Origin of the sequence: Leptolyngbya sp. FACHB-8, assembly GCF_014695575.1 — a bacterium.
GTDB lineage: Bacteria > Cyanobacteriota > Cyanobacteriia > Elainellales > Elainellaceae > Vacuolonema.
This window is the reverse complement of record NZ_JACJOO010000064.1, coordinates 57,672-115,342: the sequence shown is the minus strand read 5'-3', so window position 1 is coordinate 115,342 and position 57,671 is coordinate 57,672. Positions and strand designations below refer to the sequence as shown.

Annotated in this window: 45 protein-coding genes (2 of these 45 cut by a window edge); 19 read left to right on the top strand and 26 right to left on the bottom strand. The window is 52.6% G+C overall.

Annotation, left to right across the window (positions count from 1 at the left end; translation table 11 throughout):
• A protein-coding gene (locus H6F91_RS16500) for an FkbM family methyltransferase (protein WP_190771904.1) crosses the window boundary here: on the bottom strand, positions 1 to 106 show its 5' portion. The gene continues 623 nt to the left of window position 1, outside the view; only the first 106 of its 729 coding nucleotides appear in the window; it begins with the start codon at positions 104 to 106; its stop codon lies beyond the left edge, outside the window.
• Positions 107 to 545: 439 nt separating this feature from the next.
• On the opposite strand from H6F91_RS16500, the gene H6F91_RS16495 reads away from it, so the two are divergent.
• The 3 genes from H6F91_RS16495 to H6F91_RS27955 are packed head-to-tail and all read left to right on the top strand — an operon-like array spanning position 546 to position 3,949.
• Complete coding sequence (locus H6F91_RS16495) at positions 546 to 2,933, top strand: IMS domain-containing protein (protein ID WP_190789403.1); 2,388 nt, start codon at positions 546 to 548, stop codon at positions 2,931 to 2,933.
• Positions 2,934 to 2,957: 24 nt separating this feature from the next.
• Positions 2,958 to 3,452: a hypothetical protein gene (locus H6F91_RS27960; protein ID WP_242035828.1), complete on the top strand. Its 495-nt coding sequence runs from the start codon at positions 2,958 to 2,960 to the stop codon at positions 3,450 to 3,452.
• Positions 3,453 to 3,457: 5 nt separating this feature from the next.
• Positions 3,458 to 3,949 (top strand): AEC family transporter, encoded by a 492-nt coding sequence (locus H6F91_RS27955; RefSeq protein ID WP_347280047.1) that lies wholly within the window; start codon positions 3,458 to 3,460, stop codon positions 3,947 to 3,949.
• A 322-nt stretch (positions 3,950 to 4,271) separates the two neighbouring features.
• Here H6F91_RS27955 and H6F91_RS16485 read toward each other — a convergent pair whose 3' ends face one another.
• The gene (locus H6F91_RS16485) at positions 4,272 to 4,739 is read right to left on the bottom strand and encodes an anti-sigma regulatory factor (RefSeq protein WP_190771902.1); all 468 of its coding nucleotides are present in this window, start codon (positions 4,737 to 4,739) and stop codon (positions 4,272 to 4,274) included.
• A 5-nt stretch (positions 4,740 to 4,744) separates the two neighbouring features.
• Positions 4,745 to 6,415, bottom strand: coding sequence for a SpoIIE family protein phosphatase (locus H6F91_RS16480; RefSeq protein ID WP_190771901.1), 1,671 nt, complete (start codon positions 6,413 to 6,415; stop codon positions 4,745 to 4,747).
• 610 nt (positions 6,416 to 7,025) lie between these two features.
• Here H6F91_RS16480 and H6F91_RS16475 point away from each other — a divergent pair.
• The 4 genes from H6F91_RS16475 to H6F91_RS16460 all read left to right on the top strand — a co-directional run bounded on the left by H6F91_RS16475 (position 7,026) and on the right by H6F91_RS16460 (position 11,223).
• Positions 7,026 to 7,943 carry a branched-chain amino acid transaminase gene (locus H6F91_RS16475; RefSeq protein WP_190771900.1) on the top strand — a complete coding sequence of 306 codons (918 nt, stop codon included), beginning with the start codon at positions 7,026 to 7,028 and terminating at the stop codon, positions 7,941 to 7,943.
• 335 nt (positions 7,944 to 8,278) lie between these two features.
• A complete protein-coding gene (locus H6F91_RS16470; protein WP_190771899.1) occupies positions 8,279 to 9,187 on the top strand; it encodes an alpha/beta fold hydrolase in 909 nt (302 codons plus the stop codon).
• Positions 9,184 to 10,236, top strand: coding sequence for an EI24 domain-containing protein (locus H6F91_RS16465; RefSeq protein WP_190771898.1), 1,053 nt, complete (start codon positions 9,184 to 9,186; stop codon positions 10,234 to 10,236). Before H6F91_RS16470 ends, H6F91_RS16465 begins: the two co-directional genes overlap by 4 nt.
• Positions 10,237 to 10,347: 111 nt before the next feature.
• Positions 10,348 to 11,223: an alpha/beta hydrolase gene (locus H6F91_RS16460; protein WP_190772019.1), complete on the top strand. Its 876-nt coding sequence runs from the start codon at positions 10,348 to 10,350 to the stop codon at positions 11,221 to 11,223.
• Positions 11,224 to 11,237: 14 nt separating this feature from the next.
• On the opposite strand, the gene H6F91_RS16455 is transcribed toward H6F91_RS16460, so the two are convergent.
• The 9 genes from H6F91_RS16455 to H6F91_RS16415 all read right to left on the bottom strand — a co-directional run bounded on the left by H6F91_RS16455 (position 11,238) and on the right by H6F91_RS16415 (position 21,326).
• Complete coding sequence (locus H6F91_RS16455) at positions 11,238 to 11,513, bottom strand: DUF1816 domain-containing protein (RefSeq protein ID WP_190771897.1); 276 nt, start codon at positions 11,511 to 11,513, stop codon at positions 11,238 to 11,240.
• 116 nt (positions 11,514 to 11,629) lie between these two features.
• Positions 11,630 to 13,252, bottom strand: coding sequence for a 23S rRNA (guanosine(2251)-2'-O)-methyltransferase RlmB (gene rlmB / locus H6F91_RS16450; RefSeq protein WP_190771896.1), 1,623 nt, complete (start codon positions 13,250 to 13,252; stop codon positions 11,630 to 11,632).
• Positions 13,253 to 13,362: 110 nt separating this feature from the next.
• A complete protein-coding gene (locus tag H6F91_RS16445) occupies positions 13,363 to 13,806 on the bottom strand; it encodes a ribonuclease III domain-containing protein (protein ID WP_190771895.1) in 444 nt (147 codons plus the stop codon).
• A complete protein-coding gene (locus H6F91_RS16440; RefSeq protein ID WP_190772018.1) occupies positions 13,790 to 14,158 on the bottom strand; it encodes an anti-sigma factor antagonist in 369 nt (122 codons plus the stop codon). Before H6F91_RS16440 ends, H6F91_RS16445 begins: the two co-directional genes overlap by 17 nt.
• 502 nt (positions 14,159 to 14,660) lie before the next feature.
• Positions 14,661 to 15,392: a DNA repair protein RadC gene (radC, locus tag H6F91_RS16435; RefSeq protein ID WP_190771894.1), complete on the bottom strand. Its 732-nt coding sequence runs from the start codon at positions 15,390 to 15,392 to the stop codon at positions 14,661 to 14,663.
• A gap of 750 nt (positions 15,393 to 16,142) precedes the next feature.
• Entirely contained in the window at positions 16,143 to 17,495 is a 1,353-nt protein-coding gene (locus H6F91_RS16430; protein ID WP_190771893.1) for a mechanosensitive ion channel domain-containing protein, read from the bottom strand.
• 324 nt (positions 17,496 to 17,819) lie between these two features.
• Positions 17,820 to 19,487, bottom strand: coding sequence for a glycosyltransferase family 39 protein (locus H6F91_RS16425; protein ID WP_190771892.1), 1,668 nt, complete (start codon positions 19,485 to 19,487; stop codon positions 17,820 to 17,822).
• 133 nt (positions 19,488 to 19,620) lie between these two features.
• A complete protein-coding gene (locus H6F91_RS16420) occupies positions 19,621 to 20,505 on the bottom strand; it encodes a sugar ABC transporter permease (RefSeq protein WP_190771891.1) in 885 nt (294 codons plus the stop codon).
• Positions 20,502 to 21,326, bottom strand: coding sequence for a DUF928 domain-containing protein (locus H6F91_RS16415; protein WP_190771890.1), 825 nt, complete (start codon positions 21,324 to 21,326; stop codon positions 20,502 to 20,504). Before H6F91_RS16415 ends, H6F91_RS16420 begins: the two co-directional genes overlap by 4 nt.
• Positions 21,327 to 21,489: 163 nt before the next feature.
• Between H6F91_RS16415 and H6F91_RS16410 the strand changes: the two genes are divergently transcribed.
• Positions 21,490 to 23,106 (top strand): CHASE2 domain-containing protein, encoded by a 1,617-nt coding sequence (locus H6F91_RS16410; protein ID WP_206754946.1) that lies wholly within the window; start codon positions 21,490 to 21,492, stop codon positions 23,104 to 23,106.
• 158 nt (positions 23,107 to 23,264) lie between these two features.
• On the opposite strand, the gene H6F91_RS16405 is transcribed toward H6F91_RS16410, so the two are convergent.
• Positions 23,265 to 23,789, bottom strand: a complete 525-nt coding sequence (locus H6F91_RS16405) for a GIY-YIG nuclease family protein (RefSeq protein ID WP_190771888.1) — start codon at positions 23,787 to 23,789, stop codon at positions 23,265 to 23,267.
• A 680-nt stretch (positions 23,790 to 24,469) separates the two neighbouring features.
• Here H6F91_RS16405 and H6F91_RS16400 point away from each other — a divergent pair.
• From H6F91_RS16400 to H6F91_RS16390, 3 genes are all read left to right on the top strand, one after another.
• Positions 24,470 to 25,522 carry a DUF1517 domain-containing protein gene (locus tag H6F91_RS16400; RefSeq protein ID WP_190771887.1) on the top strand — a complete coding sequence of 351 codons (1,053 nt, stop codon included), beginning with the start codon at positions 24,470 to 24,472 and terminating at the stop codon, positions 25,520 to 25,522.
• A 61-nt stretch (positions 25,523 to 25,583) separates the two neighbouring features.
• The gene (locus tag H6F91_RS16395; RefSeq protein ID WP_190771886.1) at positions 25,584 to 26,063 is read left to right on the top strand and encodes a flavin reductase; all 480 of its coding nucleotides are present in this window, start codon (positions 25,584 to 25,586) and stop codon (positions 26,061 to 26,063) included.
• 156 nt (positions 26,064 to 26,219) lie between these two features.
• A complete protein-coding gene (locus H6F91_RS16390) occupies positions 26,220 to 26,573 on the top strand; it encodes a phenylpyruvate tautomerase MIF-related protein (RefSeq protein WP_190771885.1) in 354 nt (117 codons plus the stop codon).
• A gap of 70 nt (positions 26,574 to 26,643) precedes the next feature.
• Here the strand turns inward: H6F91_RS16390 and H6F91_RS16385 are convergent, their stop codons facing one another.
• Positions 26,644 to 31,488, bottom strand: coding sequence for a translocation/assembly module TamB (locus H6F91_RS16385; RefSeq protein ID WP_190771884.1), 4,845 nt, complete (start codon positions 31,486 to 31,488; stop codon positions 26,644 to 26,646).
• 1,232 nt (positions 31,489 to 32,720) lie between these two features.
• Between H6F91_RS16385 and H6F91_RS16380 the strand changes: the two genes are divergently transcribed.
• On the top strand, positions 32,721 to 34,667 hold the full coding sequence (locus H6F91_RS16380) for a serine/threonine-protein kinase (RefSeq protein WP_199307874.1): 1,947 nt from the start codon (positions 32,721 to 32,723) through the stop codon (positions 34,665 to 34,667).
• A 168-nt stretch (positions 34,668 to 34,835) separates the two neighbouring features.
• Here H6F91_RS16380 and H6F91_RS16375 read toward each other — a convergent pair whose 3' ends face one another.
• The 5 genes from H6F91_RS16375 to H6F91_RS16355 form a co-directional block, all read right to left on the bottom strand.
• On the bottom strand, positions 34,836 to 35,588 hold the full coding sequence (locus tag H6F91_RS16375; RefSeq protein WP_347280052.1) for a carbon dioxide-concentrating mechanism protein: 753 nt from the start codon (positions 35,586 to 35,588) through the stop codon (positions 34,836 to 34,838).
• A gap of 80 nt (positions 35,589 to 35,668) precedes the next feature.
• Positions 35,669 to 36,373, bottom strand: coding sequence for a hypothetical protein (locus H6F91_RS16370; RefSeq protein WP_190771882.1), 705 nt, complete (start codon positions 36,371 to 36,373; stop codon positions 35,669 to 35,671).
• A 149-nt stretch (positions 36,374 to 36,522) separates the two neighbouring features.
• Positions 36,523 to 38,193: a ribulose bisphosphate carboxylase small subunit gene (locus tag H6F91_RS16365; RefSeq protein WP_190771881.1), complete on the bottom strand. Its 1,671-nt coding sequence runs from the start codon at positions 38,191 to 38,193 to the stop codon at positions 36,523 to 36,525.
• A 327-nt stretch (positions 38,194 to 38,520) separates the two neighbouring features.
• Positions 38,521 to 38,823, bottom strand: coding sequence for a EutN/CcmL family microcompartment protein (locus tag H6F91_RS16360; protein ID WP_190771880.1), 303 nt, complete (start codon positions 38,821 to 38,823; stop codon positions 38,521 to 38,523).
• Positions 38,824 to 38,828: 5 nt separating this feature from the next.
• Entirely contained in the window at positions 38,829 to 39,170 is a 342-nt protein-coding gene (locus tag H6F91_RS16355; RefSeq protein ID WP_068507759.1) for a carbon dioxide-concentrating mechanism protein CcmK, read from the bottom strand.
• A gap of 1,282 nt (positions 39,171 to 40,452) precedes the next feature.
• Between H6F91_RS16355 and H6F91_RS16350 the strand changes: the two genes are divergently transcribed.
• From H6F91_RS16350 to H6F91_RS16340, 3 genes are all read left to right on the top strand, one after another.
• A complete protein-coding gene (locus H6F91_RS16350; protein ID WP_190771879.1) occupies positions 40,453 to 42,288 on the top strand; it encodes an NAD(P)H-quinone oxidoreductase subunit F in 1,836 nt (611 codons plus the stop codon).
• A gap of 102 nt (positions 42,289 to 42,390) precedes the next feature.
• Positions 42,391 to 43,911, top strand: coding sequence for an NADH-quinone oxidoreductase subunit M (locus H6F91_RS16345; RefSeq protein WP_190789409.1), 1,521 nt, complete (start codon positions 42,391 to 42,393; stop codon positions 43,909 to 43,911).
• A gap of 10 nt (positions 43,912 to 43,921) precedes the next feature.
• Positions 43,922 to 45,055 (top strand): CO2 hydration protein, encoded by a 1,134-nt coding sequence (locus H6F91_RS16340; protein ID WP_190771878.1) that lies wholly within the window; start codon positions 43,922 to 43,924, stop codon positions 45,053 to 45,055.
• 106 nt (positions 45,056 to 45,161) lie between these two features.
• On the opposite strand, the gene H6F91_RS16335 is transcribed toward H6F91_RS16340, so the two are convergent.
• Both H6F91_RS16335 and H6F91_RS16330 read right to left on the bottom strand, forming a co-directional pair.
• Entirely contained in the window at positions 45,162 to 46,175 is a 1,014-nt protein-coding gene (locus tag H6F91_RS16335; protein ID WP_190771877.1) for a hypothetical protein, read from the bottom strand.
• A 474-nt stretch (positions 46,176 to 46,649) separates the two neighbouring features.
• Positions 46,650 to 47,531 carry a 4-hydroxybenzoate solanesyltransferase gene (locus tag H6F91_RS16330; protein WP_190771876.1) on the bottom strand — a complete coding sequence of 294 codons (882 nt, stop codon included), beginning with the start codon at positions 47,529 to 47,531 and terminating at the stop codon, positions 46,650 to 46,652.
• A gap of 163 nt (positions 47,532 to 47,694) precedes the next feature.
• Here H6F91_RS16330 and H6F91_RS16325 point away from each other — a divergent pair, with 163 nt between their 5' ends.
• Positions 47,695 to 48,312: a ParA family protein gene (locus H6F91_RS16325; protein WP_190771875.1), complete on the top strand. Its 618-nt coding sequence runs from the start codon at positions 47,695 to 47,697 to the stop codon at positions 48,310 to 48,312.
• A 473-nt stretch (positions 48,313 to 48,785) separates the two neighbouring features.
• Here H6F91_RS16325 and H6F91_RS16320 read toward each other — a convergent pair whose 3' ends face one another.
• Entirely contained in the window at positions 48,786 to 49,091 is a 306-nt protein-coding gene (locus H6F91_RS16320) for a DUF2973 domain-containing protein (protein ID WP_190771874.1), read from the bottom strand.
• A 48-nt stretch (positions 49,092 to 49,139) separates the two neighbouring features.
• Positions 49,140 to 49,466, bottom strand: a complete 327-nt coding sequence (locus tag H6F91_RS16315; protein ID WP_190771873.1) for a DUF2605 domain-containing protein — start codon at positions 49,464 to 49,466, stop codon at positions 49,140 to 49,142.
• 491 nt (positions 49,467 to 49,957) lie between these two features.
• On the opposite strand from H6F91_RS16315, the gene thrS reads away from it, so the two are divergent.
• Positions 49,958 to 51,784 (top strand): threonine--tRNA ligase, encoded by a 1,827-nt coding sequence (thrS, locus tag H6F91_RS16310; protein ID WP_190771872.1) that lies wholly within the window; start codon positions 49,958 to 49,960, stop codon positions 51,782 to 51,784.
• 174 nt (positions 51,785 to 51,958) lie between these two features.
• On the opposite strand, the gene H6F91_RS28580 is transcribed toward thrS, so the two are convergent.
• A complete protein-coding gene (locus H6F91_RS28580; RefSeq protein WP_199307873.1) occupies positions 51,959 to 52,774 on the bottom strand; it encodes a type II CAAX endopeptidase family protein in 816 nt (271 codons plus the stop codon).
• 387 nt (positions 52,775 to 53,161) lie between these two features.
• On the opposite strand from H6F91_RS28580, the gene H6F91_RS16300 reads away from it, so the two are divergent.
• Entirely contained in the window at positions 53,162 to 55,510 is a 2,349-nt protein-coding gene (locus H6F91_RS16300) for an ATP-dependent helicase (RefSeq protein ID WP_190771871.1), read from the top strand.
• 100 nt (positions 55,511 to 55,610) lie between these two features.
• Here H6F91_RS16300 and H6F91_RS16295 read toward each other — a convergent pair whose 3' ends face one another.
• A complete protein-coding gene (locus tag H6F91_RS16295) occupies positions 55,611 to 56,063 on the bottom strand; it encodes an RNA-binding protein (RefSeq protein WP_190771870.1) in 453 nt (150 codons plus the stop codon).
• Positions 56,064 to 56,562: 499 nt separating this feature from the next.
• Here H6F91_RS16295 and H6F91_RS16290 point away from each other — a divergent pair, with 499 nt between their 5' ends.
• Entirely contained in the window at positions 56,563 to 57,318 is a 756-nt protein-coding gene (locus tag H6F91_RS16290) for a cobalt-precorrin-6A reductase (RefSeq protein ID WP_190771869.1), read from the top strand.
• Here H6F91_RS16290 and H6F91_RS16285 read toward each other — a convergent pair.
• Positions 57,287 to 57,671: the 3' portion of a DUF427 domain-containing protein gene (locus tag H6F91_RS16285; protein WP_190771868.1), read on the bottom strand. It continues 110 nt past the right edge of the window; 385 of the gene's 495 nt are visible here — the last part of the coding sequence; its start codon lies off the right edge, out of view; its stop codon occupies positions 57,287 to 57,289. The genes H6F91_RS16290 and H6F91_RS16285 overlap by 32 nt on opposite strands.

Here is a 57,671-nt window from a genome sequence, read left to right as displayed (position 1 = left end):
TGCCGACTTCTAGAACGCGCATTCCCGGCTTGACCAAATCTTTTACGAGAGCCGTAATCCAGGGTTCCCAGGTTCCATCCAAAATGATGTGTGGGCTCAAGCTCACATCCCGTGAATCCAGAAATAGTTTGTGCCCATGAATTGTGGTGGTTAGATAACGGTGATTTCCTAAATAAGTTCCTGGACAACGTTCCGGAACTGCCTGTGGGAGAGGATGTATACGCTGGGCCAGCTTTCGTAAAACGCTGGCAAACTTGGCCCTGAGATTTAGCAAGTCGAGATCAAGTGTCAGAAACGACAGCCTTGATCATAAGGTAGGAAAAACCTGCCAACAAGATATGAAGACCTGTGGCAAAGTCTATAGATTTCTGTATGCTGGTGAGTAAATTTCGGAACAGGGTAGCCACTACTTTTGAAACGGTTATTGTATATAGACTGGCTTCGCAGGGTGTGGTTCACTTTCTGCGGAATTAAGAGGCTGAGTGGGGCTAAGAAGCCCGCGCCAACCGGTTAGTCGGACGATATGGATATTGGGGAACTGAATTGTGAGGATTCCGCTGGACTATTACCGAATATTGGGCCTACCCATTCAGGCAACCGCTGAGCAGTTACAGCAGGCTCACCGCGATCGCGCCTTGCAACTCCCGCGTCGAGAATATTCGGAAGCGGCGATCGCCTCACGCAAACAGCTCCTGGATGAAGCTTATGCCGTGCTGTCTGACCCAGAGCAGCGGCGCCTTTACGATTCAAGCTTCCTGAATCGCACTCAGGAAGATCTTGGAGATGGGCTCATGGCTAGCATTGGTGGGGCGTCACTGAGTGTCGTTCCGACCCAGACTGACCCCTATGGCCCTAGCATTGACATTCGGGAATCCCAGCTAGTGGGTGCCCTGCTGATTCTATTGGAACTGGGCGAGTATGAGCTGGTGCTCAAACTGGGCCGTCCCTGCTTGAGTGGCCATGCAAATTTATCCGCCGGGCAACCCACTCAATTTGACATTGTCCGGTCTGACATTTTATTGACGGTGGCTCTGGCTTATTTAGAGCTAGGCCGCGAACAGTGGCAACAAGGCCAGTACGAAAGTGCTGCTGGTTCTCTAGAAGCCGGTCAAGACCTGCTGCTACGGGAAGGGATCTTTGCCAGCGTGCGAGGTGAAATGCAGTCAGACCTTTACAAGCTACGGCCCTACCGAGTGCTGGAACTGCTGTCTTTGCCGACTTCCAGTGAACGAGAACGGCGTCAGGGATTGAGCCTGCTACAAGACATGCTGCAAGAACGAGGCGGCATTGATGGCAGCGGTAATGACCAGTCAGGCTTGAATGTCGATGATTTTCTCCGCTTTATTCAACAATTGCGGAGTTATCTCACCGCTTCTGAACAGGTCACTTTGTTTGAAACGGAAGCCCGTCGTCCTTCGGCAGTTGCCACCTATTTAGCGATCTATGCGCTGATAGCCAAAGGGTTTGCCTACCGCCAACCCTCCCTCGTGCGTCGAGCGAAGCATCTGCTACTTCGGCTTGGAACCCGTCAGGACGTCCATCTGGAGCAGGCCGTCTGTGCTCTTCTATTAGGACAAACGGAAGAGGCAAATCGAGCACTGGAGCTGAGCCAGGAATACGAACCCATTGCCTTCATCCGTGAGCACTCAAAAGGTTCTCCAGACCTCTTACCTGGCCTGTGCCTTTACAGTGAGCGTTGGCTACAGGGCGAAGTATTCCCTCACTTCCGCGATCTGGTACAACAGCAGGCTTCCTTAAAGGATTACTTTGCAGATCCTCAGGTGCAGACTTACCTCGAAGAATTGCCCAACGAGCCTGAAAGTTATCCACCTCCTCCTGACACAACGCCAGTGGTTGGGCGTACCAGCACCCGCGAAAGCATAGCAGAGCGGGGAGCCCCCTATGATGCTGTCGGGACTCCCAACCAGACCCGTACCGTAAGTGGAACAGCCACGATGGAGCCGGGGGTTGGCAGCAATGGATTTTCCGGTAGCCTTCCGACGGCAGAACGCGTTTCTCAACTTTCTCCAGAAGGTCGCTTGAGTACAGGAGACAATGGAGCCAGTTCTCCGCCCAGCCGAATTCCGACGGCCCGTCGCTCCTCGTCTGGTAGCCCACCTCGGATGACTTCCCTGTCTCCCCGCAGTAGTAATAACCCTCGCTTAGATCGAATGCTGTTCCTGGTTGCCCTTGGGGTAGCGGGTTTGTGCCTACTCTACCTGGCATGGGTATTGCTAGGTTGGATTACCCGTTCATTGGGTGGCCCTACTTTGAAAGGCGAACAACTCGAAATCAGCATTAACAATCCACCTATCGAGATTCCATCTGCTGATGCAGCCTCAGCCGCTTCGGCCACTGGCCCGATCACGGTAGATGTCGCTCGGGGTGTTCTTCAGCGCTGGCTGGAGGCGAAGGCTGCGGCTACTAGCCCAAGTCGGGATACAAGTAAGTTAGCTACGGTTCTGACAGGGTCAATTCTTGCAGAGCGACAGGCCGCTGCCCAAAGTAGTGAGGTACAGGAGTACCGACACCGAATTGTCAATGTGGAAGTGGAAGAACCCAATCCTCAGCAGCCGAATCAAGCCCAGATGATTGCCACGGTTGTTGAGGGAATTGATGACGAACCAGATGAGCAATTACGAGTGCGTTATAGCCTTGTTCGCCAGGGGACGAACTGGTTGATCCAGGAGATTGAACCTTTGGGAGAGGCTACGGCAGTAGAGGAAGACACAACCTCGGATGGGGCAGCCACCTCTGATACTTCCACAACTCCCGATGCAACATCCACAACCCCGGATGAAACAGAAGCCTCGCCGGATGCGATCGCCCCCTCACCTAGTCCATCGTCTTCCCCCAATCGAACACCTTTACCGGCCACGCTGGATACTGACGATTCGACGGGTGATGCTCAAACCCCAGATCAGCCCAACTAACCTGTTGCTAAAACCTAACCCAGCATGACTGATACCTTGCTCCATGCCTATGTCCCTTTATTGCTATGGACAGGGTTGGGGCTACTGCTGGTTCCTTTTCTGCCAGAAGCGTTTCCCCGGCTCCTGGGGCGAGGTTTGTACTGGGTTGGGGTGCCTGTTCAAATTTTTACCCTGGCGCACCAAACCAATTTTTCGGTACGGGCAACGCTGGTTCCCGTAATCACGCTCTGGGGTCTGCTAGCTGGTTTGGCGATCGCCACCCTTACCCTCTGGGGCCTCGATTGCCGCTCAACCCTACTCACTCCCAAGGCCCCATCTACCCCAGACCAGCTCTCTAATCACCCTGAAAATCCCTGGCACCCTGCTTCTCGGCGGGGTGCCTTTTTGTTGGCGTCCATTCTGGGCAATACAGGTTTTGTGGGTTTATCGGTAGTACCCACGTTTATTGATGAGCCATATCGGGGGTGGATCGTGCTCTACAGCGTAGCCCATAACGTTCTAGGCACCTCTATGGTGTAGGGGTAGTGTTAGCAAGCTTTTATGGGCGATCGCAGGCCCAAAATTCCTGGTTGACTATTGTGCGTGATATTCTCACGGTTCCTTCACTGTGGGCTTTTGGGTTTGGGGTGCTATCCCGTCCTCTCGTATTGCCAATGGTTGTGGAGTTAGGGTTGCGGCGATCGCTCTGGGTTGTTATTCCAGCGGCTTTGCTGTTAATGGGTATTCGGTTACGGCAGATCAAGGGCTGGGCAGGGTTGAAAATGGCATTCATCCCCACGCTGATCAAAACCGTTAGTCTACCGATTGTTATTGGCTGTACCATATCGCTGCTCCACCTACCTGATCAACCGCGTTTAGCCATGGTGTTGATGGCAGGGATGCCCACTGCCTTCGCAGGTTTGATCTTGGCTGAAGAGTATGACCTGGAGCGAGAGTTAATTGCCAGCAGCATTGTGGTCAGTACGCTCATGTTACTAGCCACCCTTCCCCTTTGGCTCTGGCTCTACAGTCGTTGACAACCTGAAGGGCGCATGAGCGAGTGGCGATGGGAATCGCCCTTGCAACTACTCTTACAGCGCTTTGCGCTTTAATCAGCCACGATTGTTTTATGAGAGCTAGGCGAAGTGCCAATCTCACAAAAACAACCAGATCTGGACTTACGCATTTGTGTTGTGGGTGGGGTGCGAAGCACCCCCACCCACAACACAAATGCACTACGGATAGCGGGCTTGCATAAGTCCTGTTTAAGTGTTTGAAAAGCGCTGTAATCCAAAATTGACATCAGGAGGAGGGTGGCCGCTTAGCGGCCACCCTCCTCCTGATGTCAGGTCAGTGGTGTCAGGGTGCTTCGGTCTGGGTTGGAAGCGGGGCCGCTTCCCCCTCCTGCATTGGAAGGGTTGTCTCCAGGGTGAGGCAATTGTAGCCGTTGATTTGCAGACGATATTCGACCTTGTCCATCAAGCGGTTCAGAATTAACCAGCCATAACCTCCCTCCTGCTCCTGCCAGCTATCGGGGGAGGGGGGGAGATAGGTGCCCAGGTCGTAGCCTTTGCCGTGATCCCACACTTCCAGGTGGACATCGCGATCGCGCAATTCCAAACGAATCAAAACAGGCAGATTGGGTTTGTCTCGGTGGGCGTGGCGAACAACATTGGAATAGGCTTCCACTAGCACCAAGCGTAGGCGAGTGCATTGCTTTTGCCAATCGACCTCATGCCCGAATTCCATCTCCAGGGCACCCAGCAGCCAATTCTCCACGATGGATAGAAACTTGAGATCACTGGGTACGTGTAGTTCTGTTCTCATAAGCTTTACAAAACCTCCAGTGAAAGGATCGTTTGATCGTCTTCCTGGATAGGACTGTGGGACTGAATATAGTGCAGGACTTCAGACAAGTTGAGATCGTTCCTTTGGGAGAAAAGCTTCCAGAGGCCGCTTTGACGGAGCATTTCCTGGCTTCCAGACACGGGGTTGTCCAGGGTCGCTTCGGTTAAACCATCGCTGGCTAACAGGAGAACCTCACCCGATTTCAGGGTGAGCCGCCCGGCAGGGGCTTTCCAATGAGGCAGGATGCCGAGGGGAACACCGCGCACTTTAAGGTACGTGGGTTCAGCGATCGCCTGCTCTGCTGCCGCTATCCGCTCCCATGTGAGGGGGTAGATATGGCCGGCATTGGCATAAACCAATTCCTGGGTTTGGGGGCTGTAGCGGGCCAACACCATCGTGATGAAGCAGTTATTACTGACCAGATCATCCGATAGGGTACTGTTCAGGTTTTGCATCACACGATCCGGTTCTGGGGAGATTTCCTGGGAGAGCTCCCGCCGCAAAACCGTAATAGCGCTGGCCATAAAGAGAGCCGCAGGGACTCCCTTCCCTGATACATCCCCGACTCCAAGCCAGACATCCCCCTTCGGATGCACATACACCTCGAAGAAGTCCCCTCCCACTTCCCGTGCTGGGTGGCAACAGGCCTGAATTTGCACCTGATCTAACTTGGGAAGTTGCTGGCGTAGCAGGTTGCTTTGAATCTGGCGGGCTACTGCCAGCTCTGCTTGCATCTGCTCCGATTGTTTTTGGATGCGCTGGTGAAGCTTAGCCTGGAAAATGGCTAGGGCTGCCTGGCTGGCTACAGCTTCTAATAACTCAATGTCATCTTTTGCCCAGGGCACCTTACTGGTATGACGGTAAAGGGCCAATAGTGCCAGAGGGTGCTGCTGATAGGTGAGAGCACTGAGCAAACAGGTGTAGGACGTATCACCAAGGCGAAGCACTTGAGGATGCAAGTTGTGGGCATAGACTTCAAGCCCAACCCCTGTGCGATCAATTTGGGCGATCGCCCCCTCCTTCTCAAGGCTGTCGCTCTCATAAGCGTAGGTTCCTGATAACACCCGGTAGGTGTCAGCAGATTCCCCTATGGCATCTAGAGGATGCAGGAGACAGACATCTGCGGCCAGGGTTTGCCCCATGGTGGCTACGATGGTCTGCAACATGCTGTCGTAGTCGAGGGATTCTCGAATGGCGCTCATGACGGCGTTGAAGGCCGATTCTCGCCGTAGAGCGCGATTGAGTTCACGAATGCGTTGTTTAACGAGCCGGTAGGTTTCAGCAGCTTGTTGAACAACAGATTTCAGTTCTTCTGGATTCCAGGGTTTAGTGACATACTTAAACACCTGGCCGCTATTGATGGCATCGACCAGATCTTCTACATCGGTATAGCCTGTCAGCAGAATGCGGATAGTATCGGGAGATTGCTCAGCCACACGGCTCAGCAACTCTGTCCCATTCATTCGTGGCATCCGCTGATCTGAGATAATCACGGCCATCTCGCCCGATGATTCCAGAATTTTTAGGGCTTCCAGGGCGCTTTCTGCGCGGAAAACCTGAAAATCCCGTCGAAAGGTGCGATACAGCAAATCCAGGTTGTCGGATTCGTCATCGACGACCATCAATCGCAGCTTATTGTCATTCTCCTGAACCATTCCCCGTCTCACCTCGTCGCGTTCTGCGGACGCTGAGCCTTACGCTCGAACGCAGGTTACTGTCATCAACACCACACACTTACATCATCCAATCCATAGCCGTTGTTGGGCTGCTACAGATTGGACAGAGATACCTGATCACCTCTGAACAAAAAGTACCCTGAATAGCGGTGATGCTAACGACCGGGCCAGAAGATTTTAGCCCGCATTGGGCGGATCAGTTGACTGGAATCTCATACCATTCCTGCCTGGGAGAGCTAATTTTTATGGTGTGAAGTGCCCTAAAAATTAACTCTCCTGTGTTGCTTTAAAGCATGCTCTGGCATGCAACCCCTGTGCTTGATCGACAGGGCGATCGCGAAAAGGGAGGCGCAAAATAGGGGGATCGCTATCCATGGCAGATGAGGCAATTAATGGTCAGTCAGGACTGTATGCTTGATCAATGGTCCCGATCCTCTTAGGCTATCTAGAGTGATCTCACTCTGGGTGGATTGGCGCTTTGTTTGGGCCTTTGGCGGGTGCGTTCAGCTTTGCCGTTCCAGTGGAATGGCCCCACCATCCAACTTATTTCAACGCCGCAGACGGCTTTCTGAATCTCTCATACGGACTTATGCATACCTTCCTGCCGCTCGCCTACTTTCGAAATCAATTTGTTCCGTTTGCTGAAGCGAATATCTCCATCGCAACCCATGCGCTGCATTATGGGACGGGAGCCTTTGGCGGGCTGCGGGGTATCCCTGATCCCCAGAATCCGAATCAGGTTTTGTTATTTCGGTTGGATCGGCATAGCAAGCGTCTGAGCCAGAGTGCTCGCTTCATGCATTATGATTTGCCTGCCGATAAAATTCAGCAAGTTATTGTTGACTTCGTTCAGAAAAACCGGCCCAATAAATCCTTTTATATCCGCCCCTTTGTTTACACCTCGGATCTAGGAATTTCTCCCCGCCTGCACAATGTTGAGAAAGACTTTTTTATCTATGGTCTTGAATTGGGCGATTACCTCTCTCCTGAGGGCGTGAGCTGTCGTATTAGTTCCTGGTATCGGCAAGAAGACCGCAGCTTGCCCCTGCGCGGCAAAATTAGTGGCGCTTACATTACCTCTTCTCTGGCGAAAACGGAGGCGGTTGATGCAGGCTTTGACGAAGCTATCCTGATGAACTCCCAGGGTAAAGTCAGTGAAGCTTCGGGAATGAATATTTTCATCGTTCGTGATGGTCGCATTATTACCCCTGGGTTTGACCAGGACATCCTGGAAGGAATTACACGAGATAGTATTCTGACCGTTGCCCGAGATTTGGGTATTCCGGTCGAGGAGCGCTCTGTCGACAAGTCGGAATTGTTTGCTGCGGATGAGGTGTTCTTAAGCGGTACCGCTGCTCGCGTAACCCCTGTAAGCCGGGTGGAAAACTACACCTATGGGAGCGATCGCCCCATCACCGAAAAGCTACGGGATAAGCTGACAGCGATTACCGAGAACCGCGACCCTCAATACAAAGATTGGGTCTTTGCAATTCCCATCAACAATTAAGTAGCCCAACCTAATTCAATATTAATAATCTCTCGGGATTAGCTGAAGTGCCCTTTTTTGCATGCGCGGAACGCACGCAAAAAAGGGCATTTTGAAGTGCTGCATCTTACGCTGTACTTGAAAATGCCCTTAGCCCACCGTCAGGTTATTTGACGGGTTCTGCAAGAAGATTTTGGTAGTTGATGTGTAGGACGGGCTTTGCTGCCCCATGCCACCTGTCAAAATTCTGGAAATGAATAGTACTGACTGACAGCAAGGGGGATGAAACCTCACCTGATGAAAACCCCTGGGTGAAGAGGTTAGCATGGGAAGAGTCGAATCAGGTTTGATTGAGGATGCCACGGCGATCCCCCCCTACTCTCTGGCAGGATCAACTGGGTGTACAACGGGATTGGATCTGGCGAGGTTGGCGAGTGCGCTATACCTGTTTGCGATCGCCCAACCCCGACGGATGCCCGATTGTGTTTTTGCACGGCTTTGGAGCCGCTCTCACCCAATGGCATGCTAACCTGCTGCCACTCAGCCAACATCACACGATTTATGCTCTCGATCTCTTAGGTTTCGGTGCATCAGAAAAAGCGTCGACTGAATACCGGGTAAACCTGTGGGTGGAACAGGTGCGTGATTTCTGCGAGCAGTTTGTGGGGGAACCTGTGGTGCTGGTAGGGCACTCCTTGGGAGCACTTGTAGCCCTAAGCACTACCATTGCTGACCCTGATCTAGTGCAGCGTCTTGTGCTGGTGACGTTACCTTCCACCCGCCAGGAGATGTTGCCCAACTGGCTGCAATCCATGGTGCAATCCATCGAAACTGCTTTTGCAAATCCCTTTCTCATTAGTCTGATTTTGCGGGTTGCCCGTCGCCCTTCTTTTATCCGTTCGGCTTTGCAGAAGGTCTATGCGAATGCCCAGAACGTAACGGATGAGCTAGTTTCCAGTTTCATTATTCCAGCCCAAGAGCCGGGAGCTGAGAGAACGCTGTTGAAGCTGGTACGGGCACGAACTGCGACGGATTTTAGTGCCGATACACGAGTTCTCCTGAACAACCTGCACATTCCTGCCCTGGTACTATGGGGCGAGCAGGATCGCGTGATTCCCATTCAGTGGGGGCGGCAATTGACCGACTTTAACTCGCGGTTGAAGCTGGTGGAGCTGCCGGATTCAGGCCATTGCCCCTATGATGAGGCTGCAGAACGTGTTAACCAGGAAATTCTCCACTGGATTGAGTACGGCATAGACCCATGAATAACGGCCTGATGCGCATTCCTGCCGGGTTGCTGGCAGGAATTGTCTATCCCCTGCGGGCACTGTGGCTTCTGATTCAAACCCCTCCCCTGCGGCGATATGTCCTGATTCCCATTGCCATTAACTTTGCTTTGGGGATTACCCTTTATGCTGCCCTGATTACAGGGGGTTTGCGCCTGGTGGATGCGATCGCCCTCGACATTCCCCATTGGACCGCGCAAATTCCTGCCTGGGCCGACACCTTACCGGATTGGCACTTTACCTTTCCGGCCTGGATGACCCATGTACCCGCATGGTTTCCCCACTGGCCTGCTAGCTGGCATGTGAGCTGGCCCACCTGGCTTAACCCTTCTAACTGGTCTATTCCCTGGCCTCAATGGAGCTTCAGTTGGCGACCGGCGTTACCTAATTGGTTTGCTGAAATTCCGGATTGGTTGGCGATCGCGCTCCTCTGGGTGGTGCGCTTGGTGCTCACCCTGGTGCTGCTGCTGGTTACGGGGTTTATCCTGTTGCAGTTTGGAGTATTGCTGGGCGCTCCCTGGTACGGCAAGCTGTCTGAGGAACTGGAAAAGCGGCAGACAGGGCAGGTGACCATTGTGGAAGTTGGGGTGGCGCGGGATATTGGCCGAGCCATTCTGTATGAATTGAAGAAGCTGGTGCTGAGCCTGGGAGTGGGGGTGCCGCTGTTTGTGTTGGGGTTTGTTCCATTGGTAGCGGCGATCGCTACGCCCCTGAGTATTGCTCTTGCTGGCACCATTGTTTGTCTTGATTTTCTAGACTCTGCTTTAGAGCGTCGCCGTCTCCGGTTTCGGGAGAAGTTGGGCGTATTTATACGCACACTGCCTGCCAGCGCAAGTTTTGGGCTGGTGTGTTTGGTGTTGGTGAGTGTACCACTAGTGAACTTGCTCGCAATCCCCGTTTGTGTGACAGCAGGGACGCTATTTTTCTGTGACTGGGTTTATCCCTGGATGAAGGAACGGGATTTAGCGATTGTGGATAAATCTGCTGCCGCGCTATCTGAATCTGCTGTGGAACAGAATTTAGATTAGGGCAAATTTGCTGAGGTAACGCGAAGCATTCGGGGAAAGTAGGAAAACGGCGAGAGATTCTGAACCCAATGCTACGCCCCGATGATTGTTCAACGTTATTTCCTGGAGCCTATGTCTGGTTTGATTTCTAATGCGTCTTCTCAGTCAGCCTATCCCTTGCATGTGTTGGCGCAAGGGGAAGGGTATCCTGTGTTGTGCTTGCATGGGCACCCAGGGTGCGGACGGAGCATGTCGGTGTTTACCCAACACTTGTCCCGCCGCTTTCGGACTCTGGCCCCTGATTTACGGGGATATGGGCAGAGCCAGACCCAGGAAGATTTTGTTATGGAAGATCATCTGGCAGATCTGGAGGCCCTGCTAGACCGGCAGAATATCTCTCGCTGTCTGGTGTTGGGCTGGTCGCTAGGAGGGATTTTAGCGATGGAGCTGGCACTCCGGCAGCCAGAGCGTATCAGTGGGCTAGTTCTGGTGGCAACAGCGGCGTACCCTCGAGGCAGCCATCCACCGATTTCCTGGCAAGACAATCTGTTCACCGGGGTGGCCGCCCTGGTGAATTGGGCGAATCCCGGTTGGGATTGGAACATTGAGATGTTTGGCAAGCGATCGCTCTTTCGCTACCTGATTAATCAGCACACCCCAGAAACCTACCAATACCTGGCTCAGGATGCGGTGTATGCCTATCAAAAAACATCCCCCCAGGCAAACCGAGCCCTCAACACAGCTTTGCGTCAGCGCTACAACCGCCAGGCAGAGTTAGAAAAAATTCAGGTGCCCTGTTTAGTCATGGCAGGGGAGGGCGATCGCCACATTACGGCTGCGTCCAGCTATGAAACCGCTCAACATTTAACTCAAAGTGAGTGGCATTGTTACCCCAATACCGCTCACCTTTTTCCATGGGAAATTCCACACCTGGTTCTTAGAGACTTAGATCAATGGCTGGAGCGACATCCCGAAGCCATTGAGGGGTTAGAATCGGTCGATCGATAACGCAACTATGGGAGCTAACGGCTAAATAGTGGCGTTGTTGAACGACCGCTGAGCTCGGGAGCTTCATCCGAAACAGTCAGTTTTCTGGGTTTGCACCGCTTAATAGCAACCTTAATTCCCTGGGCTCCCTCTTGTACAAGGTCATCCACATACCCTTGCTTGGAAGCATTTGCCTCCTCAGAGCTGGCGAACGGTCCAAAGTAGTAGGTGCAGCGAGGTGACTCTGTGATCACTTCCACCCACCAGGCAAGCCCCAATGTATGCAGGATGTTAGTCCAAATCTCACTCATAATTTCTTGGCCGCTTCCAGGATAAACAGGTTTTAGTCGGTTTTAATCGGGTGATAGGAGTAATAACACCCCCAAATTAACGGGTTTAAACGAAAGATTCAAGGCTCTCAAGTAGGCTATCTGACTGGATTTTGGGGATCAAGAGTCCAGCTTTGTGATCCCCGTTGGCGATAAACTTCGTAAAGTACCATCCCTGTTGCGACAGATGCATTAAGACTGGATGTCTTGCCTTTTAGGGGGATCGCAACCAGTGCATCGCAAGATTTTTGGATTAACATTCCCAATCCTTCACCTTCCGAGCCAACGACCAGGGCGACGGGACCTTTCAGGTCAGTGTTTTGGATAGTCTGGGGAGCCTGGGCATCGGTACCATAGACCCAGAAACCTGCTTCTTTGAGTTCGTCCAGAGCCCGGCTGAGGTTAACGACTCGCGATACGGGGAAGTTTTCCATGGCTCCCGCTGCGACTTTCATGACAGTCGAGGTGATGCCAGCAGAACGCCGTTGGGGAATTACGAGCCCCTGTGCTCCCATAGCCTCTGCTGTCCGAATAATGGCTCCCAAATTGTGCGGATCGGTAATGCCATCCGCAACCAGAATCACGGGGTATTCGGTTGCTGCTTTGGCCTGCTCAATTAGAACGGAGAGTTCCAAATAGTCGTAGGGGGCGACCTGGGCGGCGATGCCCTGGTGGGTTGCACCCTGGGTGAGCTGGCTCAAACGACGAGCTTCTACTTCGTCGATAACGGTGCCGTTTGCTTTGGCCTGATTGAGTAGGCTGTGGAAACGGTGGTCATAGCGCAGGTGGGGCAAGAGCCAGATGCGGTTGATTTGACGCTCGCTCTCTAACAAGGCCTGCACTGTGTGCCGACCATAGACCAAATCAGGGTTTTCTTCTGTCTCGCTGCGCTCGGTTGTGGCGATCGCAGCGGTACCCCGGCGGGCCTGAGAGTGAGATTCTGCATGAGAATCTTGACGACGGAAGTTACGCGTATCACCAGACCCTTCACGTTTAAAGTCACGTGTCTTCGCGAAACGCTCCTCCCGCTGAGCATCCCGTGGCCCATGAGAACGTTCCTCACGGTGAGAATCCTTGCCACTGAAACGCTCCTCGCGGCTAAAGTCGCGCGGCTTGCTGAAACGCTCCTCGCGGCGAGAATCCTTGCTGCTAAAACGCTCCTCACGGTGAGAATCCTTGCCACTGGAACGTTCTTCGCGGTCAAAGTCGCGTGGCTTGCTGAAACGCTCCTCGCGGCGGAAATCCTTCTTTGGGCCACTCGGACGATTGTCGCGGTGGAAGTCTTTCTTAGGACGATCCTCATAACGAGGTTCACGCGCCTCGTAGGGGCGTTCTTCTCGCTGGAAATTCTCATTGCCACGATCGTCCCGACGATACTCCTTCTGGTTCTCTGGGCGGGCATCGCGGCGGAAGTCCCCCCGGTTATCCGGGCGAGGTTTGGGCCGATATTCCCCGCGGTTATCCGGGCGAGAATCACGACGACCTTCGGGTTTACCGTCGCGATCGGGGCGTCCTTCTCGCTTCGGGCGGGGTTTGTCAGAGTAGCCGCCTTCTCCGGGGCGGCGAAAGTCGCGTGAGGAGGGCGATCGCTTGCCACCTCCCCGGCTATAGCCTTCCCCCTCTGCGTCAGGGCGCCGGGGGCCAGCCTTAGTCCCGGGCCGAGACGGTTTGCTATAACCGTCTTGCTTACCCCGGTTAAATTTCCGATCATTTGCTGCCATAGATTTCCCCCGGCCTGTTCAGGCCCGCACAGTGAATTGCACAATAAAAATTTCGCCGGCTTCCAGCCTAGCACCTTGAAATTGATCCCCCTTCCTCCAGCTGGGCAAGTTTACAAATCTGCCGAACTGGAGGGGGAAGCCTCGTCGAATTGCATCTGTTCTCGCAGCGCCATCAGCAATTCATCCAGGCGGGGAGCATCGGATAAATACAGATAGCCCAGTAGCGTCTCCAGGGCTGTTGCTTCCTGGTAAGTGCCCGGATCAAGCCGCTTAGGGCCTCTAGGAGACGCATTACGCCCCCAGCGAAGAATTTCTAGTTCACTGGGGGTTAGCTGGGGTAATAAAACCTTGAGAGATTGAGCCTGGCTTTCGGCTCGCACTTGCCGCACAACTTGAGCGTGGTAAGCCTGCAAGCGGCGGGGTGGCAATAGGCAGGATGTGCGTACAAAGAGTTCGTACACAGCATCGCCTAGATGCGCCAATACCCCCGGTGATAACCGGCGTAAATCATCCGGGGTAATGGCAGGTGTCAGGCAGCTAAGACTGCTTGACATTTTGAATGGCGACCTCAACTGAGGGTTGCAGCGAAAGGAACTGTTCTAATCGCACCAGCTTGACCGTCTGGGTGACCCGGGGGTTGGTGACGATTTGAATCATGCCTCCGGCACTCTGAGCTTTTTTGGCAACCTGAACTAGAGCTCCGAGACCGGAACTGTCGATAAAGTCAATTTGAGACAAATCGAGGATCAGATTTGCTGGGCCATCTTCGACGCATTTGTCCATGACTTTGCGGAAGGTGGGCTCAGAAAATGCGTCGAGTAAACCGGCAAGGCGGAAGAGCTGCAGGTTTTCTCGCACCTCGCGGTTGCCTCTCAAACTAACCGTTAGAGATAACGTTTCAGGGATAATTGCCTCCTGCCGTTTCGTTGGCGTTGAGCACTAATTTCGAGGCTTTAGTATAAGGCAGGATGCTATCACCTGCAACGTGGTAAAGGCTTTTTTTCGAATGTCTTTCAAAATGTCGATTTTTTGGTTTCTGTAGGGGCAGAGAAAGTAGAGGAGTAGGTGTTCTTTCTTCCTCGTGTCTGAGTACAGGGTCAGATAGAGTTTTAGGGAGGAGGGGCATTTCGTGCTTCTTTCTCCCTAAAACTCTATCCGGCTATGCTGGCGGGCGTTAGTACAGAACTTTTCCGTTGCCGAAAGATATGAGATGGGATATGGAGCTGTAGTCACATATCCCATCTCATAGCTCTATTTAACCTGAGTTCGGGTTAAGGGCTTTTTCGAGGGGCACGCAAAGCGTGCCCCTCGAAAAAGCTCACTTTGTCGTGCGTTCTGCGCACGGCAAGTGGACTCTTGGACTTATCCCGAGTTGAGATTGATTACGGTTATTCAACCGGATTGGACATTAGGCTCCCTGGGGGCATTCTTCCCAGAGGGTGGTTTTTTGACGGAGGCTGGCGAAGTCTCCGTTTCCTAGAATGAGGTGATCGAGGAGGGGAATGTCTAGCAGGCGTGCTCCCTGGAGCAGTTGCCGGGTGAGGGCAATGTCTTCGGCGCTGGGATCGGTGCTGCCGGAGGGGTGGTTGTGGGCCACGATGACTCGCGTGGCTCCCTGACGGATGACTTCACGGAAAATTTCGCGGGGGTGAGCCAGGGTTTCGGTGGCGGTGCCGATGCTGATGATGTGGCTACCGAGGTGACGGTGTTTGATGTCGAGGAGGAGAACGGCAAATTTTTCCTGAGTTTGCCACATCAGGTCGTGGCTCAGGAGGGCGGCGGCGATCGCCGGGTCATCCACAATGGGGCGATCGCTTGGCCGTGACTGAAATACCCGCTTGCCTAACTCCACGGCTGCAATGATGGTGCATGCCTTTGCATCTCCAACCCCAGGGATTTGCGTCAACTCATGGATGCTGACGGTGCGCATGACAGTCATGGGCTCTCGCTGGCTACTGCCCAACACCTGCAAAATATGTTGCCCTAAACCGACGGCGGAAAGCTTCCCGGGTCCTTGTCCGGTACCCAGGAGAATAGCTAGTAGTTCTGCTGTTGATAGGTGGCGTGCCCCCGATTCCTTCAATCGTTCACGGGGGCGCTCGGTGAGGGGTAAATCCGCCACCCGCAAGCTATAGGTCATAGAAACACCCAATAGAAAAATCTGTAGGGGTTCAGGGTTAGGTGTAGGTATGCCACGTACTCCCAATCCTGAAGTCCTGTTCTCTCTTACTAAGCCATTTTCTCAAGGGAATCGAGACCGTGTTTTTGGGGAAGATCTATCAGCCAAATACTTGTGTACGGAGAATGGCTACGGAGCTACCGAGATGTTTCTAAACTCGCCACCATAGGCCTTCTACCGTTGAGTGGCTCATTCTCAAATCCATCTTTTCCGCTGAGTTGAATCGGGTACGGGGTAGTTTTGGGGATGTAAATGGGGATAGACCTTGGCAGGCAGGAGAGCCTGAAACTCAACTGGGACATTTTGAAGGGATTCACAAGTGGGGCCAGTGAGCTGGCTGGGTTTTGGGGCTACTTCACAAGTGACGGTTTTATAGAGGTTTGCGTAGAAGTGGACAATGGCCAGATGGAAAGGGGGTAGATTCAGCATAGATTGGGGGCGAAAAGTAGAGCACCAACATCTTCAGTATTAGGGCAATTGAGGGTTCTCTCAGTGATTCTACGGGGGGGTGAATATGTCTGCGATCGCCATCCAATTGTGACCGCGATCACAGGTTGGACTAGCCCCAGGGTATGCAAGTACGCCCAGTACACAAGGGATAGGGTATGAGGTGTCTTACACCCCATACCCTATCCCTTGTGTATAGAACCAATTCGCACATCGCTATAAAACGATGGTCAGAAGGGTGTAACCAAACCGGTTTGCGAAAAATTAGGAGTCCGTCGGTGTATCAGCCGTGGATTTTGTGACGGGTGATGTCTGCCCTGCCATCTGTTGCAGCGCGTCAACCACGCCATCGGGTAGGGTGACGGGTAGGGTGCCTCGTACATTCAAATCCCGTTGAGGAAATGGAATTTCAATGCCGTTTTGGCGTAGGAGGCGTTCAATACGAAAGTTGAGATCGCTTTTGAGAACAGCTTGCAGACTGGGTTCTCGGGTCCAGACAAGGAGCTCAAAATTAAGGCTATTCTCCCCAAATTCTGTGAACATCACCGTTGGCTTGGGGTGGCTGAGGATATGGGGATGGTTCTGAGTTGCTTCCAAGAGTAGGCCTCGGATTTGCTCAGTATCAGAACCGTAGGCGACTCCTACCGGAACATGCAGTCGTGATAGGGGATTGTCATGACTCCAATTGATTACCTCATGCTCAAGAAAGCGAGAGTTGGGCATGATAATCGACACCTGATCCAGGGTACGGATGAGGGTACTGCGGGCTCCGATGCGCTCAATGGTACCGATGCACTCGCCAATTTCGACAAAGTCGCCCACTTGAATAGGGCGCTCAAACACCAGGACCAGACCGCTGCCAAAATTCTTGGCGATATCCTGTAGACCAAAACCAACGCCGACGCTCAAGGCACTGGCCAGAATTGCCAGGGAGCTAATATCTAGCCCCCAAACTTGTAGCAAGACCATGACGCCGATGACGATCAGGATATAGCGAAAAATGACGGCGATCGCTTCCTGCATCCCTCGATTGATCCGGGCCAGGGAGAGGATCCGACGCTTGAACATTTCTGCTACGGTCTTAGACATCGCGATCAGGGCCAGAATCATGACCACCAGCAGGATGATGTCTTTGAGGGAATACTGGCTGCGGCCGAGGGAGAGAATGGGGGCGGTGAAACTGCTAACCAGGGCCCAGAGAACGCGATCGCTCCAAACACGCGTAATCGGAAACAACTGGGTTAGGGCCAGGCCAACCCCGACCCACAGCACAGTTCGACTGCCCAGTAACAGAGTGCGATACAGTGTCTCTGCGGACAAAATGCGGGATTCTGGAGCTCCTTCGGGCTGCGGAATCGTCGTTTGTAGAAACGGTAGCCAGGAACGGCGAGCTAACCGCCCTAAGGTCAGATGCAGGATGATCGCCAGGGCCAGGATGCTGCCCATTGCAACGACAGCCCACTCCCCAGTGGTTAGATTGGTCAGGATGGTAGTCTGGGCAATTCCTGTTGAGAGGGTGAAGCCAAACGCCGGGCTTCCCAGCACCAGCAGTATCAATAGGGGAAATATTACTCCTACAATCCCCAGGCGCCTCAGCCCAACTAAGCATCGAACCATTACATAACCCCTTTATAGTCTTTCGAAATGACAGGAACTGAATGCCTTCAGTGTATTGCCCTATTTCCATCCCCTATTCTGGCCTGACAGGTCGTGTTGCAAAAATGTGGTTGGTTGTTGTGAGAGGGGCGCTTATTGCTATCGCCCGGTGAGTTAGGACATCACGATTGAAGGCATTGCCTTCAATCGTGATGTCCTAACTCACCGGGCCAAGGTTACAGTTCTTCTCTCACAACAACCAACCACACGTCTAAAACAGCACCTCCTGGCAGCATGAGCTGTGGCTCGATCGGTTAGCCAGTGGGGTGAGTAGCTCTTCACCCGCTACTGAGCTTGACTGTTGCCGTGATGAACCAGTGTCCAACCTTCAGCTGTGCCAAGCACAGTAGGACGTGGTGAAGGACGCCATTGTTTCAGGGTATTGCGATTTAGCAGCAGGTAAACCTGAGGTTCGGATTGCCAAAGTTGTTGCAGGCGTTTGCGGTTGGCAGGAATGACCTGGCGATCGCTATAAAAATCCAACGAGGGTCGGTGATAGGAGGCCGACATATGGACTCGTTCCCCAGGGGGTGTGTTGTTCTGAATCAGAGTGGCTACGGGCTTGACCGGATAGTCTTCTGCTAGTTCCCAAACCCAGTGGGAGGAGCCCATCAGTAAGAGCAGGGTCAAGAATGTTCCCCAGGCCAAAATAGCCATAAATCGAGGGCTGCGGCGAGCCAGAAGAATGGCTGTCGAAAACAGGGTGCCCGCCAGAACCAGACACATCCAACCTACATTTGGCTGTGGCAGAATCTGCCAAAATCCCAGGTAGAGGCCAGCGCCGAGGCTGAGTGCAGCCAGACCCATAAACACCCAAAACCAACTCCAGCTGTAATGACCCAGAAAATATTGCCGCTCGTTAATGTGTCGCCCGTTCTCCCACATGTCAGCCAGGTGGGAAGCGATCGCCAGGGCCAATGCTGGATACAGCGGCAGGATATACCAGGGCAGTTTTGTTCCCATTAAGGAGATCGTGACAAAATAAACTCCAGCCCATACCAATACCAGCTTGGCCCAACCCAAATCCCGGTTCTGCCATGCTTTTTGCAAACTAATGGGCAGAAAAACCAGCCAGGGTAAGCCGTATTTCAATAGCTCTAGCAGGTAATACCAGGGTGGGCCGCTGTTATCTTCCACGCTATCCCAGACGCGACTGAGGGACTGATTGACCAGGTTGCGCCCCAAAAAATCAGTGCCATAGTGCCACACTTGCGCCCCATACCACAGTGCGACGGGCAGACCCCCCAAAGCTAAACCTAGCCACAGATACCGCTGCCGTAGTAATCGGGGCGTATCCCAGGCCAGGAATAGAAGGGCGATCGCCCCCAACAGAATCCCCAGCAGCACTCCCTTCGTTAAGCTGATGAGCCCAAAACCAATGCCAATACCCAGCGAATAGCGAATGTCTCGGCGCGATCGCACCGTACACCACAGCATCACCAGCAAGAAACACAGCACCGCTCCATCTAACATGGCCAGGCGACCTAACCGCATGACGGGCAGGCTGGTGAGATAGACCAGCGCAGCCATCAATGCTGCCGATCGCCGTCGAAAGACTTCCCGGCCCAGAGCGTAGAGGACGGGTACGGATACTGCGGTTAGTAAAGCACCGGGGAGCCGGGCTGTGAATTCGTTGATGCCACCTAATTGGAAGGCGATCGCCATCAGGTTATGGATCAACGGCGGCTTGTTGACGTAGGGCTCGCCACCCAGAGTCGGAAAAAGCCAGGTCAGGGATTGAGACGCTTCATCGGCCGGAGATTGCCAGGTAGATCGCCAAATTTCTCGGGCGACCTGAGCAACGGTGCCCTCGTCCCAATCTCGCAGAGCTAACCCACCTAAGTTGAAAGTGAATGCGACGAGTGCCGCTCCCAGTAGCGCCAGGGCGATGTAGTGATCCAGCCCAAAGCCCCGATCAGACAAAATATGATTGAGTTTCCCAATGCGTCGCATTCCGCCATTTTATAGCGATGCCCACATCTTGGCCTATCAAAAAGGGTGTTACTGAATAGGGGATGAAATGGGATCTGGAACCACAGTTCCAAATCCCATTTCATCCCCTATTCAGCACTACCAAAAACGGTTCTCATCCCTCGTCCTGTGTCACACGCAACTGAATGTAAACCAGCACCAGGGCCACCAGCAGCAGCACTGTTGCCGCCGCTGCGGCATAGCCAAAGTCGAACTGACCAAAGGCTTCCTGGTAGATGTAAAACACGAGCAGGTTGGTGGAATTGAGAGGGCCACCCCCCGTCATCACATAGGGTTGCTCAAAGCTTCGCAATGTGAAAATACCTGTGGTGACAGCGGCGAAAATGAGCGTAGGCCGCAGGCCAGGTAGGGTAATGTGCCAGAACTGTTGCCAGGGCCCTGCCCCATCCAACTCTGCCGCTTCGTAACGGTTTTGGGGAATCGTCTGTAACCCGGCCAGAAAAACTACCAGATTAAAGCCGATTTGCTTCCAGAAACTCAGCAAAATCAGCACCGGCATAGCCCATGTAGTGCTGCCTAGCCAGGGAATGGGGACGATACCCAGGGGTTCCAGCAGGTTATTGACCGGACCATCTGTCTGAAACAGCCAGCGAAACCCCAACCCGACGGCCACCAGGGAGGTGATCGAGGGAATAAAATAGGCCGTTCGTAACAAATCTCGCAAAGCTACTGAGCGGTTTAGCAACACGGCCAGGCCCAGAGGAATGACCAGACTGGGAATGACTGTTGCAAGGGTGAAGTAAATCGTGTTGCCCAAAACCTGCCAAAAATCGGGGTTTAACACCAACCGTAGATAGTTCTGGCCTCCCACCCAGTGCACCCCTTCGCGGGTGAAGCTGCCTTGGGTGAAGCTGAGGTAGGTCAGGTATCCAATGGGATACACCACAAAGACCCCCAGCAACACCAGGGCCGGTAGCAGAAACAACCAGGCTTCTACCGTTTCACTGTGTTCGGCTTGCTGGGGGCGTTTTGATGTCATTGGGGCGCAGGCTCTGAGGGGGGCGGAGGGGCCAGGGGAGCATCAGCTGCGGTATCCAGGTTAACGGAGTCAAGCAGGTTTTCCCACTCTGCCTGGAGGCTCGTATCGGCTGGGTTTTCGTAGCGCAACTGGGCCAGGGAGGAGAGGGTTTCGTACCAATAGCCTGCGTCGGCATAGAGAGCCGGGCGATCGCGCGGAAGTGCTTGTTGTAGCTGCTCAACCAGGGCGGTGTCGGGCGTTACCCGTTGTACCAAGCCCTCCACAAAGGCATTGCGCGAGCGATCGTCTTCATTGCACAACACCTCTAATGTCCAGTAGTAGGTGTCTCCTGGCTCCAAAACGATTTCCTCAGGCAGCGTCAGGGCGACCACCCCGGCTTGCTCAGGTAATGTTACGGTTTTTTCGGTCAAAAGCTCAGTCTGATCGTCGCTCCATAGAGTAAATTCCCCTTTCTGTACGCCCATCGCAGGGACGTAAACAAAAAATGTCGGGCGGTCTTCAAGGGTGTTCATCAGGCCAATGGCCTGGGTTTCCAACTCCTGGCTACCAGTTTCGTTAGCTGGAACCGGAAGAAGCGCCATCGGACGCTGAGCATCCTGAGGGTTAGAGAAACACGCATCCCCTCGGGCAAACCCCCCAATGCGGCTGGGGGAAGAACGAACATTACGCACTGAGAAGTTGAGACGCTGAGCGACGCGTCTGGAAGAAGCGGCCGCAGGAGATACTTGGGTTGAGGGGAAGGACGATTCTCGGTGGGATAGCACCGAACGCCCAGCTGTGGTAGTAGCCCCAAGGGCGATGTTAGGGAATACTGTCAACATTCCCGTTACCAGGCAGAATCCAAGAGAGAAAGCTCGACTCAAGGGGAATATATCCATAGGGTTGGCTTGGTAAGGAGCTGAATTTTTATTGTCCTAACGGAAAATTGCTAACTCACCTTAACTGCATCATACCGGGGCTTTGCTGAATCGCTTACGAATACAAGTGACGATTCACATCAGCAGTAGCCTGTATACCTCTGGCCCCTGGTATAACAGTCGTGATAGCTGGAACGCTAGAAAGTTTTCGCCTAAATCTACTACAGCAATGCCACTTAAAATTACGCAACTTGGGGCGGCAGTTCGGGAAAAAACATCGACCCTGACGTCACGCCTACCCGCTATTGTGGCGACGACGTTGTCTGCCAGTTTATTGGTAACGGGAAGTGTGGTGGCTGCCCGTTGGCTGGGGTGGCTACAAGGCCCTGAATTAGCTGCCTATGATCACTACATGCGTCGCCGCCCAGTTGCTCCTTTGGATGATCGATTGCTGGTGGTGGGAGTGGATGAAACAGATATTCAAACCCGGCAAGAGTTCCCCATTCGCGATCGCACCCTGGCGGATGTTCTCACGGCGCTGGTGGCAAATGATCCTCTAGCGATTGGGGTTGATATTGCCCGTGATATTCCTCAAGGCGATGGCCGAGCAGAGCTCGCATCGGTCATGGCTAAAAACGAGCAAATTATTTCTGGTTGTCAGATGAGTGGGGGTGACAATCCAGGAGTACCTCCGGCTCCCGGTGCTCCGCCAGAGCGCACAGCCTTTGCGGATTTCCCTAAGGACCCAGATGGAATAGTGCGTCGTAGCATTTTGGTATCGGTACCGGGGCCATCGGAGGTGCCGCTTCCGGTTCAGCACCTGTGCAATGATACGAACCCGGAGAACCAAATGGTTTCTCTACATTTCTCCATGGCGTTGGCTTACCTGTCCTCCCAGGGGATCGAAGCGACAGCGGGAGAGGATGGTGAAATTCAGTTAGGGCAGGCCACGCTGCACCGTCTGGGGCAACAGGCTGCGGGCTACCGGCGCACTCAGGCCTATGACTATCAGGTGCTGATGAATTATCAGGGCGCTGAGAAGACTATTCGAGTGGTAAGCCTGTCAGACGTGTTAAAGGGTGCGGTGAAGCCCGACTGGATTCGGGGCAAGGTTGTGCTGATTGGGTACACGTCAGCAGTCGCGAAGGATTTACTAGCCACTCCGTTTAGTGCGGCGGGAGATGGGGGCGACCTGATGCCAGGGGTAGAAATCCATGCTCAGGGAACCAGCCAGCTCATCAGTGCGGCGTTGGGAGAACGGCCCTTGATGTGGTACTGGCCGTGGTCGGTGGAAGTTTTGTGGATTCTGGGATGGGCGATCGCGGGCGGTGCGATCGCCTATACCAACCATCGCATCTGGCTCTTTATTGTTTTAGAACAGGCTCTTCTAGTTGGGTTGTATTTGATCTGTTTTGTAGCCTTTATCGAGGGAGGATGGCTCCCCCTTATTCCAGCTGTTTTTGCAGTGCTGGGTTCAGCATTTGGAGTGGCGTTGCTGAGCCGTGCCGATGAAGGTGGATATACGCAGGCCATCTATGAGCAGATGCGGGAGAAGGTGAAGGGGATGGTGCAACCCAAGATTGAGATTGATCAGGCAAAGCGGGAACGGGAGGTCAGCGAGATCACAGATTCGGGATACTTTCAGGATTTAGTTTCGCGAGCGAAGACAATTCGGGAGCAGCGGAAGCAAAGTCTCTCTAAATCAACCCTGGAGTTTGAGAAGACGGATGGGAGCCCTGAATAGAAAGTGTTCAATGCTTGGCTCGGCCTGTTTTAAAGGTTATTTATTCGTGCGCTTTGTACACGAGTAAATAACCTTTAAAACAGACCCGAGTAAAAGCCCAAAACCTTGGAGGTAGCGATGTAAGCAACACCCCTACCCCAAAGTTGGAACTATGTAGCTTATGCTTTAAGGTTCAGCTGCCCTACGTCTTTGAGTTTTGGGTCAAATCGTAAAGGGATCGTAACCCCCCTGGCTTCCAGACGGGCCAAGACTTCCGCTTCTGCCCGCCTGGCGGCTGTTTTAAGGAGCTTGGCTCGCTCCAGTTCTTCGGCTTGGGCGCAGGCGGTGACTTCCTCGGAGGTAAGCCAGGGGCGGACGTCGATAGGCTGGTTCCAGACATCTGTGTCGGTACTATTGCCAGCAGGTGTGGTGCCGTTTTCAGTAATCCAGGCTGTGCGAGTTTCCTCCAAGAGGGTGCGGTTAGGGCGATCGCACATCTCCACCTTCAACCAGTAGCAATGATCGGGTTGGCGCACCAGATGCTGACGCAGGCTTAAAGCCACATCGCGGGAATAACCAACAAATTGCAGCACCTGATTGGCATCAAAAATGGCGTAAACTCCGATTTTTCCCTCCAGGTCGGGAGCAATTTGGCCTTGCTCTGTTAAATAAGGCTGAAAATCGAGTTGTGATAAGGGTGTCATGGGTCAGTCGTTTGGGGGAGGAACACTCGCTCTTTTCAGAGTAATCGCTAAGTTTCTCCTATCAACTTTGGTTCATTAACTGTAAAAAAACAATTCAATCAACAATTCTCATGAAGTTGCTGATGTTTAGAGATGGGGAATGCTTCGTACCCCTATCTCTAAACATCGGTTGATTTCTAGGGTACATCCTACTCTTGCAGATTGAAAACCCAGTTTTGTTAATGTGGTGGGCAAAGCCCGCCATATTAACAAAACTGGGATGTACCTGATTTCTATCGCTTGGTATTAGTTACAGCGCTTTTCAAACACTTAAAATATGGTTGTTTTTGTGAGAGCCGCGCTCCGCGCGGCTCTCACAAAAACAACCATGGCTGACTCAAGCGCAAAGCGCTGTAGATTTCGAGATACACCACTATTCCCTTGTATGGGAACAGGAAAAAACTTTTTCAAAAAAGTGAATAAAAGTATTAATTTTGCTTCTTTAGGCCTCCTTCTCAGGGCGGTTGTAAGCCATCTCGATTTCTTTCACACTGGCTGTTAATAATAAGCCGTCATATTCAGTGCAAATTAATAGTGCTGTGGGGCACGAAGCCCTCATATTGGCGTGCTTAATTAAGAAGCTTGTGAGATAAATGAGCGCCACAATTTTAAGCAAACTGCAATAGCACAGGACGCACATCATGGGCAGACTACAGCGTGCAGGAACGAAAGGATGGATCCGAACAGGGGCGATCGCTCTCCTCAGCCTGGGCATTTTGGGCGTGGGCGACATTGCCCTGAGCACCACCTCCGGCGGACGCACTCGAGGCGGTGGTTTTGATAGCGCTCCTCCTGCTGGCGGCGGCGGAACACTGCCGCCCTCCGATTATCGACCCTCGTCTCCGCCCAGTGGTTGGAACTACCCTTCGGACTACAGTCCCTATGAGGAGCCCTACGGCCGTCCTTACCGCCGTTATCCATCTGGCCCGGTGATTGTCCCCGTTCCGGGTGGTGGTTATGGTTCTGGTCCGGTGATTCCTGGGCCGAGTTCCTCAGGGTTAGATTTTATATTCCTGCTATTCTTCCTGGGCTTTGGCGTGTTGCCTATTATCATGACTTACCTGAAGCTGGCTTCATCCCGACGAGGCCCGGCTAGCCATGGGTACGGTAGTGCTTCGGGTGAGTTGCACAACGACCGGGTGACTGTGACGCAACTTCAGGTCGCCCTCCTGGCTCAAGCTCGGTACATTCAAGATACCCTCAACCAAATTGCGGAGCAGGGGAATTTGAATACCAAGGAGGGGTTGGTTCAAGCTCTGCGGGAAACGGTTTTGGTGCTGTTGCGATCGCCCGAAAACTGGACGCATGTCCTGTCCCAATCCCAAAGCGTTGATAGTCGAGCTCATGCATCCCAGCTCTTTGAGCAGTTGTCTCTGGAAGAACGCAGTAAGTTTGATGTGGAGTCACTGGTGAATGTCGGTGGGCGGGTTCAACGACGCGATCGCCTTCACCGAGAGGAAGACCCGGCGTCCTACATCGTCGTGACCCTGTTGGTTGGCAGTACGGACGATCGCCCACTCATCTCGGGGCCTATCTATAACTCAGATGATCTCCGTACGGCCCTCAAGCGCCTGGGTTCCATCTCGCCAGAATCCCTGCTGATCTACGAAGTCCTCTGGTCGCCCCAAGATCCGAGTGATAGCCTGACCCGGGATGAACTACTGACAAACTATTCTGGCATGGTGCAGATCTAGCGACTCAGCCATAACCAAACCGGATACACTAACCCTGTACTGTGTAACCGGAGTCACAACTGTGCTGGACGAACAGGCGAAAAAGACGATTCTCCGCAAGATTCCCCACGGTCTCTATATTTGTGGTGTCACAGATGGGGAGGAGGTCAATGGTTTTACGGCGAGCTGGGTCATGCAAGGCTCCTTTACACCGCCCCTGGTAGTCAACTGCGTCAACACCTCTTCCATTTCTCACAGCATGATTAAAGCCAGCAATGTGTTTGCCCTTAGTGTCCTGGAGGATGGGCAAAAAGAACTGGCTCAAAAATTCTTTAAACCCATGCGTCGGGTTGGCAATAAATTTGAGGACGTGGAATTTTACCTGGGCGAAACAGGTTGTCCCATCATTACTGACACCCTTGGTTACGTGGAATGCCGTGTTATTGGTTCTGTCGAACAGGGCGATCACACCGTTTTTGTCGGTGAAGTGGTTGCGGCGGGTGTGCATCGTGAAGGCAACCCGCTACGGTTGGAGACCACCGGCTGGAATTACGGTGGATAACAGCAGGTCAAGATCAGCAAAAGTAGGCGTTTTCGAGGGCAGTCTATAGGCCGCCCTCGAAAATGCTGTTAGTCCCAATTGTTCTATCCGCTTCAATCGTGTGTGGGCTACACAAATGCCCATGCCGTAAGAATATGAGCGATACCTAAACTGTCTATGCCGCTGATTAAAGTTCAAACCTCCATCCCTACCCCCGATGCTGCCAGCATCGAAACGCTGCTCAAACAACTGTCAGGTAGCCTTGCCAAACATACCCGAAAGCCCGAATCCTATGTCATGACGGCTTTTGAAAGCAATGTTCCTATGACATTTGGCGGCACGACTGATCCGGTCTGCTACGTAGAAGTGAAAAGTGTGGGTTCTTTTAGTGCCGACCAAACGCAAGCCATGAGCCAGGACTTTTGCAATCAAGTCAGCTCTGCGATTGGGGTACCTACCAATCGTATTTATATTGAATTTGCAGACGCAAAAGGTTATCTCTGGGGCTGGAATGGTTCCACGTTTGGTTAACTAGAGCCCTTTTTTTATTGTTGTTTTTTCGTGCGTAAAGCGCACGAAAAAACAACCTTTAAAGCAGACTTTAGAAACGCGTTTCGAACTCCAGAATAGCTCCCTGTCCTCCCTCTGTATCGACGTAACCGCGCAGCAGCAGTTGATCCGTGAGACGATAGCGCAGGTTGAACTGTACGGGTGCATCTGCCGTAAGAATAGCCAGGACCGATGCCGAGAATTGCCCTGTAATATCCACCCCCAATTCGGATGCAAGCTCCAACGTGCCGGTAGAAGAACCTCTCGCCGTTTCATCCTCCGGCAAAATTGTTGGGTACAGCCGGAATTCTGTGATCCCTAGAGCACGAGTCAGCTGATTTTGCAGCTGGGTTAGAAGGGCCGAACTGGCGAGGTTGGCGATCGCCAACGATCCATCCCCTTCAGCCAAAGACGCCACCACGTTTCCTCCTAACAAAGAAATAATCTCGCTTTGGGTACGAGCAGGGCTACTACTCAGCTCCAGGTTTTCTGAGAGTTGGCTGGCATATCCCTCGACTCGGGCTTCAACCCGTACTGTGCCCACAGCTCCAATGTCCGTTGCCAGAGTTTCTGCGATTTCAGCCGTACCAAATGGCGAAGTGGAGGGGGCCGGCACGCGTTGAAGTTCGGGTACCGAGGTTACTAACCGGACATCCAAGAATGGATCGAGCCCCCGATTGGGGTAGAACCGGGCAATGTTTTCATAGCCGCCTGCCAGTCCAAATTGAGTCGTAAACAAGTTCACCTGCCCGCTGCGTAACCGAATCGTACCTTCGGGCCGAAGATTGCCAATAGGGCCATCAATCAGCAGATCACCCCGCGCCACAAAATTGAGGATCGGGTTCTGGGTAATGCGAAGGCGATCGCCCAGAGTAATCTTCAAATCCTCCAGTCGTGGAGGTCGAGTCGGGCCACTCTGGTAGGGTTCCTGGGTGGGAGCAGCGGCACCTCCGCCCCGATTACTGGCCAGTTCGACCTGCCCACTGGACAGCTCAATATCGCCAGTCACAATGGGAGCAAACGCAGTTCCCAACAACTCAACCTGACCGTCGACGCCTCCCCGGTACAGCCCTTTAAAGTTCAGCACTACATCGCTGAGGGTTACAGCTAATGGGTTGCTTGCTTCGAGTTCGGTCGACTCTGGTAAGTCATACTCATTGAAGATCGGCCATAACCCCTGGGCTGTCACAAACCCCTGTTCGAATTGCCCCTGCAAGCCATTCACCCGAATCAACCGGCGATCAAAGGTGACATTGCCATTTACATTGGTCAAAGGCTCAGGTAGAGCAAGGGCAGAAACAATCCCATTCGTGAAGGTGGCAGTTCCTACGATCTGGGGCTCATATAAAGTGCCTGTCACATTCAGGTCAACGACTCCCTCCCCGCCTTCCCACTGCACTTGATTGGTAAACAAGCTGAGGAGTTCCAGGCCATCATCCTCAACCCGAGCATTTAAGGTGATATTGTCAGACGCTGGCTCCACAGCCATGAAGGGGAGTTGATAAGGAATACTTCCCTCGACCCGGAGGGGATTGGTATCGGGAATGGCAGCCTCGCCAATAAAACTAAGGCGTGCATCGGTATAGCTGAAGCTGGTACGAGCCCGGTCCAATGCTTTCTGGTTGAAGGTGCCACGATCGAGCAGAATGGTACCCCGAGCCAGGGGGTTATCGAGGCTCCCCCCAATTAATACGTTGGCGTCTAAGTCTCCTGTCACATCTACCGGCACATTCAGTAGATCGCGTACCCCTTCTGCTGGGATGTTGGAGATTTGTATTTGTCCATCCTGGCTTTCGCCGCCGAACTGGCCAGAAATATCGATGTAGGCGTCCTCGTTGGCCTGCACCCGCAAGGGAAGCAGTGTGACGGCTCCATCACTAAAGCTACCCTGGGCAATCACCTGATCCGCCTGGTATTCTCCCCAAACCCAATCGACACCGTTTACATCGAACTCGGTGTTTAGGCCTTCCGCGAGAGAGCCGTTCACCGATACAACTCCCGTAAACACCCCGGATAAATCCCGCAGGTCTGGTAGCTGGATGCCCTGGGCGGCTTCCTGCTCCTCAATGTCTTCAAGAGCCTGAATTTCGGCTAGACGACGGAGTTGATTCAGCAACGAGTCTTCGGGGTTTCCCACGGCAACGGTTGTGACATCTTCAGCTGCTGCAAAATTGGGTGCCCCAAACCCCCGACCAATGTCTCCAAACTCATACCATTGCAACGCTGTTAATACATCCTGCACATAGCCCTGATCAGCAGCTACCTGCACTCGGACTGTGCGATCGCCCCGCGTCTCAACACTTCCTCCCACCAGAAAACGGCTGTCCCCTAGCAGTAACTCGCCATTCTGTAGAGCCAGGACGCCCTCTTCATAACGGAATCGTGTGCTGAGGCGATCGCCACTCACATATCCCACCGCCGGGTCAGCGACTTGAATATCTCCACTGGCTGCCAGGGTATTCAAATTCACTGTAAAGTTGCCCGCCGTCAGAGTACCTCGAGGTGTTCCCAACGTTGCGACAGGGGGCAAGTTGAGAAATGCCACCGGGAAGTTAACGACCTGGGCTTGCAAGCGATCGCCCTCTGTGGTTCCCTGAGCTACGGTTTCTCCACGGCGAATTAAAAATTCGGTCGGTCGGTTGCGGCTGTTGAGTTCGGCAAAAATTCGGTCCTGGGCTCCTACTAAGTCAATGCGTCCGCCTCGATTTCGGGTAAAGGCGATCGGTCCGCTCAGCACCGAATCAAATGCCAGACGATTGACCACCAGGTCACGGGTCTGTAGACGACCCTCCACACTGGGGGATTGCGGGGTACCTGTGACTCGCCCGTCAAATGTGCCTCGCCCTGCCAATTGCACCTGATCGGGCAGAAAGGCTTGTAGTTGAGTCAGGTTATAGTCTCGAAGCTGTAGCCCTACATCCAAGCGAGAGATTTGGGGTGAACCACTAAGGCTAGTAAACACAGTACCGCTGGCGGAAAAGCCGGGGGCGGTGGCCTGGTTGATTTGCAGGCGATCGCCCAACCAGGCAAATGACGCATTCAGAGGGCCTTGCAGATAGGGAACTCCCTGGGTTAGGCGCACATTCCCCTCGGCTCGCACACTACCGGGGCCCAGGTCACGCAGGTTCCCGGCAACCCGTAAATCTGTATTCAGCACCCCTTGTACTTGGGGCGAAAACTCGCTTAAAGAAACATTGTTGACCCGGACAGCCGCTTCCAGGCGGTTATTGGCGATCGCCCCTGTTCCCGTTACGGTGCCCCCCGCCACTTGCGCTCGAACATTGCGGAAGCCGATATTTCCTCCCGCAATTAACACCTCACCCTGGAGTGGGTAAGTACCTCCGCGCGAGCGTGCCTGAATTTGGGTTTGTACCCGTTGCAGGGGACCTGATACTCGAACATCCGCATCGGTGATGCCCAGGCGTAGCCGATTGGGAAGGTTGGCTCCGTAGGACTGGGCGATCGCATCACTGGCTACGTTCCGTACTGCAAAGTTCAGTGCAATCTGCCCTGCATCGCCCAGGGTGACAGAGCCACCACCCTGCAGGCTTCCTCCCGTTGCAACATTGGCGCGCACCTCGGGCAAGTTCAGAATACTGCCGTCTTCGTCAACGTCGAGGGCAAAAGTGGTACTGGCTGAGTTTAATGTGACCCGATCCACCCGAGCTGGACCGTTGGTCTGTACCCGCCCAGCAACATCGGGGTCGTCAATGTCGCCCCCCAGGGTCGCGGCTACATCAAAATTGCCTGCAATCGGAATGGGTACATCAAACCCTACCGTACGCTGGATGGTTCCGAAAGGAACGTTCTTCGCTTCTGCGACGAGGTCATAGCCCCTCTCTAAGTGAATATCTCCCCGCAGGGCAACCGGAATCTCACCGTACTCAAACGTGCTGTTCTGAATAACGATTCGCTGCCCCCGAAACCGTGCATTCGCCTGCACATTCTGAATGGGTTGCGGTACATCCTGCACGACCGCTCTACCCTGACGCACACGGACGAATCCATCGAGCGATCGCAGCGTATTCTCCTCTACCAACACCGTTAAATTGGTCGTCAGTAACCCAGCATCCAGAGTGACAGGAATCGCAATTAACGAGCTGACATCAGCGGCTGCCAGGTTCCGGCTTCGCAAAGTAAAGGAATATAGCTCCTCCTCCAACAGTAACCGGCCTGACAACCGGGCCCGTCCCCCTGTGCGAGGAGTCATCCGTACGTCAAATGTCAGTACGTTATTGTCGTCCTGTAAGGACAAATCTCCATTCACGTCGGAAAAGTTAACTTCCGGCCTGGCCCCAAGGCTTTTACCCACATTGGGTTTACCAATCTCCTGTTGTACGGTTGGGGAGGGAAGTAATGTCAACTCCCCATTACGTACCTTGAGGTTATCCAACTCGACTTTAAAGGGCCCGGCTTTCTCGTCTTCCTCTTCCTCCTCCGTACGGCCAAATTTGGTAACAATCCACTTTCCATCGGGTGTCTGATCGATGACGCCGCGCGGATTGACCAGGGTAACGTCCAGACCCACACGCCGAGTCCAGAGAATCTCCCATAGATCATAGGTGGCAACAATCTGATTGATATCGATCTGATCGAGATCGGTGTCTGTGGCGGGTAAGGTGGAAGCCCCAAAGGTGACACCTGTCAGTGAGAAGGATTCAACATCTTCAATTTCTACAGGGCGGTTCACCAAATTGGCAAGTTGCTTTGCCACCGTAGGAGCCAAATCTCGGGTTACGAAAAGATAGAGCCATAGCCCTCCCCCGGCTCCTCCAAGTAGCAGGGTTGCGCCAATGCCCAAGCCTACCCGCCGCCAAAGTCGGCGTCTCCGGCTTCGTCGTCCTGCTGGGACGTGTTCCTGCTCTGGGGGTTGTTCCCCATTTGGTGAATTGGTCATGTCCTTTCCTTAACCCCACACCCAAAGCCACAGCCCACTATTTAAACCCCTGAATCTTACCCTGATCCAAAAATTTGGCTGTCGTACAACTTTCAGTTAAGACTTTAGCCCACAACCTGAAGTTTCCGAATGGATTTTAGAATATTCCAATCCATAAAGTTGCCATGGATGCAACAACTGAAACTTTGTACATTTTTTCTGGAGATGTTGATTTTCTGTCTATGCTATGCATTCAGATCGATATTTTAAGGAATTGGTTCCAATGTTTTAAATCGACAATGGAAGTTATTGCTCGTTTCAACTTTCTACAACATTATTTTCAAAAGAATTTTTTCTCCTTCTGCAAGATATAGTGCTTCTACCGAATTCGCGAATGCTCTTTAAAAAACGGGATAAACATATCTCACTTGGGTTCTCCAAAACATCCGGACAGTTATATCACTACTGTCGGAGCCTGAATTTAATAAACCCCGCTTTTCTGAGGAAAGTTCGGCGTAGTTGAACTTTCCTCAAAAAAGCGGGGTTTATTTCGCATGAGATCCGTCTATAAATCGGTTCTGGAGGAGTTTAATGTTTGTCTTGAGTTGTAGGGCTAAGTAGTAGCGTTGATCTTTCCAAGTAGCTCTGTGCGAGGATAGACTGAACTCCCATCTTGGTGTGCACGAAGCGCAGGCCAAGATAAGAGTTTTCAAGTGCCACACAACGTGTGGCACTTGAAAACTCTCTTAATCCGAACTCAGGTTGCTTAAACGTATCAGAAATTTAAACGTGGTTTATTTTAAGAACCTATTCGAAAAACGAAAACCCGATTTTGGGAAGGTGTAGTGCGTATGCACCGCGCCCTCCCAATTAACTTTTTGCATCAGCTCTTAGCGATACGGATTTTCTCTCAGTATCTTCAATGAAAAACCAGGTGGCCTCAGGGATATCCGCCTCCGTAAAAACTGCAAAGTCTTAGAAGCGCCCAGGAATTTACAGCAGAGTGTCCCCGTGAAATTACGGTTCGGATCGGTTTACACGGTTGAAAAGTAACAAAGCTAAGCTAAAACTTGATTCAATCTTGAAACTGTCTTTAGCCGTACTCATTAATTTATAGGAAATACTGGAGAGAGCCAGGCCTATAACTGCATCTTACCCGTAAAACTGGCTTCTGCCGGGCTTAGCCAACGGCTCAACAACGTCATGAATCTTGAAGTGCGATCGAATCAGGGAGTTTTGTGGGAATGCTAGATATGTCTACTGCAGAAGTAATATCCGCAAAACAATGGGCATCTACCTCCTCAAGACCCAGTGAGGAGAAGCCGACCCCTGATTCGTCACACGTCAAAACACAACATCGGGAGCCTCGCTTAGGTATGTTGGGAAAAACCATCGGGGGCCGTTATCAAATTGTTCGTCACTTAGGGGGGGGAGGGTTTAGCCAAACCTATCTGGCTGCCGATCAGCACCTACCCGGTAAGCCCCTATGTGTGGTCAAGCTACTCAAACCTCGTGTTACCGATCCGGAGTCTCTACAAGCGGCGCGGCGGTTATTTGATCGGGAAGCCCAGGTACTCTACAGTCTGGGAAGCCATAGCCAAATTCCACGTCTGTATGCTCACTTTGAAGAGAACGAGGAGTTTTACCTCGTACAGGAATATATTGAAGGCACGCTGATTAGCAAAGAGCTAAAAGCGGCCAAGGGGGAGGATGAATCCTATGTCATCAACCTGCTTCAAGACATCCTGCAAACTCTGGAATTTGTCCATCAGCAACAAGTTATCCACCGCGACATCAAACCCTCCAACTTGATCCGACGCCGCAGTGACCAGCGCGTGGTGCTGATCGACTTTGGAGCCGTGAAGCAAATTGGGGTTCATCAGATGTCTGAGACCCTGAATCAACAAACCAGCTTTACCATTGCCATCGGTTCCAACGGGTACATGCCCAATGAGCAAATTGCTGGTAAGCCTCGCTTTAGTAGCGACGTCTATGCCGTGGGTATTGTAGGGATTCAAGCTCTGGCTCGCTGTAAACCCAGTCAGCTTCCGGAAGACCCCCGCACTGGAGAAATCATTTGGCGCGATCGCGTTGATGTCAGTGTTGAATTGGCAGAAGTCATCGACACAATGATCCGCTACGATTTTCGTCAGCGTTATCAGACAGCGGCCGATGCTCTTCAGGCTCTGCAACGCCTATCCCCTGCTCCCACCCACGAAGTTGTTATCCTACCTTCAGTACGTCACCACAGCTTAGAAGAGCACTTAGCTTGGATGGAGCGAGGGGATGACCTGTTTCAGCAACAGCGCTACCGGGCTTCAGTAGAATGCTACGACAAGGTGCTCCAAATTAAGCCCGATGAATATCTGGCTTGGTTTAAGCGAGGTATCGCTCTCGACAACCTGAAACAGTATGGCGAAGCAGTAGAATCCTACGATCAGGTGCTCAAACTGCAACCTGAAGACTATCTGGCCTGGTTCAAGCGGGGTCGTGCGCTAGAGCATCTAGAGTATGCGGATGAGGCGATCGCTTCCTACGACAAAGTCATTGAACTTCAGCCCGATAACTACTGGGCCTGGCATGACCGAGGCCGTGCTATGGAAGCGGCCCAGCGTTATGAAGATGCTGCTTCTTCTTACGCTCGTGCCGTTCAACTCAAGCCCGACTTTAAGCTGGCAATCCAGAGCCGCAAACGCTTGCTCAGCCAGCTGAAGCAGGTGGATCAATTGTATGGATTGCAGCATTATGAAGAGGCGATCGCCTCTTGCGAAGCGGCTATCCGAGCCAACCCCCAAGACCCTTTAGCCTGGCTCATGCGCGGCATGGCCATGGAAAATCTGAAGCAATACCAGGCAGCCATCGCATCCTACAGCCAGGTAGTCAAACTGCAACCCGATGACCATTTGGCCTGGTTCAAGTTAGGAGCCGTTCTGGAGATGGTCAACAAGCCTGCCGAGGCGCTCGTCTGTTACAACCGGGTGCTGCGAATTCAGCCCGATAATTCTTGGGCCTGGCACGATCGCGGGCGGGTGTTGGAACTGTTGCAAAAGTACGATGCAGCACTTTCCTCCTACGATAAGGCGCTCCAGCTTAAGCCTGATTTGACGGCTGCGATCGAAGGGCGGCAGCGGGCTTTGAATAGCCTCAAAACGGATCCAGCTGTCACGAATGTTTCAGTGGCAACGCAGGTTCAGAAATAAAAGTCCTTTTCAGGACTTACGCAAGTCCGCTATATCTAGAGCATCTATGTTGTAATTGGGGTGCGAAGCACCCCAATTACAACATAGATGCGTAAGTCCTGCTTTTGATAAAAGTGACCATCAACACAAAGAGAAAGAGACACCGCTGTCTCTTTCTCTTTGTGTTAGCTACGCATCCTCGGGTTCTTTCTGGGGAATCGCTCGTAAATCTGGTAGCGCTACCGGTCCTGGTTCTGGGAGAGCTTGTTGTTGATGGGATTCTTCTGCAGGAGCTTGCTGCTCCACAGTTTCCTGCTCCCGCTGCTTGAGCTCAATCGGTAGCACCAGAGGTCGGGGTGTCTCAATCCAGCAGCTTGCCAGTGGCAGCACCTCTTCCAAATCTTCCAGTGGGCGAGGAATTACCATGACTGCGTGAAGCTCACCAATGCGCTCCGCCTCATGCATTCCCGCCTCGATCGCCATCGCCACATCCGATACGCGCCCTCGGATGATGGCCGTACACAATCCTGAGCCAATGGTTTCCGTGGCAGCTAGATGCACGTCAGCCGCTTTGAGCATGGCATCTGCAGCCCCAACGAGAGCCGGGTATCCTCGGGTTTCGATTAGTCCTACCGCCATGCGGTTCAGGCGGCTGGTACCCCGATCAGACACATACTGAGCTAACCGACTACCGATGGGCAGCACGGCCTCCAAATTCCGAGACGGTCGCGCAATGATGGACTTTGAGACGAACTGGTCAAAGCCTTTGGCGGCCTGCTCACCCATCTCAACGGCAATCCGGACATCGGAAATATTGCCTCGAACAACGGCAGTACAGTAACCGCTTCCAACTTTCTCAAATCCCACCAGGGCTACCCCAGATGATTTCAGCATCATATCGGCTGTCCCGACGATCGCCGGAAAGCTACGGGTAGAAACCATTCCCAGGGCAGCATCGCCGAAGTCCCGTTCCGGACGGGCTGGATTGACAGATGGAGCCGCCTTGTCATTCGTTGACGTCATCAGGACTCCCCGCCCTCAGGCAGATCGTGGGTCGGACTTGCAGGGGGCGTATTGGATAATGCAGGTGATCCAGTCGGAAAATCCCGACTCGGAAATATCATTGTCATTAGACGGTAGAAGGCTTCGAGGCCGTAAACCTGAGAGGCGATGGGAGGCATTGAAGTGCCGCCAACCGATGAATTTTGAGAAGGCTCCGCAACGGATTTGGCTTCAGAATCTGAGTCTGGACCTTGCTCATGAGGACTGACCTCGCATGTCCGAGGTGCATCAGGGATTGCCGCCACCAAATCTTCTGGAGAGGGCGGTTCGAAAACCCCTTCCAGGCCCAACGAGCCATTGTAAGAATCCTGAAGGATCATCTGTCCCGCCTCGACTGTCGGGTTTACCAAGGTAGCAGAGGCTCCAATGCAAGCCTTTGCTCCAATCTTACCATTGCCCAACAGAAGCGCTGCAGATCCAACAACCGCTCCAGCTTCAATGGTTAAGTCTCCACCAAATCCATGCACAATGCTTCCGGTACCCATGCAAACCCCAGGGCCAATGAAGAGACGGCAACCGGGTTCAGCTAATAGTAATGTGCCGGGGGCGATCGCCGCACTTGGGTCAACAACAACCTCCCCTACTACCCAATAGGGTATCTCTGGGTTCTGTGCCTCAAGGTGGCCATTCATCTCAGGTATTCCGGCTTGGAGGGAGCTGTGCATCCGTCTGGAAACCTGTCACCAATAAAATCGTTTGATTAATATCTGCAAATCTTAAAAGCTTACTGACGACATCTGCGGGGCGATCGCCCCGCAGATGTATCTTTGAAATTCTCTAGGGGCCACAGGCCCCTAAAAAATCTTGATAGAACTTAACGGGAGGGACGTTGAACAATCAGTTCACCAACCCGACGCTTGGTTTGAGGATCAACCCCGTAAACCTTCACGTAGTGCTTGCTGTTTGCCTTGGTGCACTGTTCTAACGCAGCAAAAACGTCACCTTCAAGGATGCCGTAGCTCGTCCAGGAACTGGTCTGGAAGCGACGGGCATCGGCATGCTCAGCGGCAATGCGGCAACCCTGGCTCACCCACCCGCGAATTTGATCAACAACCTCAGGGCTCAAGCCAGTGTTGCCACCACTGGGTGCGCTGCTAGAAGCCGGAGCCGAGTTGGAGTAGCTGTAAGAAGGCGCGGGAGCTGCAGGGCGAGCAGATTGCCCATTGCTGCTGTTGCCGCCAGGACGCTGCACAATAATTTCGCCAACCCGACGCTTGTTACGAGCATCAATCCCAAAGATGCGAACATACTCACCCCCGTGCTCGGCCAGGCAAGCTTCTAGTCCGGCCAGCACCTCGCTGTCTCGGCTAGAGCGAATGGGGGTGCAGCTATGCCAGGAGCTAGTTTGGAAGCGGCGATGATCCGCATGCTCCATGCCCACCTGGAAGCCGTGGCTCAACCAACCACGTACTTGTTCAACCGCTGACGGATCCAGACCCCCACGGTAGTTGCTGGCAGGAGCGCTGCTGGGCTGGCTGTAGCTGCTGGAGGAGCTGTAGCTGCTGGGAGCCGGAGCGCTGTTGCGGGAAGCGTAACCATTGGAAGTATTGCCGTTGGGACGCTGAATTACCAACTCACCAATGCGACGTCTATTGCGAGTATCAACACCAAACATCCGTACGTACTCGCCCCCATGCTCGGCCAGACAGGCTTCTAAAGCAGACAGCACTTCAGACTCGCGATTAGCCTGGATGGGCGAACAGCTATACCAGGAACTGGTTTGAAAACGGCGCTTGTCAGCATGTTCGGTACCAATGCGGAGCCCCTGTGCCAGCAGGTGCCGCACCTGGTCAACAACTTCCGGGTTTAATTGTGTATTTTGCATATCGGGTTTGTAGCTGGAACGAGTAGAACTTTCTGGCGGCGAGATAGCAGCAGATCGAGCCGGAGCCATAGGGATAGCGTTCCCAGTACTGGGTGCTCCTGCCCGCAGAGCGTCCGCAATCCCCACAATTTGCGTAGAAAAATTAACATCAACCGATTGCACATCGGGCAAGCGATCGGCTTGTTGTTGGGTTGTAATAATCGAACCGGACGGAACAAACTTACCAGGCGGTACTTCAACATCCTGGATCAGTGCGTGCATCATTACGATGCAACCCTGGCCAACCCTCGCATTAAAGACCGTCGAGCGAAAACCAATGAAGCAGTCATCCCCTACGTAAGCTGGGCCATGTACCAGGGCCATGTGCGTCAGCGTGACTCGCTGACCGATCCAGACGGAGTACGGGCGTTGGTCGTCTCCTAATACATTACCCTGTGGTAGCCCATGAATAATGGCACCTTCTTCAACAGTGCTGGCATCCCCTAAATGGAAAGGGCTACTCTCGTCGGCCCGAATCGAACAACCGGGTGCAATCAGCACGTCGGCTCCCACGTATACATCTCCCGCCACCTGGGAAAAGGCATGTACCTGGGCTGTTTTATGAATTGAAAGGCGTGGCTGCCCCGTCGTCGGGGGAGTTACACTTGCGTGAGCCACCATTGTCATTACTTCTCCTGTCGTGCCAGGCGTCGCTAGGGTTTACGCCAATTTCAGGAGCCAATCTCAGAATCTATTGCTCAGTAGTCTTCATGAGCTGCCGTTCTGTCATCAATATCAAGAGAGCATGATAAAGATTTGAAACGGCGTAAAGCGATCGGGCGAACGCTCAACGTGGACTGGCTCAGCGCTGCATTCCACATGTTCGTTGCCCCATCGCTCACGCTCTTGAAATTAGCTCAGCAGGGTCGCCTAAATGCTCTTTTCTTAAAAAGTTAGATATCTATAAAGATGCCAAACCTTGATTGGAAAAAAGCTATATCAGAACGACTACCGATCTTGGTCTCGCTTACTGTAAAGCAGATGATTGTCGAAGCTGACCGTGTCAATAATCCCAATGACGAGAGCATCTAGAGGCCGAGTTTCTCCTCCAGGGGTTTGCCGAGCCGCACTACCCCGGCTTACCAAAACCCACTCTCCCCATCCAGCCCCAACGGTATCAGCTGCCACTTCAAACTCAGGAAGTGGGTCGCCCTGCTCATCGATGTATTGGAGAAGCAGGAATTTGACACCGTGGAGACTGGGTTCTTTATGAGTACTAACAACGGTTCCGCATACTTTTGCAATCTGCATTAGGATTACGGACGGTTAACGGGGCGGATACCGCTCACGCTCTCACGGAATGCTTCAACCGCTTCGGTGTAGCGGATCGGCAGAACGTACTCGAGGTTCTCATGGGGACGCGCGATGATGTGTGTAGAGAGCACCTGGCCTCCATTCACTCGCTTCACGTTCTCGATACCGGCAGCAACAGAAGCCTGAACTTCAGAAACATCGCCACGAACGATTACGGTAACGCGACCGGAACCGATCTTTTCATAACCCACCAGGGTTACCCGTGCCGCCTTCACCATGGCGTCCGCTGCTTCAACTACGGCGGGGAAGCCCAGCGTTTCTACCATGCCAACTGCAATAGCCATCGTTCTCTCCCTTCCAGAATGTCAACTGTTCAAGTTATTTAAATTCAGCAGGTGCTCCCAGCGGGATGAAGTCCATCCAGCAAGAAATTCCCCATTAGCGATCGCAGAGCTACAGACAGCCCCTTAAAACCGCCAAAACCCAGAGGCTATGACCAAAAGATCAAGTCAACCTCAACAAAGTTGGGCTTATAAAAGCAGGTTGCAAAGAAACCCTTCTTACCCTTCTGTCAGATAGATATTTGATATGTCGTTATTAGGTTCGCTAAAGTGATGGCTTAATCTGCTCGCGTACGCTCTAATAACAACGGCTCTGACAGGATCTTCTAATAAACCTTGCCCAACTGACCTCCGACACTCTGTTCGTATGAAGCCGTAAGCAAGATGGTGCAGAAGATAGAGTGACTCCTCACCGCAGTTCTCGTCTGAGAAAACGGCAACCACCTGATTTTAATTGGGAATGCACCTCTCAGTTCCCGATCGTCAGAATACAGGGAGGTGTGTAGCTTTGGCAATATAAACCAAAGTGATTGTTTTTATACTGGATATAATCGCGGATTATACTACCAGGGCGCGATCGCCTTTCTCCCTGCAAGTATTTAATACCGTTCCCGAAAACGGACCCGGTTTACTCTTGTTGAGCTTAGATTGTGGATCGAAACACCTCCTGAATAAATAGATGGAAGCTGATATATAGACCATCGTTAATTGTAAGAAGAAAGGGTGCTAATTATAGAACTTTTAGCAAAGAATTTTGAAAGCTTAAAAGGTATTCACTAAGCGTATTTCTGTTGTTTTGTAAAAATACTTTTTTGTGTTTAGTTGTAAAGTTTGGATAATTTTTCTGCCGGGTGTCTCTATGCTGTTGGATAGATGCAGCGGAGAAAGTCTTTGTATTAAAAGTATTGTCTTAAAGGCTTGCAATATTGTTTTTCAAAGCGCAATCCTTTTTGTTTACACTTTGTAAAAGCTTTTGCTGGAAGTGATATAATTCCCACTAATTTATTAACGTTGAGCTTGGAATTGTGTCCTTCGACGATACAGGCGTGGCTCAGATCGATTGGGTTGCGGATTGACTCGGGTCATATCGTCGATTCCAGGCTCTAATGGAGGGTTAGTTCATTCCCAGCTGGTATTGCAAATAATTCGTTTGTATGCAGTTTGGTGATGAGATTTGGGTTAGCCAGGTATGGCTTAAAGGTTGAGTTGGCCTGTAGGCTGCTTATATCCTCTGGGTGGGGCATAGTGTACTTCTGGCGAATTATTCTTTGAGGATCGGTTGCGGATGGCACAGTTCTTGGTGGATACGGTCTGGTGGGTACCCCTGTATGGCTTGCTGGGAGCCTTGCTGACCTTGCCCTGGTCAACGGGGATAATTCAGCGTACTGGCCCCCGACCTGCGGCTTACTTTAATGTGTTGATGACTTTGCTGTCCCTGGGGCATGCAGTGACTCTGCTGTTCATCGTGTGGGATTTGCCAGTACTCCATATCGACCGCCCCTGGCTCAACTTCATGGATTTGCAGTTGACCCTTTCTGTGGAATTGTCGCGTATCAGCTTAGGGGCTGCTGTGCTAATTGCCGCGCTAAGCCTGCTGGCGCAGATCTTCACCCTGGGCTACATGGAAAAGGATTGGGCATTGGCCCGCTTCTATGCGCTCATGGGTTTCTTTGAGGGGGCCATGACAGGCTTGGCTCTGAGTGATTCTCTGTTCTTGAGCTATGCTCTGTTGGAGATTCTCACGCTTTCCACATACCTGCTGGTCGGCTTCTGGTATGCGCAACCATTGGTGGTTACGGCAGCTCGGGATGCTTTCCTGACCAAGCGTGTTGGAGATTTATTGCTGCTGATGGGTGTGGTGTCGTTGAGTGCGATCGCCGGAACCCTTGACTTTGGTCAGCTCAGCATCTGGGCCGAAACGGCACAACTGTCGCCCCTCGTCGCCACGCTGCTCGGACTGGCGCTAATATTCGGGCCGGTCGGTAAGTGTGCTCAATTCCCCCTGAACTTGTGGCTCGATGAGGCGATGGAAGGCCCTAACCCTGCTTCCATCCTGCGAAACTCAGTGGTCGTGGCATGTGGTGCCTACGTTCTGATTCGCCTTGAGCCTGTGCTGGCGTTGTCTCCGGTTGCCCTAACAGTTTTGATGACATTGGGAGCGGTGACAGCCGTCGGGGCATCTTTGGTAGCAATTGCCCAGATCGACATTAAACGGGCGTTGAGTCACTCAACCAGTGCCTATCTGGGGTTGGTGTTTTTGGCTGTAGGGATGCAACAACAGGATACGGCGCTGTTGTTCCTGTTTACCCACGCGATGGCCAAAGCGCTGCTGTTTATGAGTACGGGTTCTATTATTCTGACGACCAGTACCCAGAACTTGACCGAGATGGGCGGCTTGGGTTCTCGGATGCCCGCAACGGTGCTCTCTTATGTGGTGGGTGCGCTGGGTATGGTGGCCCTCTTGCCCCTGGGCAGTTTCTGGTCAATGCAGCAGTGGGCCAGTGCGGTTGCTCAAAATTCCTCTGGTTTGTTGCTAATTCTGCTTCTGGTGAATGGTTTGACCGCGTTTAACCTGATGCGGGTCTTTGGTCTCATCTTTTGGGGTGAGCCACAGCCTAAAACGCGTCGGGCTCCAGAAGTGCCCTGGTCACTGGCAGTACCCTCGATTTCTCTGACGATCGCGACGCTGCTGGTACCGGTCATGCTGTGGCAGTGGAATCTTCTACCGCCGATGGAAGATATGAACTGGATGGCGACAGGAGCACTGCTTTTTTCCAGTGCTGTTGGGGTGGGCTTATCGGCAGCGTTGTATTTAACACCGCGATCGCCCGAACTTCGGGGCCGTGGGTGGAAGGTTCTGCAAAACATTCTGGCTTATGACTTTCACACAGATCAGCTCTATCGCGTCACGGTTGTTTTTGCGGTGCGCCAGGGGGCGGTTCTGATCGCCTGGTTTGACCGCTACGTCATAGACGGCATGATTAACCTGATGGGTGTCGCGTCCATTCTGGGGGGCGAAAGCTTGAAATATACAATCTCGGGACAATCCCGTAATTATCTGCTGACGTTGTTTGTTGGCGTGATTGTGGGGATTGCCTGGCTGGGTTTTGCCTTTTTGTAAGGCAGACGGCAGAGAGGAGGCAACAGGCTTGCTGCCTGGATGCTGAAGCGGATTGAACGGGTCGAGTGTTGGGTAGGCATTGCAAGGGAGAACGGGACAGTCATGCTGAGTGTGTTGATTGGATTGCCACTGCTAGGGGCTTTATTCATTGCCCTGGCACCGGCTTCGTTGACGGCAGCGCGGCTGCGGCAACTGACATTGGCGATCGCCACGCTGGTGCTGCTCTGGACAGGGGTAATCATGGCGCAGTTTGACCCTGCGATTCCAGGGATGCAGTTCATCGAATCCCTGAACTGGATTGAGCCCTTAGGGCTGACCTACCAGATGGGGGTCGATGGTCTGTCATTGCCTCTGATTGCCGTGAATAGCTTGTTAGTGTTCCTGGTGGTTTACAGCAGCAAACCAGACGTCAATCGTCCGAAGCTTTACTACAGCTTGATGTTGGTGCTGTCTGCTGGGGTGGCTGGAGCATTCCTTGCTCAGAATCTTCTGCTGTTCTTCCTGTTCTACGAGGTGGAATTGATTCCGCTCTACCTGATGATTGCCATCTGGGGGGGAGCACGGCGGGGCTATGCCGCCATGAAGTTTTTGATTTATACCGCCATTTCTGGCATTTTGCTGCTGGCAGGTTTCTTCGGGTTGGCCCTGTTAAGTGGTGTGGGTAGCTTTGACTATGCTCGGTTACTCGATCATGGCCTGCCCCTGGCGACTCAGCTCGCCTTGCTGACTACCCTACTGATTGGGTTTGGTATCAAAATTCCGGTGGTACCTGTTCATACCTGGTTGCCCGATGCTCACGTGGAAGCACCCACTCAGGCATCTGTGCTACTGGCGGGTGTCCTGCTGAAGCTAGGTACCTATGGCATCATGCGCTTTGGTCTGGGGCTTTTCCCGGAAGCCTGGCATGTATTAGCTCCAGCCATCGCTATCTTTGCCGTTATTAACGTGCTGTATGGGTCGTTCGTGGCGATCGCCCAGACCGATATGAAGAAAATCGTGGCCTATAGCTCTATCGGTCACATGGGTTACATCTTGCTGGCTGTGGCGGCAGCGACCCCCCTGAGCTTGGCAGGGGCGATCGCCCAGATGGTCAGCCACGGCTTGATCTCGGCTCTCCTCTTCCTACTGGTTGGGGTGATTTACGAGAAAACCGGTACCCGCGATGTCAACATTTTGCGGGGCTTGTTGGCTCCGGAACGGGGTTTACCGTTGATTGGCACGCTTATGGTTGTGGGGGCTATGGCCAGCGCAGGAATTCCTGGCATGGTGGGCTTCATTGCAGAGTTTATTGTTTACCGAGCCAGCATTACGGTGTTTCCGGTACAAACCTTGCTGTGTATGCTTGGTACCGCGTTGACCGCCGTCTATTTCCTGAATTTGGTGAACCGGGCCTTTTTTGGACGCTTGCCCGAGAGTCTGTCAAACCTGCCCCGGATTTATTGGAGCGATCGCATTCCCTCCATCATTATGGTCGCGCTGGTCATTATCTTTGGCTTACAGCCGGGTTGGATGTTGCGCTGGAGTGAACAAACCAGCGTAGCCCTGGGAGTTCCCCCAACTACGCCAACTGCCACTGCTTTAGCAACACCTTCTGTTACTCCTCTTCCTATCGTTTCGCAGTGATCGATACTCTATGGTAAGTCTCGAAGCTAAGCCAACCAATCCTGCCCTAAACGGCCTGTTGGAGCGTGTCCAGTCGGGAGGAGCACTGCTACCCGATACTCCCGAAAACTTGCTGGAAGTCGTAGGGATTCTCAAGAGCTACGGCATTGTACTGGGTGCTTACTGGCGCAACCTGACCTACATTGCAGACCATCAGTTTTTGGTGTTGTTTCCCTTTTTCAAATATTTCAATGGGGACGTGACGACACAAAAGCTGCTGCGGCACTGGTGGCACGATCGCATCAATTATGAATTTGCTGAATATTGCATGAAGGCTATGTTCTGGCATGGTGGCGGTGGTCTGGATGCTTACCTGGATACCCCCGAGTTTGAACAAAACGCAAAAGCTGCTATCCAGGCCAAGGTGAAGAGTAACCCGTTGATGTCAGGGTTGAATGGTCTAATGCCGAATTTCTTAGTGGAACAGGTGCGACAGCTCTGTTTCTACAGCGGCTTAGGGCAGTTTTGGGAAGTGATGAGTGACATGTTCTTGAAGCTGTCAGATCGGTATGACCAGGGAGAAATTCGTTCCATTGCCGATGTGGTAGAGCATGTTAAGCAGGGTCTGGTTAATGCTGCGGCTAAACCAATTACTTACACGGTCGAAATCAAGGGCAAATCCTACGACATCATTCCAAAGTCTGCTGGGTTGACTTTCCTGGTGGATACGGCGTTGCCCTATGTAGAAGCGGTCTTTCTGCGATCGTTCCCATTCTTTGGAACGGTTTCCTATAACGCTCAAGCCAATCAGATTTCTCCTGAACAGGGGGACTTTAACTACGGGGCACTGTTTGCTGATCCATTGCCTGTCGGAGGAGCCGGAATTCCACCAACGCTTCTCATGCAGGATATGCGGCATTTCATCCCAGATTATCTGCATAGGTTTTACCAGCAGAAAGGACGGGGTGAGGATGACCTGCGGGTTAAAATTTGCGTCAGCTTCCAAAAGTCTATGTTCTGTGTGACGACGGCCACCGTTTTTGGCCTGATGCCACACCCGTTGGATACAACCAATCCGGCAGAGCAGGAGGCTAATCGTGCGCATATCATGGCATGGTTAAAGCGCTTAGAAGATTCACGTTTGCTTTGGATTCAAACGGCATAATTTAGCCTCAATTTAGAGTAGGCCCGAATACCCTTAACCCGAACTCAGGTGAATCTTTCAAAGAAGGGCGGCACAAAGTGCCGCCCTTCTTTGTTGTTGTGACGTGTTAAGTTCCCTGGACAAGACGATAAAAATCTGAGCGGCTTTGTACCCGTTGCCAAGCGGCCTGTTGTTCGGCTTCGATCGCCCGCAGTTCCTCCACCCGTTTCAATACCTGACGCGTGAAATCATCGGCATTGGGAAGGCGATCGGCCAAACTAGCGGCCTCTAATTCAATATCCAGCATCTGTGTTGTCTGCTGGTAGCCCTCAATAAGCTGCTGGGTATGGTTAATACGTTGTTTGAGCAGCTGAATTGCCCCTTCAAGACGGCTAACCCGAGGTGCGTAGAGGCTGGCATTGTGAGCCATCATCTTACTGCGAAGGGTTTGGAACCGTTTAATTAACTCTCGGTGCTCCTGAATTTCTTGCTTTAAAACTTCGCTGTGGTACTGTAAGTCGGCCTTTTGCTGTACCAACTTGAGTTCAGCCATCAAACGCACCTCATCGGGGCGATCGCGCCGCAATGGCGGACTGGATAGTTCAGCCGCACTGTCAATGCGAGAGAGCAGCGAAATAGCGACGGCTGCGGCTGTGATGATGCCCAGATTAACCCCACCAATGAGAGCACTAATGCCCAGTGCGGCAGACATCCCACCCCGTACCTTCCATAGATGGGCCGTGCTAGGAATTGCGGCGCTGGGCCGGAAGGTTTGTCCCAGGGAATAATTCTGAATTGCCATCAGCTTCTCCAGGTGATCGGCGCTACCCGAATAGAGAATGCCAATGCGATCGCCCGGCCTTGCGGGTACCTGATCAACGAGTCCGGGGGTTGTGAACTTCAGAAGCTTTAACTCACGGCCTGGAGTCGCAATGCGAAACTCGTAGCGGCGTCGAAATAACTTGGGTAATTGAGGGTGCAGGTATAACAGTGGCTCACCTTTTGAATGCCAGTGAGATAACCTGCCCCAAAATCCTTCCACTTTGAGTCGGCAATTAAAGCAAGTGGCACGAAACCGTCCGTCTGCTTCAAACCGACCAAGGGAACGGGCGCAACCGGGACAACTGGCAATGGGGTTCATGTCAAGACAAAGACGTGGGCTTTATCTGCTGTTATGACGGGTTTTGAAAGATTTGGGGAAGGGGCAGTAAAGCTTCTTAAAATCAGCCACGAAGGGAAGAACGCACTTTACTAAAAAGCTCAACCTCAAGCAAAACCTCTAAACCCGAATTTTTTCGTTGCCGTGACAAAGCTACTGCAACAAAAAACTCAGGTTTTGGAAGGGTTTTAATTTTTCTCCTGTACTTAACCCCAGTTCGGGTTAAGGGCTTTTTCGAGTGCCGCGCAAAGCGCGGCACTCGAAAAAGCCCATTTTTGCGTGCGCTTCGCGCACGCAAAAATGGGCTTTTGGGCTTATCCCGAACTAAGGTTACTTAAACCGGACTCAGGTTATTTAGAATTATCAATAAAAGTTTTTGAGGGAGAAGCGGCTTAGCCGCTTCTCCCTCAAAAACTTTTACAGGTTATTCATACACAATCTCAGATTGAAAAAATATTAGAGACTGCCAAGAATCATGCCAGCCAGAAGGATGAAACCAATCCAAACATTCTGACCAAAAATTTTGCCATAGATGGATGGGTGAGGTTGCGATGGCGTCAACTGCCAGGTTTCACGAACCCAGGCGATCGCTGCAAACACCACTGTTAACCAATACATCCAGTTGAGGGATAATGCGACGCCCTCGATCGCTAGCAACACCACCGTCGCGGCAAAAAAGATACCCACAGCTAACGGTGCGTGTTTGCCAAAAAATAATGCGCTGGAATTTACCCCAATCCGGCGATCGTCTTCTCGATCAGCCATAGCGTATACCGTATCAAAGCCTAGGGTCCATGTAACGGTTGCCCCCCAAAGCCAGAAGGTAGCAGGCTCTAAAGAGCCAGTGACCGCTGTCCAGCTAATCAGGACGGCAAACCCCCAGGCGATCGCCAGCACCAACTGCGGCACAGGAAACACTCGCTTTGCACCGGGGTATAGCAGAATGACCGGAACTGCCGCCACACACAGCCAAAAACTCAATGGATTTAAGAAGCGGGACAAGCCATAAGCACACAGGAGAGACACCAGCAGAACCACAATGCCCGTTTGAATTGTCAGGGCACGGGAAGCCAAAGGGCGAGTGCGGGTACGCTGCACCTGTGGGTCAATATTTCGGTCCCAGAGGTCGTTGATGACACAGCCCGCGGCGCTAGTAGCCAGGGTGCCGAGGACAATAATGCCCACCAGGAGCAGCGGCGGCGCACCGCGAGATGCCAGTACCACTGCCCACAGTGCAGGGATCATGAGAATGAGGCGTCCGGCGGGTTTATGCCAGCGCAGCAGCCGAATAATCGTAAGCCAGGTCGGTTCTTTTCTGGGATTTTGCTCGGTCAACATGGGCAGACTATCAAGGCGGCTACTTCTTCATTTTGCCGGAAAGGGAACCCAAAACCGTGGCACCAGCCTCGACAATGGGAAAGTGGTTGTTAAGGCCGGGATAGAGCCTGTCCTCTTTATAACAACCAACGACGATTTGTAGGATAGGACGTCTGTACCTTCGATGATCATTACCGTCGCCAGTTTTAAAGGTGGGGTTGGCAAAACCACAACGGCTATTCACCTGGCGGCATTTTTGCAAACCCAGGGAGAAACTCTGCTGATTGATGCGGATCCCAACCGTTCGGCAACGACCTGGGCTAGCCGGGGTAGCCTTCCCTTTGAAGTGATTGATGAGTGGCGATCGCCCTCCCGTATCCGCCGCTTCGATTACGTAGTGATCGACACCCGCGCCCGCCCTGCCCACGAAGATTTGGCCCTACTTACCGACGGCTGTGATTTGCTGGTGCTACCTACAACGCCAGATGTCCTGGCCCTGGATGCCCTGACATTGACCCTGGAACATCTCCACGAGGTAGGCGCAACCCGCTACCGAATTTTGATTACGATTGTGCCACCCAAGCCAAATAGGGATGGCGATCGCGTCAAAGCCATGCTTCAGGACGCAAAAATGCCTGTCTTCGAAACCGGTATCCGCCGCCTTTCGGCTTACCAGAAAGCAGCTCAAGCAGGAACTGCGATCGCCGCCATCAAAGATCCCCGCGCTTTAGAAGGCTGGCAAGATTACGTTCAAGTGGGAACAGAACTCTTGGCTAGCTTTGGAGTTCCTGTGAAAGCTTAAAGCACTTGTTAAGGGCATTGAATGTTATGCGGCAGAGCCGCACAATATTCAACACAGGAGGTCTAGTACGAGGTGCAATCTCATCACCCAAACCTGATCAAAACCTCACAGATGCGAAGCGGCCTAACACCACCCTTGCAAAATCTCCTTGCCTAGAGGGTCTGGGGGAGGGGCACCCCGTCCCCGAGTCGGGAGGTTTGGAGGGCGATGCACCTCCAAGTAGGACTATTGACACCTACCCACTCCCTCGAAGTACCACTACAAAGATTTCTGTCCAAAAACTTACCTGTAGTCCATGCACTACGGGAGTAAAGATCCAAATGGGCAAGACGCTCATCCCATAAGGCATGACAAAAAGGGAAGTGCGATTAAACCGCGCACTTCCCTTTGAATAGAACGGGTGAGATTTTCTGACCTGTTCTTAAAAACTTAGAGGGATAGATGCAACCTACCCTCGCTCTGCATCTCAAACCTCAGCTTTCATCTGGGCCTTTATCTAGCGTGCTAGGGCCAGGAGAGGATTCGTACAGAGCATCCAGACGTTCTCGGGCATCATCTACTGAGATTGACTTCATCACCAAATAGGGTTCGTCAATCAAGCTGCCACTTTCGTCAACCAACTCAGGGTGAGGGGGATTACGCCGTTGCCCTGAACCCGGTCTCCCGGAACCTACAGGCCGACTGGCCTCTGAGCCAAGCGTCATCAGGTTACGAACCATGTTCATAACCGCCAGGAAAGCCAGAATGGTAAAAGCGAGGATATAAAGTAAGTGCAACATACGGGGGTGTGCTTGTATGCAGAGCGCTGTATTTAGATCTTAATCGGTTTAATTTTGTTGTGGAGAGGACTCTAAACGATAACGGATAGCCACTTGCCAGCATTCGGAAACCAGACGGTGCCAGTTCATTAAAACCCCTGTTTCTACGCCAGCCTGACCATCCGTTGCATTTAGTAGAAGCTCAGAAGTACGAACTTCCTGCTCAGCCTGTTTGATTTTCTCTAGCAGAGCTGCTTGTGCCTCTGACCCTAAAAAATCAATCGTTTGTTCTTCAAGCAGGGTGCGCGATCGCCCAAACCAATACTGAAAATCTTCCAGGAGCGGCTTCAGCAATGAACTCAGGACCTCTTGCTCTGGGGGATGCGCGTCAAACATCTGATTTTATAAAACTTGTTCCTACATTACTGGTAATCTTAACGCGATTTACGTTTCGTAATAATTTTTCATGACTATGGCAAAGCTATAGTTCACATAGTTTTTCTCAATTTTGGCTTTGTGTGTCTTCTATATACAAAATTAAGGTTTGCGTCAAATGGTCTGACTAAAGTCACTACTGTGTCTGTTCACGTTGACTATAGGGTCAGGTATGGCTCTTGATCTATTGATCTATAGGACTTAAGTTCGGGCTATGTAGAGCTGACTATGATATTTTTTTCAATACGAAACTGAGTCCTATGGTCTAAGCCCTACCCGTCAGGGCTCAGATCATAAGACTCAGCTTCATTTGGTATAAAGGTCACCCCTTGCGAATTTGACGGCTTAAGATAGAAGAACTGCCATCCAGAGGGTGGCGGCTAGACGGTGATGAATGTTATCGGCATTCCCCCCGCCCGTCATACGTTGTTATTCCTAAAGTGTTCAATCCAATGCCAAACGATCTGCCACCCGTGGCTCCTTCTCCAGCGGAAAAGATCTATCTGCCCAAGACCAGCGAATCCGAAACCCTCCAAAAGATTCGTCACACTGCGTCGCACGTTATGGCGATGGCAGTGCAGAAACTCTTTCCTAAGGCCCAGGTGACAATTGGCCCCTGGATCGAGAACGGGTTTTATTACGACTTTGATAGCCCAGAACCTTTCACCGAGAAAGATCTCAAGGCTATTAAAAAAGAAATGGCTAAAATTATCCGCCGTAAGCTGCCGGTTATCCGCGAAGAGGTGAGTCGAGAAGAAGCGACGAAGCGGATCCAGTCCATCCAGGAGCCTTACAAGCTTGAAATCCTGGAGGACCTGAAAGAGCCGATCACCATTTATCACCTGGGAGAGGCCTGGTGGGATCTCTGTGCGGGTCCTCACGTCGAGAACACGGAGATGATTAATCCCGATGCGATCGATCTGGAGAGCGTGGCTGGAGCTTACTGGCGAGGTGACGAGAAGAAGGCGCAATTGCAGCGTATCTACGGTACCGCTTGGGAGACGCCTGAGCAGCTCGCTGAGTACAAACGCCGCAAGGAAGAGGCCATTCGTCGCGACCACCGCAGGCTGGGCAAAGAACTGGGGCTGTTTGTATTTAGTGATCTGGTTGGCCCAGGTTTGCCTCTGTGGACACCAAAAGGCACTCTCCTGCGCTCCACGTTGGAGGATTATCTGAAGCAGGAGCAAATCCGGCGGGGTTATCTTCCTGTTGTGACTCCTCACATCGGACGGGTAGATTTGTTCAAGACTTCGGGGCACTGGCAGAAGTATCGGGATGACCTGTTCCCGCTGATGTCAGATAACGACGAAACCCGTCAGCAGGAAGAGGGGTTTGTGCTGAAGGCGATGAACTGCCCATTCCACGTGCAGATTTATAAGTCTGAGCTGCGCTCTTACCGAAACCTGCCCTTACGTCTAGCGGAATTTGGTACGGTCTATCGCTATGAGCAGTCGGGGGAACTGGGCGGTCTGACGCGGGTTCGCGGCTTTACCCAGGATGATGCTCACCTCTTCGTGACGCCGAATCAGTTGGATGATGAATTCCTGAAGGTTGTAGACCTGATCCAGACGGTGTTTAAGGCTCTTAACTTGGGGAACTTCAAGGCCCGTCTCAGCTTCCGTGACCCCAATTCCGATAAGTACATTGGAAGTGATGATGCCTGGGAAAAGGCTCAGAATGCGATTCAGCGCGCGGTTGAAACCCTGGGCTTGCCTCACTTCATGGGGGTTGGGGAAGCGGCCTTCTATGGTCCCAAGCTGGACTTTATGGTTCAGGATGCTCTGGAGCGGGAATGGCAGTTGGGGACGGTGCAGGTAGACTACAACCTGCCGGAGCGGTTTGACCTGGAATATGTGGCGGAAGATGGTTCTCGTCAACGTCCTGTGATGATTCACCGGGCACCTTTTGGCTCTTTAGAGAGGTTAATTGGGATCTTGATTGAGGAATATGCAGGGGATTTTCCGCTCTGGTTGGCTCCGGTTCAGGCCCGTTTGCTGCCGGTGACGGAGGAGTTTTTGCCGTTCTGCCGTCAGGTGGTGGAGCAGATGCGATCGCACAATATCCGCGCGGAAGTTGACGAGAGCGGCGAACGTCTGGGCAAGATGATCCGCAATGCTGAGAAGGAGAAAGTTCCTGTCATGGCAATTGTTGGGGCCAAGGAAGTCGAGGCTCAAGCGCTGAGCATTCGGACTCGGGCGTCTGGAGAGTTGGGTTCCCTGGCGGTGAGTGAGGTGATTCAGCGGATGGATGAGGCGATCGCCCAGTTTAAGGACTTTTAAGTCATTTTCTTTCAGTTAAAAAAGGCGACGGTTTAGCCCGTCGCTTTTTTTGTGGCGAAATACCGATGGTGTTAGGCCGCTTCGCATTGGTGGGGTTTGGATCAGGTTTGTGAGGGGTATGTAGGTCAGTTCGTATGGTTTGCCGGTAGGAGTGCTTCACTGGCAGGGCAAGTTTTAGGTTAGGGAAATGGTTGGGCTGAAGAGGAGTTGCCAGCCGATGAGGGCGATCGCTACATCTGCTAATACATGACTGATATAACAGGCCCATAAAGAACCAGAGGTGAGATAGCACCAGGACCACAAGGCCCCTGCGCTAAATACCCCTAAAGAGCCTAATAGAACAACCCACCCATTGCCTGTGTAAGCGGCCAGCGCAATGGTGTGATGCAGGGTGAAGCAGAGAGCTGCAAGACAAACTGCGCCAAGACCGGGGATAAGGGTTTCGCAGTGACGATAGACGAACCCGCGCCAGGTGTATTCCTCGATGAAGGAGTTGATGAATGTAAAGTAAAGGGTGCTTACGATGTAAAGCGTGGGGTTTGTAAGGCCAACTTGTTGGGCTTTTTCCTGAACTGTTATGGGGTTGAGCCAGTGCTGTCCTAATACGTAAGCTATCCAGATGATGCTCAGCATGAGGAGCCCCAGTCCCAGTCCAGTTCGCCAATCTTTCGCCGATGGAGGAGAGGGCGTAAAAGGTGCTCGATCCACTTTTAGAAACCACAGCAGCGGCAGTGCAATCAGCCATACTCGTGTTGCAACAAAGGTGATTGCCCCAAATAGGCCAGGACTGTACAATCGGGCCGCAATACCAAGGCTGGCTGCGGGCACAAACAGGAGTAATGCGAGGGCTGCCTTTTGCTTGATTTGACCTTGAACCATAAGCTGGCTACAGGGATAGGTGGCGTACAATGCAATACCACCAAAGTACTGAATCTCAGCTCGTAGCGCTCGTCCTCGTTCCAAATTTGCTGGATGTGATGGGTAAAACACAGCCCATCCAATAAAATTGCGTAACGTGAGTTTGGGATAAGTTGAAGTGCTGAGTTTTGCGTGCGCTTTGTGCACGCAAAACTCGCTTTTTTCAAGGGTTGCACTTTACAATACTCTGGACAGTTTTTCTGAAACCCTTGATTTTGCGTGCGCGAAGCGCACGCAAAATCAAGGGTTTCAGAAAAACTGTCCGAACTAATGACTTTACATGGTCCTTGAAAAAGGTGAACTCAGGTTGCGTCAGTTCTGTACATAGCGCTGTGCACGTTGATTAAGTACGGTGGTGTGGGGCACTTCGTGCCCCACACCACCGTTTCTGCACTTAACGCACTTGCACATTGCTATAAGCGAGAATAGGGCTAGATAGCCCCTCTGTCAGGTCAGGGTATGGTTGACGCATTTCTGAATATTGAGCAACGGTGGCAGGAGTTGGATGTACAACTGCGACAGTTGCGCGACCAATTGCGGCCCGGCCAGCAGGCGTTGGCCGATTGGACGGAAGGGCCGCTGGCCGTGTCGGCAGTACCAGGTGCCGGGAAGTCAACGGGGATGGCGATCGCCACTGCCATTCAACTGGGCCGTCGCTATCTTCAGGCGCGGGAGGTGGGCCGTCCATCGGATAGCCAAATTCTCCTGGTCACCTTCACCCGCTCGGCTGCCGCCAATCTTCGCCTCAAGGTGCGGCAGGAACTTGAAAAGCTTGGCTTACCCATTAGTGGTTTTGTCGTTTACACCCTGCATGGTTTAGCTCTCAATATCGCAACCCGTCATCCTGATCTATCAGGCCTCACCCTCGATCGCATGACCCTGGTGTCTCCGAATCAGAGTCATCGGTTGATTCGTACCAGTGTGGATCAGTGGGTGGCCGCTAACCCCATTCTCTACCAGCGGTTAATTGAGGGTCAGAGTTTTGACGGGGAAGAGACTGAACGGTTGCGACGGCAGTCAGTGTTGCGCACAGAAATTCTTCCGGGCCTGGCTCACACGGTGATTCGGGAGGCGAAGAGTTCGGGGTTGAGTTCCGAACTGCTCGTGCACCATAGTCGCGATCGCATTCGCAATGTTAGTGAAGCAGAATCGGCGGCAGATTATGATTTGTTGGCGATCGCTGCAGGCCTTTACCAGCAGTACCAGCTCTTGCTGCAACAGCGTAGCTTCATCGACTACGACGACATGATTCTGGCGGCCCTCCGGGTGCTGGAGGATAACGAGGCCCGCTATACCTGGCAGGGACAGATCGCGGCTGTTTTTGAGGATGAAGCGCAGGATTCATCGCCCCTGCAAACTCGCCTGCTAGAGATTCTGGCGACCCATCCTCAAACAGGAGCTATGAACCTAGTGCGAGTAGGTGACCCCAACCAGGCCATCAACTCTACCTTTACCCCAGCAGACCCCGTGTTTTTTCGGGAGTTTTGCGAGGCGTGTCAGGCACAGGGCCAACTGGCGACGATGGATCAGGCAGGCCGCAGCAGCCCGATTCTGATGCAAGCAGCTAACACATTGCTGGCCTGGGTGAACCAGCGTTATCCAGGCCCAAATGGTCTCAATGTTCCATTTCGACCACAAAATATCCTTCCGGTGGCTGCTGGCGATCCGCAATCAGATGCTAACCCCGCTCCGATGGGTCAAGGCCTGGAAATTCGCTTTCCCAATGATCCAGTCCATGCGGTCACTCTGATTGCGCGGCGAGTGGCGGATTTGTACCAGAGTGATCCGGAAGTCCGTCTAGCCATTCTAGTCCGGGAAAATCGTCAGGGTAAATTTATTGCCGATTGCCTTCGCAATTCGAAGTCTGTCGATACTGGGGTCGATTTTGAGCGGTTGGGTCTGGAGATTTATGAGGTTGGAGAGCGCGATCGCCACTCCCACATTCCCGCTGAAATCTTTTCTCTGCTGCAATTTTTGGAGCGGCCCCACTCGCCGGATTACTTGAAAGCGGCCCTGCAAGTGCTGGTCAACCGCCAGCGAGTACCCACCCAGGATCTCAACGAAATTACCCCCCAGCCAGAGCAATTTCTCTTCCCCGGCCCCCTGGATTCGGCGCAGCTGGAGTCAGTGCAGACGGCCCGTCGCTACTGTAACAACCTGCTGCGTGCCCGATTGGAGCTACCCCCGTACCAACTCATCCCGTTTTTGGCATTAACCCTGGGCTATGACCAGACTGAGTTAGCGACTGCTGACAAATTAGCTGTTCGTATTGCTCGCCAAACGACGTTTGAATCTTCTCTGCCGGCCATTCTCAGCGCTCTGGGAGAAATCGTACGAGCCGAACGTTTTGAGCCGGTTCAAACAGATACGGATGCTCGCTATACCCGTGCCGGACAGCTCACCATTATGACGATGCACAAGGCTAAGGGATTGGATTGGGATGCAGTTTTTCTTCCTTTTCTCCATGCCAACACTATTCCCGGTGATGTCTGGATTCCGCCCCAGGGTGAATTTTTAGGGCGTTTTAGTCTGGCAGAAATTGCCCGAGCCCAAATTCGGGCCATCGTTCATGGGCAATTTCCCTTACCCCCAACTCAACGAGCCTGGGAACAGGCCAACTATCTTAAACTGGCTGAGGAATTTCGTTTACTTTATGTAGCCATGACCCGTGCCCGACGATTGTTGTGGATGTCCGCAGAGCGAGAAGCCCCCTTTACCTGGAGCAATCCGGGCAACATTCAGTCGCAGAATCCAAGCCCAGCGATCGCAATGCTCCAACAACAGGCCGTTCAATGGTTGAAACGGTAACCCATCATTCCCGCCCCGACTGGCGGCGGTCTAACCGATAAAAAATGGGAGCGTTCTGTAGAACGCTCCCATTGCCATAGAGGACTATTGATAGCCCTAATTAGGAATTGGTAGTTTGAGCCGCCAACAATTCCTTCAGTTTCTCGAGCTCTTGAGCCCAACGAGGGTCAGGCTGTACGGAATCGGAATCACCACTGCTGGTGCGCTTCGGCTTGTTGCCACCGCCACCGCTGTTATTCTTGCGGCGACCGCCACCCGATGGGGCGGGTGCGCTCACTTCGCTACCCTCTTCGCCTTCACCCTTGGTACGAGGGTTCGCTTTCTCAATCTTGAGGGTGCTTTCTTTCAGGGTGTATCCGTTGTATTTTTCGATGATTTTATCCGCTTCTTCGTCCGTTTTCACGGTAACGAAGCCAAAACCACGGCACTTGCCAGTTTTGCGATCGGTAATGACCTTGGTGCTAACGGAATCGCCATATTCTTCAAAAAGTGCGGCTAGTTCCTGGCGCTCAAGCTCTTTAGGCAAATTGCCAATGTAGAGACGAACAGACATAGATTAAAGATTCCTCCAGACGTCGGTTTCAGACAAATTTGCTTAGAACAGCTATTTGCTAACCACAAATAGAGCTAGCCCCTCTAAGGTGATAGATTCTGTCATGAGAAAAGAAAAGATTTTTACTCAAAACAATTCGCCTGGCTTAATACCCAATGCCCAGGCTTATCACACTAATCACTAAGGTATCACGGTTAAACCGCAGGTATGTGTATCTGTGGGAGATTTCATTTATAGCCAACAGGAATTAATACAAACGTTTGGCATTGCAGCCGGAAGAAAGGATTGTAGAATATCTCGTGCCCAAGCTGAAATAAAAACCAGCCACGGAAGGAGGCTGGTTATACTTGCTGTGTTGGAAGGAGAATTCAAGTTTGGCTGACAGCACGACCGGTAGTCATGAAAACTCATTGGCTCAAAGCCGCGATCGCCATTCCAAATCCCTGTTAAGAAATGTAACACTTGTGTGCAACCTTTGCAACGAAACTCAGCATTTGGGATGAATCGCGTTCTGATTTTGGGTGGTACAGAGTCCGCGTTTCAGTTGGCAGAAGCCCTTACTGGTCTGGGTTTGACCGTTATGACATCCCTGGCCGGGAGAACTCAACAGCCTCGTACGCCAGTTGGATTATGGCGGGTGGGCGGCTTTGGCGGGGTAGCAGGGCTAGTCGCTTACTTGCAGCAGGAAGAAATTGATGTTGTGGTAGATGCTACGCATCCCTTTGCCGAGCAGATGTCTCAGCAGGCGGCGATCGCCACCCACACCTGCCATATCCCCCGGCTTATGCTGGTGCGCCCTGCCTGGAAGGCTGAGGAGGGCGATCGCTGGCTATCCGTCCCAACGCTGTCAGCCGCCGCCGAAATACTTCCTGGTTTGGCCCAACGTATTTTCCTGGCGATTGGCCGTCAGGATCTGGCCACCTTTGCGCCTCTGCGTAGCCTGTGGTTTCTCATGCGGTTGCTGGAAGCTCCTCAACCGGATGCCGCTCTTCCTGGTGGCGAGATTCTCTATGGCCGTCCTCCGTTCACTGTTGAGCAAGAGCGAACCTGGATGCTGGAGTATCGGATCGAGGCCTTAGTCTGCAAGAACAGCGGCGGCTCCACAAATGCCAAGCTTCAGGCTGCTCGGGAGTTGAGCCTGCCTGTCGTGATGGTGGAACGACCCCCATTACCTGAGGGGCCGCAAGTTGCGACTGTTGCAGAAGCGGTGGAATGGGTGCTGCTTACCAACCCCAACTGCCCGGCTCACCTTTGAATGGGCCCACAATATCTGACGTAACCCAACCGCCATAGAAATTTCCGGGTTGAGGTTGAGCCTTTTCGCCATCCACATAGCAGGCATCCATGGCATGAGCATAGAAGGCTACGTGGTCTTGAATGGCAGCGAAGGTAGGTGTGGGGTTGGGATAGCTCCAGGCAACGTCGGTAGCTGTGCGATCGCCCACTTTCACGGTAAAGTAGCGGGCCTGCCCCTTCCACTCACAAAAGCTGCCCCGCTCAGCCGCCACCAGGTACTCCATCTTGATGTTTTCTGGCGGGATGTAATAGGTTGGCGGATGGCTGGTTTCTAACACCCGCTTGGCGCGGTGTGTATCAGCAATCGTGACC

Bases quoted from the DNA above. Each gene is read 5' to 3' on its own strand.
- H6F91_RS27960 (WP_242035828.1), top strand. From the start codon at position 2,958: ATGACTGATACCTTGCTCCATGCCTATGTCCCTTTATTGCTATGGACA.
- H6F91_RS16485 (WP_190771902.1), bottom strand. From the start codon at position 4,739: ATGAGAACAGAACTACACGTACCCAGTGATCTCAAGTTTCTATCCATC.
- H6F91_RS16480 (WP_190771901.1), bottom strand. From the start codon at position 6,415: ATGGTTCAGGAGAATGACAATAAGCTGCGATTGATGGTCGTCGATGAC.
- H6F91_RS16475 (WP_190771900.1), top strand. From the start codon at position 7,026: ATGCATACCTTCCTGCCGCTCGCCTACTTTCGAAATCAATTTGTTCCG.
- H6F91_RS16470 (WP_190771899.1), top strand. From the start codon at position 8,279: ATGCCACGGCGATCCCCCCCTACTCTCTGGCAGGATCAACTGGGTGTA.
- H6F91_RS16465 (WP_190771898.1), top strand. From the start codon at position 9,184: ATGAATAACGGCCTGATGCGCATTCCTGCCGGGTTGCTGGCAGGAATT.
- H6F91_RS16460 (WP_190772019.1), top strand. From the start codon at position 10,348: ATGTCTGGTTTGATTTCTAATGCGTCTTCTCAGTCAGCCTATCCCTTG.
- H6F91_RS16455 (WP_190771897.1), bottom strand. From the start codon at position 11,513: ATGAGTGAGATTTGGACTAACATCCTGCATACATTGGGGCTTGCCTGG.
- rlmB (WP_190771896.1), bottom strand. From the start codon at position 13,252: ATGGCAGCAAATGATCGGAAATTTAACCGGGGTAAGCAAGACGGTTAT.
- H6F91_RS16445 (WP_190771895.1), bottom strand. From the start codon at position 13,806: ATGTCAAGCAGTCTTAGCTGCCTGACACCTGCCATTACCCCGGATGAT.
- radC (WP_190771894.1), bottom strand. From the start codon at position 15,392: ATGACCTATAGCTTGCGGGTGGCGGATTTACCCCTCACCGAGCGCCCC.
- H6F91_RS16430 (WP_190771893.1), bottom strand. From the start codon at position 17,495: ATGGTTCGATGCTTAGTTGGGCTGAGGCGCCTGGGGATTGTAGGAGTA.
- H6F91_RS16425 (WP_190771892.1), bottom strand. From the start codon at position 19,487: ATGCGACGCATTGGGAAACTCAATCATATTTTGTCTGATCGGGGCTTT.
- H6F91_RS16420 (WP_190771891.1), bottom strand. From the start codon at position 20,505: ATGACATCAAAACGCCCCCAGCAAGCCGAACACAGTGAAACGGTAGAA.
- H6F91_RS16415 (WP_190771890.1), bottom strand. From the start codon at position 21,326: ATGTTGACAGTATTCCCTAACATCGCCCTTGGGGCTACTACCACAGCT.
- H6F91_RS16405 (WP_190771888.1), bottom strand. From the start codon at position 23,789: ATGACACCCTTATCACAACTCGATTTTCAGCCTTATTTAACAGAGCAA.
- H6F91_RS16400 (WP_190771887.1), top strand. From the start codon at position 24,470: ATGGGCAGACTACAGCGTGCAGGAACGAAAGGATGGATCCGAACAGGG.
- H6F91_RS16390 (WP_190771885.1), top strand. From the start codon at position 26,220: ATGCCGCTGATTAAAGTTCAAACCTCCATCCCTACCCCCGATGCTGCC.
- H6F91_RS16385 (WP_190771884.1), bottom strand. From the start codon at position 31,488: ATGACCAATTCACCAAATGGGGAACAACCCCCAGAGCAGGAACACGTC.
- H6F91_RS16380 (WP_199307874.1), top strand. From the start codon at position 32,721: ATGTCTACTGCAGAAGTAATATCCGCAAAACAATGGGCATCTACCTCC.
- H6F91_RS16375 (WP_347280052.1), bottom strand. From the start codon at position 35,588: ATGGTTTCTACCCGTAGCTTTCCGGCGATCGTCGGGACAGCCGATATG.
- H6F91_RS16370 (WP_190771882.1), bottom strand. From the start codon at position 36,373: ATGCACAGCTCCCTCCAAGCCGGAATACCTGAGATGAATGGCCACCTT.
- H6F91_RS16365 (WP_190771881.1), bottom strand. From the start codon at position 38,193: ATGGTGGCTCACGCAAGTGTAACTCCCCCGACGACGGGGCAGCCACGC.
- H6F91_RS16360 (WP_190771880.1), bottom strand. From the start codon at position 38,823: ATGCAGATTGCAAAAGTATGCGGAACCGTTGTTAGTACTCATAAAGAA.
- H6F91_RS16355 (WP_068507759.1), bottom strand. From the start codon at position 39,170: ATGGCTATTGCAGTTGGCATGGTAGAAACGCTGGGCTTCCCCGCCGTA.
- H6F91_RS16350 (WP_190771879.1), top strand. From the start codon at position 40,453: ATGGCACAGTTCTTGGTGGATACGGTCTGGTGGGTACCCCTGTATGGC.
- H6F91_RS16345 (WP_190789409.1), top strand. From the start codon at position 42,391: ATGCTGAGTGTGTTGATTGGATTGCCACTGCTAGGGGCTTTATTCATT.
- H6F91_RS16340 (WP_190771878.1), top strand. From the start codon at position 43,922: ATGGTAAGTCTCGAAGCTAAGCCAACCAATCCTGCCCTAAACGGCCTG.
- H6F91_RS16335 (WP_190771877.1), bottom strand. From the start codon at position 46,175: ATGAACCCCATTGCCAGTTGTCCCGGTTGCGCCCGTTCCCTTGGTCGG.
- H6F91_RS16330 (WP_190771876.1), bottom strand. From the start codon at position 47,531: ATGTTGACCGAGCAAAATCCCAGAAAAGAACCGACCTGGCTTACGATT.
- H6F91_RS16325 (WP_190771875.1), top strand. From the start codon at position 47,695: ATGATCATTACCGTCGCCAGTTTTAAAGGTGGGGTTGGCAAAACCACA.
- H6F91_RS16320 (WP_190771874.1), bottom strand. From the start codon at position 49,091: ATGTTGCACTTACTTTATATCCTCGCTTTTACCATTCTGGCTTTCCTG.
- H6F91_RS16315 (WP_190771873.1), bottom strand. From the start codon at position 49,466: ATGTTTGACGCGCATCCCCCAGAGCAAGAGGTCCTGAGTTCATTGCTG.
- thrS (WP_190771872.1), top strand. From the start codon at position 49,958: ATGCCAAACGATCTGCCACCCGTGGCTCCTTCTCCAGCGGAAAAGATC.
- H6F91_RS16300 (WP_190771871.1), top strand. From the start codon at position 53,162: ATGGTTGACGCATTTCTGAATATTGAGCAACGGTGGCAGGAGTTGGAT.
- H6F91_RS16295 (WP_190771870.1), bottom strand. From the start codon at position 56,063: ATGTCTGTTCGTCTCTACATTGGCAATTTGCCTAAAGAGCTTGAGCGC.
- H6F91_RS16290 (WP_190771869.1), top strand. From the start codon at position 56,563: ATGAATCGCGTTCTGATTTTGGGTGGTACAGAGTCCGCGTTTCAGTTG.